Below are 57,671 nucleotides of genomic sequence, written 5' to 3' on the forward strand. Positions count from 1 at the left end.
CCCACCGTCACTCAGACCGGTTAACAGCCCTTCCGCTCCGAAGAGGCACGCCACGTGCCGTACTTCGGCATGGGCCGCATGCTGCCTCCCGTGCTGACCCAAGGTCTTATATGCCCATCCCAGCTCACGTTGACTTTCGGCGGCCAACAACGGCATTCCGAGTTCGTTCTGTATCCGGACGGCACGCTCGAAATGCTGAACGGCAGCTTCCGGCCTAGCCTGGAAAGCCGCCAAGACGCCGAGCCAATGGTGCCCGACTAGACCTGACACAGCATCGTGTCCGAATGTGTCCGCGAGCGGCAAAAGTCTCTGCTCAACCGCGGCGGCCACATCGGGGCGGTCTAGGTGCACGGCCAGGAAGGCCAAATAGTCCAAATTGATGCGCTCCATGCAGTCGCGCCGCAACTGCAATGTCCCGTCGACCATTCGCACATGATCTAGCCGGGCTGCGGCCTGCTCGAATAGACCCGCTTCATATTGATACCTGGCGATCCCAAACAGGCCATGTGGCTGTATCGGCATCCGCTCTAGCGGCCGTGTGATCTCGCCGAGCCGGCCTTGGAGCCGCCGTATCTCTGCGAACTGACCACCGGCGAATAACATGGCGTCCGCGGCGAAGCCGGCTGCCATCCCTTGCTCCAATGCCTCCTGAGAATATTCTTCAGCCAATGACAGTCGGCCCTGCCACAACGACAGCGAGGCCCGCGCGTAGGCCACAGTCCACTGCAAAACCGGCTGTCGCAACGCATTCGCGATCGCCTCGGCCCTGCTCAACATCTCGCCAACGAGTCCAATATTGCCGTCGTCGATGGCCGGTCCACATGCCTGAAGCATGGCCTGAAATTCCAACCCCGGGTCGCCCAACGACCGCGCGATGTCCAAGAGCTCGGTTGCCTCGGCGCGGCGAATATCCAGTGTGTCGGCCGCGGCGATGGCCATGTTTCGGCCCAGCAGTACGTGTGCGATCGTCGACGGATCCTCGGCTGCGCGCGCCAACGCCAGAGCTTCGTCCGCGATATCGAATCGATCGCCCCCTTCGTCGGCCCAGGTCAATTCGGCTGCGCGGGCGCCCAGTACCCGAGCTCGCAACGGCGCACTCACACGACTCTGCTGTGCCAGCACGCGCTCGGTATACGCCAAGTACTCAGCGTCGGTCTCCCATATCTGACTGAACGAGCCGCGGCTCCAGCCCACGCAGACGTTGGCCAACATCTCGGGGTCTTCAGCTTTGGTCGCCGCCTCGGCCGCCGACAGAAAAATCTCCCGGAAAGGGAAACCTGCACGCCGACAGGCGATTCCGTGCTCCAGCTTCACGTTGGACCGCAACAACAACGGTGCATCTGCCCGCTCGGCGAGCTCCACCGCCTGAGCGCACCACCGCATTGCCTCTGCATGCTCATGGAATTGAGCCGACCATCCCGCCGCCGCCCGACACTCGGCGATCGCCCGATCGACGTCTTCGGCAATACCTGATTTCGCAGAGGTAAGCGCCAACGCCGCAGTACTCGGTGGCGTGAAATGACCCCGTAACTCGTCGGCGGCGGCAAGCAATCGGCGCGCCCACATCAACTTCCGCGCATCCGTTATCCGCGCGACAAGAGAATCGCGGTAGAGGCCGTGCGCGAACTCGCACGTGGCATACAGATCATCGATTTGACGTACCAAGCCGACGGCGATGAGCTCCTCGAGCGCGCGATCGATGTCGGGCTCCGACATATTACTGGCATACCTCAGTGCCGTAACCGAACACGTGCCGCCCGCAGTTGCCAGTAGCTCCGCCACCCTGACGGCATCCTCGCTGGCACGCCCCAGCGGCAGCGCGAGCAGATCATCCCCGCCGTCCAGAACTGATATCGCGAGCAGCGGCACGCCACCTGTGCTCTCACGCAGCGCTGCAACACGTTCCTCGGTAAATCGGTGCCCCCTCGCCACAAGCAGCTCGGTAAACGACTCGATCCCCAGCCCATTCAGCCGAATCTCGCGAGCGTGTGTGCGCACTGCTAATTCACCGAGCGCACGTTCTGTGGATAACGGCATATCTGCGCCCGCCGACCGGATGGTGGCGATCACCATCAGGTCACGCCCACGACAGTTGGCGACCAAGTAATCGAGCACTCGAATCGCGGCAACGCCAGCCCACTGGATATCGTCCAGCACCACCAATACCGGGCCCGCTTCGAGAAGCGCTTCAAAATGCCGCATAACCGTGGTGAACATCTCGTAGGCGGCGAATTCCCATATATCGAGGCCCGATTCACCATCCGCGACATATGGCAGCGAGCCCGGGGCAACCAATTTGCCTTCCAGTAAATCGGTCCACGGTTGCATCGGCAGGCGAGGAGTGTCGAAACATCTGCCCGCCACCACAGCTACACCCGAGTTGCTGATCTTCTCGGCAAACTTGGCTGCCAACAACGACTTTCCCACGCCCGGCTCACCTTTGACCATCACCACACGCGGGTCAATACCGGAACTCGACTGCTCCCAATAGCCTGTCAACACATCCAATTGCTCGTCCCGCCCAATCATCTGAGCCGATGTCTGAGCCAGCCATCGCGGTATCGCCAGCTGCGCCCCGGTTGGGAGAAGTCGCGGATCTTGTTGCAAAATCATTCGTTCCAGCTCCGCGAGCCCGGGGCCTGTGTCCAGCCCCTTGGCGTCGGCGAGCATGCGTCGGGCGGTGGTCGCTGCCTCTAAAGCCTCGGTCTGCCGGCCGCTGCGATACAGGGCCAACATCAAAAGCAGCCAACCCCTCTCATCCCACGGTTGCCGAATTATCAAATCCCGCAAGGGCGGCACAACCTCGGCAGGGTCGAATAACTCAAGCCGAGCACGCAATGCGGCAAGGTTATTCGAAGCGGCCAGATCCAAAAGCCGATCACGCTCTAGCGCAAGCTCCGGAACTGCATCAATACCTGAGAACGGGCTACCCCGCCAGAGTGCTGCGGCCATGTCTAGTCGATCCAACGCGGCAGCCCACCGACCGCTCGCAGCCAGCGCCCTGCCCTCAGTCGAATGCCGATCGTATTCGTGGGTATCGATCGTGGCGACGTCGTGAGCCAGTAGGTAGCCCCCAGCTCGACGTGGCAATATCGCCTCAGTAACCGGGGGATGCAGAGCTCGAACTCGCGAGATATAAGCCTGCAGGGAGACCCGCGCAGACTGCGGCGGGCTCGCACCCCAGAGCTGGTCTATCAGCCAGTCTGCGGTGACTAATTGGCCCGCCCGAACCGCCAATGTCCCGAGGACCGATTGCGCCTTCGGCCCACCGATCGAGATCTGTGTCCCCTCTATCCACAGTTCTGGTGTTCCGAGCATACGGATTTGCGCCGACCCCTGAACGAGACTCGACTTCGGCGGGGTGCCACTCCTGTGCACCGCCGTATCCACCCTGTGATCGTAAAACAAACGGCCAGCTACAGCCGCTACTAAGCACTCCCCGACACAACTAGCCACACCACGACGATCAACGCCAGTGCCTTGACGCACTCGACCGCGACGTACACCAGGTGAATACGGCTACGTCCCGCGTATTCGGCTCCATCGCGGATCGCATTGGTCCGCCTCGCCATGGCAGGTCGCACCGCCAGCAACTGAATCGCGAGACCGGCGGACGCCGCGACACCCGCGGCGATCTCGCCCGCAGACGGACTACCGACCGACATCAGCAGCATCATGGACACCGCAAGGACACACTCCACCGCGTTCAGCGCGCCGAACACCAGACGACCTATCGCGAGCCCCACCTGGACCGTCACGCCCGGAGCCCGGAATTTCAGGGGCGCCTCGATGAACGAAATCGCCACCACCAGCCCCAGCCAGAACGCGGCCAGCGCCGCCGTCAGGACCTCGACGCGTGTCATGCCACAGCCGACGCCAAGGGCCCGAACAGCTCGTGGTTGATCTGGTGCTGCGGAATACCCAGCGACACCAGGTCCTCGTTGATGGCCGACATGAACGGCCGGGGACCGCAGACGAACACCGTGGACGAGAGGTTGAGCGGAAGACGCGTCAGGCTCATGCGCCCGATTCCATCAGCCGGATGCTCCACATGTGCCCGTTCGTACCACGTGTGCAGACGGCCGGCGGGCAGCCTGCCTACGAGATCTGCCAACTCATGGCGATAGGCATGCGCGGCCGCCGATTGATCCGCGTGCAGGACTACGACCTCACGCGGGGACTGCGTCGCCACAAGTTCTTGCAGCATCCCCATGATCGGAGTGCAGCCGATACCCGCCGATACCAGAACCAGCGGGTCCTGCGAGTCATCGAGTGTGAACTCACCCGTGGGCAATGACACCCTCAGCTGCTGCCCCTCGAAGACGTTGTCGTAGATGAAGTTCGACACCTCTCCGGCCGGGGCGTCGCCGCCGTTCAGTCTCTTGACGGCGATGCGCCAGTCACCCTCACGGGATCCGCGCGACAGACTGTATTGCCGAATCTGCCTGGCCCCGTCCGGCAACGTGACCTGTACCGATATGTACTGTCCCGGAAGGAAACTCGGCAATTCACCGGATACTCCGCGCAGCTCGAATCCGGCCACATCCGCCGACTCCAGTTGACGGCGCACCACGACGACCTGCTGCCACACCTCACCCGGGGCCACCCCGGCGGCACCATAAAGCGCCTTCTCGCGGGTGATCAGTTCGTCGGCCATCAGCCAGTAGAACTCGGTCCAGGCCTTCGCAACCTCTTCGGTCACCGCCGCCCCCAACACCTCGGCGATCGCGGCAAACAGGTGCTCGTAGACGATCTGATATTGCTCCGCAACGATTCCCAACGAGACGTGTTTGTGGGCGATTCTGTCGAGCACCGAATCATACTGGGCACCTTCACCTTCCAGCACCATTCCGGCGAACGCTGCGATGGATGCCGCCAGCGCCTTCGGCTGCTCCCCCACCGCCTGATTGCCTCGGTTGAACAGATCGCGAAGCAGTTCCGGATGCGCCGCGAACATCTTGGAGTAGAACAACGGCGTGATCTCGTCGATCGCGCCCGCCACTGCGGGGAGCGTCTGACGGATGACTGCCAGCGACTCTGCTGATAGCACTTGACTACTTCCTTTCCATTGCTGGACGGGCTATTTCGGCCACAGTCCACTGATCGAGGTGGGCGAAGAAGGCCTCCTGGGCGGAATGAAGCGCGTCGCGAAGGCGGCAGCTCTGACGGAGCGGGCAGGGCGGATCGCCATCACAGTCGATGACCTCATCGCCGCGCTCCAATTTCCGTGCCAGCGATCCCACCCGACGATCGAGTCCGTCTCGGGTGATGCACACTCCCCCGTGTCGTCCACGCGCGGATTCGATCGCGCCGATTTCCGACAGCCGCGCAACGACTTTCGTAGCGTGCGTGTAGGACACGCACAGCTGGGCGGCAAGGTCACCGGTGTGCAGCTGAGCGTTCGGCCCCTCCACGGCCAGGCGCATGACGATGCGCAGACCCAGATCGGTGAATCGCGTTAGTTGCACATAACTTGTATATGGGATGCAAGTTATGTGCCGATAGGGACTTTGGTCAGTACCTGCCGCTACCCGGTGCTAGTTTTCGGGGTCTGCGTCACTTCTGATATCGATGCGCCATCCGGTGAGTCGTGCGGCAAGCCGGGCGTTCTGCCCTTCCTTGCCGATCGCCAGGGACAGTTGGAAATCCGGGACGATGACTCGGGCGGCCTTGCCTGCCTCGTCGATGACCGAAACCGAAACCACCTTGGCGGGCGAGAGCGCATTCGCGACGAATCGCGCCGGATCCGGGTCGTAATCGATGATGTCGATCTTCTCGCCGGACAGCTCGCTCATCACATTGCGCACACGCTGCCCCATCGGGCCAATGCAGGCACCCTTGGCGTTGAGGCCGGAAACCTTCGATGCCACCGCAATCTTGGACCGGTGCCCCGCCTCGCGAGCCACCGCGATGATCTCCACCGAGCCGTCGTTGATCTCCGGAACTTCCAGTGAGAACAGTCTGCGCACCAGGTTCGGATGGGTGCGCGACAAGGTGATCAACGGCTCGCGCGCACCGCGGGACACGCCAACGACATAGCAGCGCAACCGGTCTCCGTGGTGGTACTCCTCGCCCGGCACCTGCTCGGCCGACGGGATGACCCCTTCGGATCCCTTGGTCTCGCTGCCCATGCGAACCACGACCAGCCCACGCGCATTGGCCCGGGCGTCGCGCTGAATCACACCGCCGACGACCTCACCCTCACGGGTGGAGAACTCGCCGAACTTGTGTTCATTCTCCGCGTCGCGCACGCCCTGCTGGAACACCTGCCGCGCGGTGGTGGCCGCGATACGGCCGAATCCCTCAGGCGTGGCATCCCATTCGGTGATGAGGTTGCCGTCCTCGTCGGTCTCGCGGGCCATCACCCGAACCACACCCGTCTTGCGATCGATTTCGATACGCGCGTTGGGCTCATGTCCGTCGGTGTGCCGGTAAGCGGTCAACAATGCCGACTTGATGATGTCAATGGCCTCGTCGACCGTGATGCCTTTATCGGCAGCCATCAGGTTTACCGCTGCGGGATCGATATTCATGCGCCACCTCCAGTTTCGGCTGCCCCAGCCAGATTGAGTTCCTGCGGATTGGGCGTGGTGAACTCCACCTGCACGACCGCGCTCTCGATATCGGAGAACGCAAGATCGCGCACGGTCCAGCCGGTTCCCTTGATGGGTTTACGAAGCACCACCTGCACCCCGTCGTCGTTCGCGACGCCGATGCGGCCGAGCAGATCTTCGCCATCGGCCAGGCGAATCTGCGCCAGCCGCAGGTGTGCACGGCGGAAATGCGCCGGCGTGGTCAGCGGTCTGTCGACACCCGGTGTCGTCACCTCCAGCTCGTAAACCTCCGAGCCGGTGTCCATCTCGTCCAACAATGTCGATGCGGTGCGGCTCAGTGCGGCGACTGCGTCCAAATCCACCGGAGAATCCGAGTCGACCACCACCGTGATGCGGGCGGGAACGGTTTCTTCATTGACGGAGACACTTTCGATCTCGACGCCGGACCGGGTGAACTCGGCCGCAAGCAGGTCGATCACCTGGTCGTCTGATGGCAGCCCCATGGCGTTTTGTGGCTCCTCATCTTGAGTTGTCGGGCGGTTCAGCTTGCACACACTAGCCGGACTCTCGTCCTGACCAGCACTCCACCTTACGCCCGGCGAGGGCTGTCATGCGCCAACCGCGCGCACTGGCAGGATGGGCGAATGCCCAGAAGCCTGTCGCGCCGCGACCTGTTGATCGGCGGCGCCGTCCTCGGCGTCACCGTCGTGGCCGCCGCGTGCCAGCAGGTGCCGGACACCAAACCCGAGGTGGACGACCTGCAGGCGCAGATCGACTTGGCGGTCCGGGATGCTGCCTCCGCGACCGCGGCGGCCAGCGCCAACACTCAGCTGGCACCCACGTTGAACGCGATCGCCGGTATTCGCAGCGCTCATGTCGCGGCACTGACCAAGGAGCTGAAACGCATCCCCGGCGCCGATGCGACTGTCCGTTCCACTACCAGCACCACAACCACCGCGCCCGCGGCACCTCCACCGGTCGACCAAGTCAAAAACCAGCTCAAAGACTCCGCACACGCGGCGATGGACCTGGCAACCAAACAGAGCGGATATCGTGCCGGCTTGCTGGCCTCAATCAGCGCCGCATGCGCCTCAGCTGCAGAGGTGGACCTGCCGTGACAACGACCGAGCCGACCCCAGAACAGACCTCCTCGCCCGACGACACCGCCTTGGCGAGCGCCCTGGCGAACGAGCACGCGGCCATCTACGCGTACGGCCTGGTGTCGGCGCACTCGGTGCCCGATAACAACTGGCTGGTGACCGAATGCCTCATCGAACACCGGCAGTGCCGTGAAGAGAGCATTGCCAAGCTGCGTGGCCGGTCGGTCACGGCACCGGTGGCCGCCGCCGGCTACACAATCCCGTTCCCGGTGAGCACGCCTGCCGATGCCATCAAGCTCGCATTGCAGGTCGAGACGGATACCGCGGCATGCTGGCGTGCTGTCGCCGAACAGGCCGACAGCGGTGACGACCGTGGTTTCGCGGTGCGCATGCTGACCGAGAGCGCAATTCGCGCGGCACGATGGCGAGTAGTCGGAGACATCACGCCCGCGAGCGTCCCTTTTCCGGGCGGGCCCGAGAAGGCCTAGCCCTCTCGCCTCGACACGCCGCGTTCTGTGCGCGCTACTCGCGAAACGGAACAGAAAACGGCGTGTCGGCGTCGGGTACGCGCTAGGCGAAGTGCTTCTGGGTGTCGCTGATCAGACCGGACAATCCGCGACGGATCACCGGCTTGAGGTGGCGAGTAAATCCGAGCGAGGGCTCGATGAAAAAGCTCCAGGTGAACAACGAGCCCGTCGCGGTACCCACCACCTCGTAGAGCTCACCAAACCGCTTGGTACCCGGGAAGGTGGCCGTCTCGACGGTGAATGCGTTGCGGTATCGTTCCGGACTCTCCTCCCAGACGATGAACCGCTCGTTGACGGCGGCGCCGGGCAGAGCCAGCTTGGCGGTGCGGGTCGCACCGACACCACGCGGCTCGGGTGACGTCCAGCCGATCTTCTTGATGGCCTTGCACCAATGCAGCGGGCTTTCACCATTGAGTTCGGCCCATACGGTCGCTGCGTCCTTAGGCAGCGGCGTGGAGAACGTATAGACGAAATCGGTTGTGCTGAAATCGCTTTCAACCAGCGGTTCAAGCTTAAAAGACGCCATGGCTATACCTTATCGCCTGCCGAAATCGCCTGTGTGACGGACGCCACGGCGTCGGCCACCGCAATAGGCTGCGCCTCTCCGGTGAACCGGTTCCGCAGCTCAACGGTCCCGTCGGCCCAACCGCGGCCGACAACCACAATCCAGGGCACACCGAGCAGTTCAGCGTCCTTGAACTTCACCCCCGGCGAAGCGGTCCGATCGTCGAGCAGCACCTCGTGTCCCCGCCGATCCAGGTCGGCGGCAAGCTCCTCGGCACCCGCGCGTGCGGCATCGTCCTTGTTCGCGATGACCACGTGCACGTCGAACGGAGACACCGCTGACGGCCACCGCAGTCCCAGCTCGTCGTGCTGCTGTTCGGCGACAACGGCCACCAGCCGGGAGACGCCGACACCGTAGGAACCCTGGGTCAGCCGTACCGGCTTGCCGTTCTCGCCGAGCACGTCGACGGTGAACGCGTCGGTGTACTTGCGGCCCAACTGGAAGATGTGGCCAATCTCGATGCCGCGCGCCGACACCAACGGTCCCGCGCCATCGGGCGACGGGTCGCCATCGCGCACCTCGGCGGCTTCGATGGTTCCATCGGGGGTGAAGTCGCGACCGGCGACGAGGTTGACCACATGCTTACCGGGTTCATCGGCGCCGGTGATCCAGCTGGTGCCCTCCACGACCCGAGGATCGACCAGGTAGCGAACGCCGTTGGCGATCAATCCCTTCGGTCCGATGTACCCGCGCACCAGGAACGGATGCTTGGCGAAGTCCGCGTCACCGAGTAGCTCGTACTCGGCGGGTTCCAGCGCGGCACCGAGGCGCTTGTCGTCAACCTCGCGATCACCGGGGACGCCAACGGCGAGCAGTTCCCACTCACCACCGGGCTGGCGCACCTTCAACAGAATGTTCTTGAGGGTATCGGCCGCCGTCACGGACCTGCCGAGATCGGCGGAGTTCGCCCAGTCCACCAGCGTCGCGATGGTCGGAGTGTCACCCGTCTCATGCACCACGGCTTCAGGAAGTCCCTCGACGGACCGCGCCGGCGGTGCCGGTGTGACGACCGCCTCGACGTTGGCGGCATATCCAGATTCCACGCATCGCACGAAAGTGTCTTCCCCGGTAGGGCTTTCGGCGAGGAACTCCTCGGATGCGCTACCGCCCATGGCTCCCGAGGTGGCGGCCACAATCACATAGTCCAGGCCCAGTCGGCCGAAGATCCGTCGATATGCCTCGCGGTGCGCCTGATAGGCCGTCTTGAGTCCGTCATCGGAGGTGTCGAAGGAGTACGAGTCCTTCATGACGAATTCGCGCCCACGCAGAATGCCCGCACGCGGACGCGCCTCGTCCCGGTACTTGGTCTGAACCTGGTAGAGGATGACCGGGAAATCCTTGTAGGAGCTGTACTCCCCCTTCACGGTGAGCGCGAAGAGCTCCTCGTGGGTGGGGCCGAGCATCATGTCGTTATCGCGCCGATCCTTGAGCCGGAACAGCGAATCGCCGTACTCGGTCCATCGGTTCGTGGTCTCGTACGGCGCACGCGGAAGCAGCGCGGGCAGCAGGATCTCCTGGCCGCCAATGGCATTCATCTCTTCGCGGACGATGTTCTCGATCTTGCGAAGTACCCGAAGGCCGAGCGGCAGCCAGCTGTAGACACCGGGCGCGATGGGCCGCACGTACCCCGCGCGGATCAGCAGCTTGTGGCTGGGAACCTCGGCGTCGGCCGGGTCGTCGCGCAGTGTGCGTACGAAAAGCTCGGAGAGCCGGGTGATCATTTTCGTTGAGCCTCTCGGGCGAAGACCGTTAGTTACGGTTGCACAGCATATCGGCGTGCCGTCGGAGCCTCCGGCTAGCATCAACCGCATGCGTGCGTGGGCGGTCATTCCGGCGGTGGCGGTAGTTGGTCTGGGATTCGCGGTACCGGCCGACGCGGCCCCGACCACCGTCAAATACTCGCTGTCGGCCATCGGAATCGGTAATGCCGACTTCACCGTCCAGTATCAGGATGGCGGTCAGCTTCGCGAGGAATCCGGGCACACGTTCGCCGGGTATTACTGGGAGCGCACCGTGACGCTCGACGGCGCGCGGCCCGTCCTGCGAGTCACGCCGGTCGGTCCCCCCAGCGTCTTCCGGATGTCGTGCCACATCACCGTCAATGACGGCATTCCCATCACCAACGGGCTGCTGTTTCGCGCCGGGGACGACACCCCGCAGGACTGCTAGGCCGGCTGCTCTTCGTCCAGGCCCTGGTCGTGCGCGGCCTGCGCCTTCTGTGCGTGCGCCACATCGGCCGCGCTGTAGGTGATGAACAGCGCTGCCACGCCCACCAGCACGGCCGTTCCGGCAATCCAGAGCATGCCGTAGGTGTAGCCGTGATCGAGGGCGTGGAGCTGCGCCTGGTTCATGTTCTGCACGGGGCCCTTGGCCCCGCCCAAGTACAGCGTCCGCGAGGTGATGATCGCCTGGATGATCACCAGAACGATTGGCCCACCCAGGTTTTGCAACATGAGGGAGATGGCGGACAGCGGCCCGATGCGGTCGGCATCTACTCCGGTGATGGCCGACAAGATCACCGGCACCACGATGGTGCCGATACCCAGTCCGCCGACGAAGATGGCCGTCGAGAAATCCGGGAAGTACGCGATGGTGCGGTCGATCGTCGAGCCGTAGAGCATCGCCCCGAACACGACCACCCCACCGCAGAGGATCAGCACCCGCGGCGCCATGCGCGTGACAAGTTGGGAGGACAGCGCCAAGCCGATTCCCATGCCGACGACGAACGGAATGGCTGAGATTCCGGTCCGTAGCGGGCTGTATTTCATGAGGTCCTGCATGTACAGGCCGATGGTGATGGTGAGGGTGAACAGCACCCCGCCGGCCATGAAGATCGCCGCAAAGGTCGCGACCCGATTGCGGTCCGTGAACAGACTGAATGGCAGCACCGGGTTCTCCGCGGTGCGCTCCACGTAGAGGAACGCGATCAGCAGCACGGCGGCCGCGATCAGCGACACAATCGTGTACGGGGAGTCCCAACCGCGGTCAGGACCCTGCGTGAATCCGAACACCGCCGCCGTACAGCCCAGCGTGGCAAGCACGGAACCCGCCACATCCAGCTTCATGGGTTCACGTTCCGTCTCGGTCAGCGACCGCACAGCCAGGTAGATCATCAGCGCGCCCGCCGGCACGTTGATCAGGAAGGCCAGCCGCCACGACACCTCGGCCAGCGCGCCGCCGACGATGAGTCCGGCGATGGAGCCCACCCCCGTCATGGCGCCGAACACCCCGACAGCGGCGGTACGCAGTGGCCCCTTGGGGAAGGTGGTCGCGATCAGTGCCAGCGCGGTGGGCGACGCGACGGCCGCACCCACACCCTGGATGAGACGGAAAATGGCCAGTCCGATGTCTTCTTGCGCAAGGCCCACGCCGATGGACGCGAGGGTGAACAAGGCGATGCCGCCGATGAACACTCGCTTGCGGCCGAAGGTGTCACCGAGGCGTCCACCAAGCAGCATGAGCCCGCCGAAGGACAGCATGTAGGCGGTGATCACCCAGCTTCGGGTGGCATCGTTGAGGTGCAGCTCGGCTTGAATCTTGGGCAGCGTGACAACCGCGATGGTGCCGTCCATGGTGGCCAGGAACTGCATACCGGCGATCGCGATGACGGCGTACAGATAGTGCCGCGAAGGCAGGAATTCTCGCGCCTTTTGAGTGAGCTGCTCGACGCTGAGGGCAGGCATGGAGGACACCTTACCGTCCTCTTAACGTGCCCTTAGGTCACAAGCTCACGCCAGGGGGACTCCGTAGGCAGCAACGGGGCCAATGACGATGATCGCGGGCGGCCTGATGCCCTGCGAACGAATACGCTCTGGCGCGGTCGCGAGGTCCGCGCGCAGCACGCGTTGCTCATCGGTAGTGCCGTGTTGCACCACCAGTACCGGAGTATCCGCAGGTCGGCCACCATCGATGAGAACCTTCGCAAACTGCTCGATGCGCTCGACCGCCATCAACAGCACGAGGGTTCCCTGCAAGGCAGCAAGTGCATCCCAATTGACTAACGATTCCGGATGCCCAGGTGCGACGTGCCCGCTGACGACGACGAATTCATGGTTGACGGCGCGATGGGTGACGGGCACCCCGGCCGCCGCCGGAACAGAGATTGCGCTGGTCACGCCGGGTACGACGGTCACCTGAACGCCGGCCTCGGCACAGGCCAGTACTTCCTCGTAGCCACGGGCGAAGACAAACGGGTCCCCACCCTTCAGGCGCACGACGAACTTGCCCTCTTGTGCCCGTTCGACGAGCACTCGGTTGATCTCCTGCTGCGCCATCGCGCGCCCGTAGGGGATCTTCGCGGCGTCGATCACCTCGACATGAGGCCCCAGATCGGCGAGCAGCTCGGCGGGAGCGAGCCGGTCGGCGACGACCACATCCGCCTGCGCGAGAAGCCTGCGGCCGCGGACGGTAATGAGATCAGGATCACCCGGTCCCCCGCCGACGAGCGCGACACCGTGCGGCTTGACGCGATCCTCACCCCTGTCGTCAATGAGCCCGCGTTGCAGTGCCTCATGGATTGCCGACCGCAGCGCCGCCGATCGCTTGTGCTGACCACCGGTCAGAACACCGACCGCGATGCCGTCGTGATTGAAGGATGCCGGCGTGACGGCCGTACCTTCCCGCGCGGAATCGGCGCGCACGCAGAAGATGCGGCGCCGCTCGGCTTCGTCCACCACGGCGGCGTTGACGGCCGGATCATCGGTACAGGCGATGGCGTACCAGGCGTTTTCGAGGTCTCCGTCCTGGTACGGCCGCAGATTGAGAGTGATCGAGGCCATGCCTTCGACGGCCGGGGTCGCGTTGGGGGCGATCACGTGGACATCGGCTCCGCTGGCGATCAACAGTCCGAGGCGCCGCTGCGCGACGGATCCGGCGCCGACGACTACAACTTTGCGTCCGGCAAGGCGGAGGCCGACGAGGTAGGCGTCATGAGTCACCGCGCGAGTTTACGTGGACGCGAATCACGGGGCCGGATTAGCCATGCTCTAATCGGTCCCAGTGCAATCCCATCGCATGCAACCAGCGGAGTTGGCCCAGGCCGCGATGACGGCTGCCCTCATGGGCGCCATCGCCGTCGTCTCCATCGTGCTACCCGGCGCAGTGGTGTTCGCTTGGCTGGGGGCGGTGCCGATGGGAGTGCTGTGTTACCGCCACCGCATCCGGGTGGCGTTGGCCGCGTGTGTGGCCGCGGGCCTCATCAGCTTTCTGATCGCCGGATTCGGCGGCCTGGTGTCGGCGTTGACATGCGCGTACATGGGCGCGATTTCCGGTCAGGTGAGACGCCGGAATCGTGGTGCCGCAACAATGTTCGTGGTCGCAGCGCTATGGGGTGTGCTGGTCTCGGCCTTCTGCGTCGGGGTGTTCGCGGCCCTGCGGGGTCTTCGCGAGGTTGTTCTGGGCGCGGTGGCCGCGAATGTCGGCGGATTCGCCACGCTGTTGCACGGCGTGCCACTTCTCGGACAGGCCGCGGCAGGGCTGGACCACGCCGTTGCGGGCTGGCTTGCGCACTGGCCGTGGTTCTTTGGCGTATCGGTGTGGCTCATCGTCATCTTCGGAACATCATTCGGATGGCGGGTGATGACGCCGGTGCTGCGCCGGCTCGAGGAAGTGACCGACCTGGCCTCTGTAGGCATGTTGCCCCCGCCGCACGAAAGCGCACCGCCCGGGCCGCTGCCCACTGTGCTCACCGATGTCGGCTATCGATACGCCGGGGCAGATCGAGATGCGCTGGCACCGGTGACGATGCGGGTCGACATCGGTGAACACATCGCGGTAACCGGCGCCAACGGCACCGGCAAGTCCACCCTCATGCGCATCCTGGCGGGCGTCCCTCCCAGCACCGGAACCATCGAACGCCCCGCCGGGGTGGGACTGGGCCAGGTGGGCGGGACCGCGTTGGTCTTGCAGCACCCGGAGAGTCAGGTGCTCGGACTACGTGTGGGCGACGACATCGTGTGGGGACTGCCGCATGACCGCACCGTCGACATCGAGAGCCTGCTCGCCGAGGTGGGATTGAGCGGGATGGGGGATCGGGACACCGCCGGACTCTCCGGTGGTGAGCTGCAGCGGCTCGCCGTCGCCTCGGCACTGGCCCGCGAACCCGCTCTCTTGATCGCCGATGAGGTCACCACCATGGTCGACCACGGCGGGCGCCAAACGCTCATCAATGTGCTCGACGGACTCACGGCCCACCACCGCCTCGGACTGGTACATATCACCCACTACCCGCAGGAGGCAGACGCTGCCGACCGCGTGGTGGCGCTCGGCGGTATCGAGGTACGGGACGGAACGGAACGCCCCTCCCCCATCGAATCCGATTCCGGCGAGATGATTTTGGATGTGCGAGGAGTCTCGTTCGACTACGCGGCCGGGACGCCGTGGTCACAGCCGGTGCTGCGAAATGTCTCGTTCCAGGTTCGCGCCGGCGACGGGATACTGCTGTGCGGCGGCAACGGTTCTGGCAAGTCCACCCTGGCGTGGATCATGGCAGGCCTGCTGGAACCGTCAGTGGGTCAGTGTCTGCTCGATGGCCGCCCCGCCGCGGAACAGGTCGGCGCGGTCGCGCTGTGCTTCCAGGCCGCACGATTGCAACTGCTGCGCGGGCACGCCGGTGCGGCGGTGGCGGCGCTCGCCGGGTATTCGGCCTCCGATACCGACAGCATCGATCGCGCGTTGGCCTCGGTCAGCCTGGACCCGAAGATCGGTGGGGTGCTCATTGATCGGCTCAGCGGCGGGCAGTTGCGGCGCGTCGCATTGGCCGGCCTGCTGGCCCGCTCGCCGCGCCTGCTGATTCTCGACGAACCACTTGCGGGCTTGGATGTCGATGCCCAAGCAGACCTCATCGATCTGTTGGTACGCATCCGCAATAGCGGTCAGGCCGTCATCGTGATCTCCCACGACACCGACAGTCTGTCGCCATTGTGTCCCCGCACCATTCGGCTGGAGCAGGGCGAGTTGGTGAGTGCCCGATGAGCCAACGACGCCCGTTGATGTTGATGCGGCCGGTCCCCGGGCCCTCACCCATCCATGCGCTGTGGGCCGGCACCAAACTCATCGCCGCACTGGTGATATCGGTGCTGCTGACCGTCATGCCGTCGTGGATCGCGATCGGGCTTGTCGCGCTGCTCATCCTGTTTACCGCGGCACTCGCCGGGATTTCGCCCCGGTGCATCCCCTCCATTCCGCGCGGGGTCTGGCTTCTTGTGGTGGCCGGCAGCCTGTTCACCATCGTCAACGGAGGAGCCCCCGAGCTCAGGCTTGGCCCAGCCACCCTCGGCGTGGGTGGATTCCTGGACTTCCTGCGCGTCACATCGCTGGGACTCGTCTTGATCGGCCTCGGAGCCGTGATCTCATGGACCACACAGGTCGCGGAAATCGCTCCCGCGGTGGCCCTTTTGTGCCGACCGCTACGCATCCTGAGGGTGCCCATCGACGATTGGGCCGTCACCATTTCCCTGGCGTTCCGCATGTTCCCCATGCTGTCCGAAGAGTTCCGACTGTTGGCGGCTGCTCGCAGACTCCAGCCGCCGCAGCCGGAGAAGCCCTCGCGGCGTGCGGAAGTCGTCGATCTGTGTACCGCCGCCATGGTCGTCTCGTTGCGCCGCGCGACCGAGATGGGAGATGCCATCACGGCACGGGGAGGTGCGGGCCGCATCTCCCCGCACCCGATCTATCCGGGCTGGCGCGATGTCCTTGCCGCCGCGGCGCTCGCCGGTGTCGTGACACTCGCGTTCCTGCTGGGCTGAGGCCTCCCAGCCATTCATCAGAAACCGGGAAGCAATCCACAGCAATTCCGAAGAGATCCCGTGGGGAACTTTGATTTTCGCGTCTTAATCTCCTGTTGTCGAAACCCGACCAGTGACAGGAGACAGCGTGATGTCCCTTCGAACCTCGGTGCGTAGCGGTGTCCTCGTGGCCGCTATCGGCTCCTCATTGTTTGGTGCACTTGCGATCCCGGCCGTCGCGTCGGCTGCGCCCGCCACGGAGTACACGACCGACCATGTCGACTGGCGAGGCGGTCATCGCTACTGGGATCACCCGGAATGGGGCCGCGGCTGGAATCGCGGGTATCCCGCACCGGGCTGGGTTCCTCCCCGCGGCTGGTATCCGCCCGCCGATTGGGCCCCGCCCAGCGGTTGGTATCCGCCCGCCGGCTGGGCGCCTCCCGGTGATTGGGTAGGCCCTTGCAGCGGACCACTATTCGATCTGTTCCACCCCGTACGCTGCTTCCGGATATAACTCACCGGGTCAGGTCCGCAGCAGGCCGATCGTGCCCAGCGCCAGCATGAGCACGCCTAGCACCGCGACCATCACCGCGACATCGATCCTGCGGCGGGACTGCACCCAACCGTGTAATGCCGTCAGCACCGCATAGGTCTTGCCAGGCATCGCCGCATAGCTCAGTAGCGGCAGGCCCACCATCGAGAAGGCCACCACATTGAAGAAGAGCAACGCCATGGACTGAACGGGCTGTGTGGCTCCCGAGGCATGGATGAGTGCGATCACCGCGAGAAAGTCGGCGGATGGCAAGGCAATTCCCAATCCGCTCACGCCCGCTACCCACAGTGAGTTGTTCTGCAGGAACCCTCGCACCCGCGTCGCCAGCTTGCCCCCGGTACCTGTGCGCGGCGGTGCGGGAGACCGGCGGACCGACGCGGTAACGGCCAGCACCGCTGCCACGGACAAGGCGAGCACGCCGAGACCGACTTGGATATACGGCCCGGAGATGTCCGCCTTGCCCATCGGCGAAACCCGCAACACGAACAGCAGTGTCAGGCCCAGGCTGAGCCCCATGGCGAAGGCCCCGCACAGAAACACGAACAGCTGCAACAACGGTCGGGGCCGGTTCAGCATCAGGACCGTCAAGCCCAATCGAGTGGGTTCAACACTCACACCGAGGGCCATCAGTAGAACGATGGTCCACATGACTACCGCGCGGGCACAACGTCATTCTGCTCGCAGACCCGTGTGAACGTGGACTTCACGAGGTCTACGTAGCGGGTGATCGATTCCCGCGCAACGGGATTGTCGGGGTACGCGATCATCAGCGTCGTCTCGGTCGGGAACCGCGAGATGAAGATCGTCAGCTGGTACACCGACTTGCTCTCGGCATACAGACCGATGGGATTGCTCACCAAGAGCGGGTTGGTGAACAACTGCGAAAGCGGCGGAGCGCCACCATCGAAGAAGTTGATCATCGGGTGGTACGGCCGCGGCCAGCTCAGCTCCGGCACCAATTCCAGCACCCGGTAGAACGGGACATTCACCAACTGCCTGCCCCGGTCAAAGGATTCCTGCGCCGCGACCGCTGCCTCCCCAAAGGTCCCGTCGACGGGTGCGCTTATCGGCACAAGTCCCGTGAACCATCCCGTCGTGAACATGTCCGCTTCCTCGCGGGCGTCGCTCGGCGTGATCCCGTAATAGGTATCCGTGCCGGTCAATTCACGCTCGGCGAACCCAAGTGCGGCCATCACACCGCCGACGAACCGCGCGCCCGCATCCACGCATCGGGACTCGAACTTCAGCGCCTGCTGCTCATCCAACAGTTGCTCGGTGACGATTGCGGTTCCGCACTGCACCCCGTGATCGCCTAGTGGCAGCGGGAAATCCGGAAGACTGCCGCGATTACTCTCGGCGAACTGCGTCCATTCGCGCACCGGCGCAGAATCGGGAGTCAGCCCCGAAAGGAACTCGTGCTGGCGAATGCAGTAGTCGCCATAACTGCCCGCGGGAGGAAGCTCGATGGGGGCTCCGCCCTGAACCAGCGCCTTATACCCCATGAGGATTTCCATGATCAGCAGGCGCGCGAACGTCGCATCCAGGTGCAGGTGGTCAACGCTGAAGTAAAACGTGAAATGCCCTGAGCTCTGGACGATTCCGAAGCGGAAGCAGTCCCACCGGAACGGGTCCGGAGTCTCCGACACCACCAGCTCACGCACCTCGTCGGACGTCATCTCCCCCAGCTTGACCTGGACGAATTCCACGTCGGCCGGATCGGCGATCGTGCGACGGACAATGTTCTGCTCGTCGTCGAGCGAGAACCAGCTGCGGTAGGTGTCGTGCCGCCGCAAGTGGGCGTTGATCACGTGGCCCATGGCCCGCTTGTCGCACCGGCCCGGCATGTCCAAGGTGAAGACGAGTACCCGCGAGAAATCCAGGCCTTTGGCCGCCTGCCGCAGATAGGTTCGCAGATGCTGCACCTGCATGAAGCTCGGCGGGATCTCGCTGACCGGTGCTTCAAGGGCCTTCGCGTACGACGCCGGCGAAGGCTGCCAGGTAATCACCGACCCCGCAGACGGCTCCCACTTGTCGGTCAACGACACCGTTACTGGTCCACCACGCATTTCAGATCCCCTTAAGACGACGCGACTTCGGATTCCTGGTCGGCCAACTTGTCGTACAGGTGCGACGCCAATGAACGCACTGTCGACACGTCGGCCGGACCAATACGGACGCCGGTGTCCGCCTGGATACGGGTACGAATTTCGAGATTGCCCAACGAGTCCAGCCCGTAGTCCGGCAGGGACCGGTCAGGATCGATGGAGCGCCGCAGCACCAGACCGACCTGTTCGGCCACCAGTTTCCGGAGCCGGGTCGGCCACTCCTCACGTGGCAGCGCGTTGAGCTCATCGAGGAACTTGTTTGTCTCCGTTTGAGTTTGGCCCGCATCCCGGAATGCCTGCGCAAACGGACTGCGTTCGACGAAGTCGGACAACCACGAGATCCCCGCCATCGGCGCATAGGCGGTGTAGGCGCGGTTGTGCCGCAGTACCGTGTCGAAGGCGTAGGCACCCTCATCCGGGAGGATGGCCGCGTCCGCGTTCGCCGCCAGGTGCGTGCCCTGGCCGATCTCCGACCAGGCACCCCAGGCGATCACGGTGGCAGGCAAGCCCTGTGCCCGCCGCCAGTGTGTGAATCCGTCGAGCCAGCTGTTGGCCGCCGCGTACGCACCTTGCCCCGGCGAGCCCACCAGTGCCGCGATCGACGAGAACGAGCAGAACCAGTCCAGCGGCTGATCCGCGGTGGCCTCGTGCAGGTTCCAGGCACCGTGCACCTTGGGTCGCCAGTCACCGCGATCGATCAGCTCGTCGGTGATGTTGGCCAGCGTGGCATCGTGAACCAGCGCTGCCGCGTGCAGCACGCCGCGCACCGGTTTCCCGGTCGCCGTGGCCGTCGCGACCAGTCGCTGTGCCGTCTCCGGCTCGGCGATATCACCCAGCACCACGTCGATCTCGGTGCCCGCCTGCCGGATCTGCTCGATGACGGCCAGCGCCTCCGGCTTCGGAGCACTGCGGCCGTTGAGGATGATCCGCCCGACTCCGGCCGCTGCCAGCTTTCGTGCCAGGAACAATCCCAGCCCGCCGAGGCCGCCGGTGATGACGTACGCCCCTTCCCTGCGGAAGGCCGGTGCGTGCGACGGCGGGATCACCGCGTCAACCTCTCCGGCCTTGGGTAGGTCCAGGACCAGCTTGCCGGTATGTCCGGCGGCACCCATCACCCGGATCGACTCCGCGGCCTCCTGCAACGGCGACGGCGAGATCTCCGGCAACGGCAGCACGCCGTCTGCCATCTGCCGATAGAGCGCGGTCAGGGTCCGGTAGATCGCCTGCGGTCGTGTCTTCGACACCAGGACGAGGTCGACGGCGTGGAACGACAGGTTGCGACGGAACGGGAACAGGCCCAGCCGGGTGTCGCCGTAGATGTCACGCTTGCCGATCTCGATGAAGCGGCCACCGAAGCTCAGCAGTTCCACACCGGCCCGCTGCGCGGCACCGGTGAGCGAATTGAGCACGATATCAACACCGTAGCCGTCGGTATCGCGACGAATCAGATCAGCGAAGTCCGTGCTGCGAGAGTCATATACATGCTTGATTCCCCAGCTGCGCAGTAGATCTCGCCGCTCTTGGCTGCCCGCTGTGGCGAAGATCTCCGCACCGGCGGCACGCGCGATGGCAATGGCCGCCTGCCCCACTCCACCGGTGCCGGAGTGGATCAGCACCTTGTCGTCCGCGGAGATCCTGGCCAGTTCATGCAGCCCGTACCACGCCGTGACGTGGGCGCCCGGGACCGCCGCAGCCTCCCTATCGGGTACCTCTGCCGGGAGCGTCGCGGCAAGGTTGGCATCGACCACTACGAAGCTCCTCCAGGCACCGGTCGGTGTCATACCGCCTACCCGGTCGCCGACCTGATGCTGGGTCACTCCTTCGCCCACGGCCGTCACCACGCCCGCGAAATCCACACCGAGCTCTTGTCGGCCTTCGAAACTCGAGTATCGGCCGTACACGTTCAGCACGTCGGCGAAGTTGATGCTGGTGGCGGTGACCGAGACTTCGATCTGCCCCGGCCCCGGGGCCACTCGATCGAACGCGACGAATCCCAGCGACTGCAGGTCGCCAGGCGTCCGCACCTCGAACCGGACACCTTCGTTGTCGGGTGTCGCCACGGTACTGCGCCAATCGTCGGGACCGAGCGGACCCAGGTTCAGGCGCGCCCGGTACCAGTGGTCGTCACGCCATGCCGTCTCGTCCTCTTCGGAACCCGAGACCAGCTCTCCCGCCACATTCTGTGCGGCGGTGTGGCTGTCGACGTCAACATGCGTGACTCGCAGGTGCGGGTACTCGGCTCCGATGACGCGCACCAAACCCCGGAGCCCTGCCTGCTCCAGGTTGGTCACGTCGCCGTCCACGACCGTCTGTGCGTTGCGAGTCAGCACATACAGTCGCGGCGGCTCTCCGGGCAGATCCACCAATTCCCGGGTGATCCGCACCAGGTGCCGAACCTGGTCGGCACCTTGCAGGGCCACGCGATCGGCACCACCTTCGGCTCCCGGCGCCGTGACGACGAGGACGCCGTCGAAGGTGCCGCCCTCCAGCTGGTCATACAGAAGCTTCAGCGCCGCAACACGATCGGTATCCGGGCGCCACTGGATCAGTGCCACCTCGCTGTCGCGCAACTTGAGTGAATCGATCAGTTCCGTTGCCCACGGGTCCACGCTCTCGCCGGTGCTGACCAACAGCCACCGGCGCGGACCGCCCGATACCGCCTCCGGTAACCGCTGCTGCTGCCATTCGATGGCCAGCAGACGATTGTTGAGCAGCTGATCACGCTGCTCGTCGTCGGAGGCCCCGGTACCGAACCGGAAGCCCCGCACGGCAAGCACAATGCCGCCGTTCTCGTCCAGCAGGTCGATATCTGCTTCAACCTCGTTCCCGATCACCTTGGTCACCCTGGTGTAGCAGTACTGGGTGGAACGTGCGGATTGGTAAGCGTGCAGGCTGCGCACCCCCTTGGGAAGCGGTAGCGCATTCTTACTGGCCGCCTGAACATCCGGGAGCGCGATGACGGATTGGAAGCAGGCGTCCAGCAGCGCGGGGTGCACGATGTAGCTGCCCTGCTGCGCCCGAACCTCGCGGGGCAGCGACACCTCGGCCAGCACCGACCTGACGGTCTCGTCGCCGTGGTACGCCACGGCCAGCCCCTGGAAGGCCGGGCCGTATTGAACGCCCCTCTCGTCGAACGACTCTCGCAAGTCGTCGCCCTCTGCGCGGTGCGGGTGCTCCGCACGCAAGGCGGCCAGGTCGTATGCGACAGGAGTGTCGACCTCGACACCAAGACCCAGGACCGCCGCGGCGCGTTTGGCGGCGTCGCCGTCATCGTGGGTCTCCACCACGAACTCGAGCGCACCCGGTGACTTCACCGTCGCCGTAGCCGATATCGGTGTCGTCTCCCCCAAGGTCAGCAGCTGTTCGAACGAGATGTCCCGCACCACAGAACCTTCCCCGAACACTGCGGCCGATGCCGACAATGCCATCTCGCAATACGCGGCACCCGGGTACACGGCCACATGGCGAACCTGATGATCGGCGATCCAAGGCTGTGCCACCGTGCCGACATCCGCCTGCCAGATGTAGCGCTCCGGTTCCTCGGTCAACCGCACATGTGCGCCGAGCAGAGGGTGCACCGCGACCGTGTGACCAGCCTGGCCCTGTTGCGTCTGCGCGGAGAGATCCAACAGATACGACTGACGCGTCCAGGTGGGCAGCGGTACATCCACCAGTTCTCCCGACGGGTAGAGCACCGAGAAGTCCACCGCACCGCCGGCCTTGTACAGATCTCCGATGAAGTCGCGCAGGCCGTGCGGCAGCTCCTGCTCGCGACGCATACCGGCCAGGGCCACCATCGGAATGTCCAGGCTCCGTGCGGTCTGTTCTGCCGGATACACCAACAGCGGGTGCGGTGCCAGCTCACCGAATACGCGATACCCATCGTCCAGCGCGGCTTGCACCGCCGCCGCGAAGCGCACCGTGTGCCGCAGGTTGTCCACCCAGTAGTCGGCGTCCATGACGGGCTTTTCGCGCGGGTCAAACGACACCGAAGAGTACAGCGGGACAACGGGTGTCCGTGGCGTCAGATCTTCGAGAGCGTCGGCGAGGTCGTCGAGGATCGGGTCGACCTGTGGCGAATGCGACGCGACGTCGACCGCCACCTCGCGGGCCATCAGCCCGCGATCCGACCATTCGGCGATCAGCTGACGCACGGTCTCCGTCGCGCCGCCGACGACGGTGGACTGCGGTGAGGCGACCACCGCCAGGACCACATCGTGAATCTCGCGGTCGGCAAGCTCGGACACCACCTGCTGAGCCGGCAGGTCGACGGAAGCCATCGCGCCGGCACCCGAGATACGCAACATCAATTGGGAGCGACGGCAGATCACCTTGACACCGTCTTCCAAGGACAACGCCTCGGAGACAACGGCGGCCGCGACCTCGCCCATCGAGTGTCCGATGACCGCACCGGGCTTCACCCCGTACGAGGCCGCGGTAGCCGCCAACGAGACCTGCATCGCGAACAGCGTGGGCTGGACCCGATCGATACCCGTGACCGTCTCCGGCGCCGAGATCGCCTCGGTGACCGAGAACCCGGACTCCGCCTCGATCAGTGGCTCAAGGCGCGCGATGGTCGCGGCGAATACCGGTTCCTTGCTGAGTAGTTCGGCGCCCATACCCGCCCATTGCGAACCCTGACCGGAGAAGAGCCAGACCGGGCCGCGGTCATCCTCCGCAACGGCCGCCTGGTAGGGAGCCTCATCGTCGGCCACCTCGCGCAGCCCGGCAACCAGTTCGTCGGCGTTGGTGGCCACCACGGTGGTGCGCACCGGTCGGTGCGCCCGTCGACGCGCCAGGGTGTACCCCACGTCACCGATCGACACGCCGTCGCGCTCGGACAGCCAGTCGGCCAATCTGCCCGCAGTTCGGCGCAACTCGTCGGCAGACGTCGACGACACCGGGAAGACGAGCTGCGACCCCAGGGGCGATTCCACGAGAGTTCCCGAAGATACGGCCGGCGGAGCTTGTTCCACCACCGCGTGAACATTGGAACCCGACATTCCGTAGGCCGATACCCCGGCCCGCCGCGGCCCCTCGATCTTCCCGGGCCATGGGATAACCGATTGCGGCACAAAAAGGTTCGTTGCGACACCGGCGAGCTTGTCGGGGATCCCGGTGAAATGCAGATTCGGCGGAACGACCCCATGCTCCACCGCGAGAATGATCTTCATCAGCCCCAGCGCACCGGCCGCCGACATGGTGTGTCCAAAATTGGTCTTCACCGACCCCACCGCACAGGGCCCGTCGACTCCGTAAACCTGCGCCAGGCCGGTGTACTCAATGGGATCACCCACGGGCGTGCCGGTGCCGTGCGCCTCGATAAGCCCGACGGTGTTGGCATCCACACCCGCGGCCGCCAGCGCAGTGCGGCACGCCGCCGCCTGCGCGTCCGAGGACGGAGTCGACTGGTTCACCGTGCGCCCATCCTGATTCGAAGCCGTGCCCCGCACGACCGCCAAAATCCGGTCCCCGTCTCGCACCGCATCGTCCAACCGCTTCAGCAGAATCATGACGCAGCCCTCAGACATCACGAAACCGTCGGCCTCGCCGGTGAATGTGTGGCAGCGTCCGGTCGGAGAGAGCATGCGCTGCTGCGAGGCACCGACATACCTGCGCGGTTCCAACACCAGGTTGACGCCGCCGGCCAGCACGAGATCACTTTCGCCCGCCGCCAGACTCTGACACCCCATATGCACAGTCGCCAACCCCGCGGCGCACCCGGCATCGACCGTCAGCGATGGTCCATGCACACCCAGGGCGTACGAGATACGCCCCGATGCCATGCAGAAGTTCGTGCCCGCGAATCCGTAGGGACCGCCGAGATCCGCCGCGTCCGCGGCCACCAACTGGTAGTCGTTGTGCGTCACCCCGACAAACACCCCGGTCTGGGAACCCGCAAGGGCCCGCGGGTTGATACCCGCGTGTTCGACTGCCTGCCAGGATGTTTCGAGTAGCACGCGGTGTTGGGGGTCGATCGAGACGGCCTCGCGCTCATTGATGCTGAAGAAATCCGCGTCAAATCCACCGACGTCATCCAGGAAGGCACCCCACTTGGAGGGAGACTTGCCCGGCACACCCGACTCCGGGTCGTAGTACTCCCCCAGATCCCAGCGCGCGGGAGGCACCTCGGTGATGAAGTCCTCACCCTGCAGCAAAGCCTGCCAGAACTGCTCGGGTGACTCGATCCCACCCGGCAGCCGGCACCCCAGTCCGATAACTGCAACAGGGGTTACAGACGCGTTTTTCATCTTGCTACGTCCTCCTCGCACACCAAATACGCCTGGTAGTAGAACTGAAGGTAACTAGCAGTAGAGCCCGACAGACCTAAACATAGGGTGCGCGAAAGGAATTCGCGACTCGGGAGATCAGGATCACAGTGCCTCACCGTCGACCGTCTTGCGACATCGCGAAATGGCCGTTTCCATACGGCTAAACCGCCCCGCATTAACAGTCCATTGATAACCAGGAAACACGGAATTCATAAATTATCCAGAGCAACTATACGTTAGCCATCATGCGATTTACCGCGCTCAATGTCTCACATTAACCCATTCCAACACCCCTATTCAGTCCCTATCTACAAGCACATTTCGTCGACTCGAAGAAAATCTCACAGTTCACTCACAGCTATTCATATGGTTTGCGGTATGCGCATACGTCCAAAACATCGAACCCGTAATTGCCTATGAAATATTTATGCGATTTACTCACCGTGAGTGGAAACTCGCGAGGCCACAGATGTGGGCCTAGATCCGGCATGACTTGAGATTTCCTTTTCGGCAAGATCCACCATTGAGACCGTGTCGACAGCCCGCTGCGACGCCGCCGCGGTGCGGCCCCCGCCTGCCTGCGGCCTGCCCTGGCGCCTGACCGCGGCACTCCGCCCGCTGATGATGCTCTTAGACATCCAATAGTTAGCTCGCCCGTGTCGCGTGCGGAACGGAAATCAAGTACCGTCCCCAGCATCAGACGGAACTCAAGTTCCGTTGGGCAACGGCGCCACACTCGACCAGCCGTGACAGTTCCCGCGCGTGACCCGCGCGCATATGCCAACACCATTGAACACAAAGGGGTTTGGGATGTTTCGTACTATCCGAAGGATCTGGATGCCGCTCCTGATCGCAGCGGTGGTGGCGATCGGCGGATTCGCGGTCTTCCGGGTTCGTGGGATTTTCGGATCGGAGTCCTTCGGCTCCTCGGCAGATAACAACGCCAAGGACGCTGTCCCCTACAACCCAAAGACTCTCGTATACGAGATATTTGGCCAGCCCGGCGCAATGGCGGATGTGAACTACTTCAACGAGGATGCGCAGCCGACCCGCGTGGACAGCGTGCAACTGCCCTGGGCGTTCAAGATAGTCTCCACGCTGCCGTCATTGAGCGGAAACATTGTCGCGCAGGGCAATGGCGACCAGATCGGATGCCGGATCACCGTCAACGGTGAGGTCAAGATGGAACGAGTTTCCAACGAACACAACGCGTACATCTACTGCCTGGTGAAGTCCGCATGAGGCACGGCAACGGGGACCACGCCGCGCGCCCCCCACGGCTCGCACGGATGATCCGGACCTTGTCGATTCCGATCATCCTCTTCTGGCTGGGCATCGCAATCGTCCTGAACATCGTCACTCCCTCTCTGGACGAGGTAGGCAAGGCGCATTCAGTGTCGATGTCTCCCAAGGACGCCCCGTCGATGATCGCAATGATGCACGCGGGGAAGGTATTCGGAGAGTTCGACTCGGACAGTTCGGTCATGATCGTACTGGAGGGGCAGCAGGAACTGGCCGACGAAGCGCACCGCTTCTACGACGAGATCATCAAGAAGCTTAAGGCCGATCCAACCCACATTCAGCACATCTCCGACTACTGGGGCGACCCGCTGACCGCCTCCGGCGCGCAGAGCGCGGATGGGAAATCCGCCTACGTACAGGTGAATCTCGCCGGCGACCAGGGCACCACCTTGGCGAATGAGTCCGTCGATGCCGTCCGCAAGATCATTGCCGAAACCCCCGGCCCCGCAGGCGTACAGGCCTATGTGACCGGCGGGACCGCCGCAAGCGCCGATACCGGCACGGCGGGCAACAAGAGCATGCAGAAGACGACACTGATCGCGGTCGGTGTTGTCCTGCTCATGCTGCTGCTCGTCTATCGATCGGTGATCACCACCGTCGTGGCGCTGGTGATCGTGGGGCTGGAGCTCACGGCGGGTCAGGGGGTGGTCGCGACACTGGGCAATCTCAATGTGATCGGGTTGTCCACCTACGCCGTCAGCATGGTCACCATGCTCGGCATCGCCGCCGGCACCGACTACGTGATCTTCCTCCTTGGGCGCTATCACGAGGCACGGCATCGAGGGGAAGACCGCGAAAAGGCTTTCTACACGGCATATTCGGGTGTTTCACACGTCATCCTGGGATCCGGGCTCACGATCGTCGGCGCGACGCTATGCCTCAGCTTGACCCGACTGCCGCTTTTCCGGTCGATGGGCGTGCCCTGCGCTCTGGTCATTTTGGTAATTGTCGCGGCCGCCCTGACACTGGCCCCCGCGGTGCTGGCATTGGGCAGCCGTTTCGGTCTGTTCGAACCCAAACGTAAATACGACGAAGGAGGCTGGCGACGCATTGGTGCGGCCGTGGTGCGCTGGCCCGGGCCAATTCTCGTCGTCACCTGCGGAATCGCCTTGGTGGGTCTACTCACCTTGCCGGGGTACACGCCGGGCTACGACGATCGGCAGTACATGCCCGACGACGTCCCCTCGAAGGTCGGGTATGCCGCGGCGGAACGGCATTTCTCGCCGGCCCGGATGAATCCCGAGATGCTCATGATCGAAGCCGATCATGATCTGCGTAATCCGTCAGACATGCTGGTCATCGACAGGATCGCCAAGACCGCATTCCATGCCCGCGGGGTGGGCCGGGTACAGGCGATCACCCGTCCGCTGGGAACACCCATCGAGCACAGCTCAATACCGTTCCAGATAGGTCTGCAGGGGGCCGGTCAGATTCAGAACATGAAGTACATGAAGGACCGCATGGCCGACATGCTGACCATGGCGGACCAAATGGGAACCTTGATCGGCACCATGGAGCGCGTGTACGGCATGATGCGCGAACTCACCGACATCATGCACGACATGACCGGCCAGATGAAGGTGATGCAAGGCAAGATGCACGACATGCGTGACCTGATGGCCACTTTCGACGACTTCTTCAGGCCGATTCGCAACTACTTCTACTGGGAGAAGCACTGCGCCGACATCCCGATCTGCTGGGCGTCCCGAACGGTCTTCGATGCCCTCGACGGTGTCGACGCGATGGTCGAGGACATGGACGGCATGCTGGTGAACATGGACAAAGTCGATGTCCTGATGCCACGCATGCTCGCCGAATTTCCACCCATGATCGCGATCATGAAGTCCATGCACGGCACGCTGCTGACCATGCACAGCACCATGTCCGGGATCATGAACCAGATGGATGAGAGCACCAAGAACTCCACCCTGATAGGCAAGTACTTCGACCAGGCCAAGAACGACGACTCGTTCTATCTGCCACCAGAGGTGTTCGACAACCCCGACTTCAAGCGTGGTCTGAAGATGTTCCTCTCCCCGGACGGGAAGGCCGTCCGGATGACCGTCTCGCATCAGGGCAACCCCGCCTCGGTAGAGGGAATCGCGACCGTCGGCAATATCAAAGAGGCAGTGGCGGATTCGATCAAAGGCACACCGCTGGAGAACGCCAAGATCTTTCTGGGCGGCACCGCCGCGACAAACAGAGATCTACAGGAAGGGGCAAAGTACGACCTCATCCTCGCGGGCATCGCGTCCCTCTGCCTGATCTTCATCATCATGCTGCTGGTCACCGGCAGTGTCGTCGCGGCACTTGTCATCGTCGGTACCGTCGCGGTGTCGCTCGGCGCGTCCGTCGGTGTCTCGGTATTGATTTGGCAGGACCTATTGGGCATGGACCTGCATTGGTTCGTGGTCCCGCTATCGGTGATCATCCTGCTGGCCGTGGGCTCGGACTACAACCTGCTGCTCATCGCCCGCTTCAAAGAAGAACTCCACGGTGGACTCAAGACCGGCTTCATCCGGGCCATGGGCGGCAGCGGCAAGGTGGTCACCAACGCCGGCCTGGTGTTCGCATTCACCATGTGCGCCATGGTCGTCAGCGATCTGCGCATCGTCGGGCAGCTCGGCACCACGATCGGGCTGGGTCTGCTCTTCGACACCCTGATCGTGCGGTCGTTCATGATGCCGTCCATCGCCGCCCTACTGGGCCGTTGGTTCTGGTGGCCGCTGCAAATCCGCACGCACGGAACGGCGCGGGTTCGATGACGAAAAACTCGGCGATTCAACGACAACGGACATCCGGGCGTCTCAACAGATCACTGGACGTCGCAATCCTGGAGGCCGCGTTTGTCACGCTCGCCGAGCAGGGCTATGACGCGATGAGCATGGATGAAATCGCCACGCGCGCCGGCGTGGGTAAGGCCGCGATCTATCGCCGCTGGTCCTCCAAGGCGGCGCTCACCGCAGACGCTATCTTGCATGGGCGACCCTCCCTGGGGAAGCTCGATGAGGTACCGGACACCGGGAGCCTGCGCAGTGACTTGCATTCTCTGTACGAGGCAAGGGATTTCAACGACGACCACATCCTCACGGGCAACCTGCTTGCCGGGATCATCGCCGAAGCCGTCAACGAACCGACCCTGGCCGCCGCCCTCGACGATCTGTTGGTTTCCCAATCCCAGAAACGGATGGAGCTCGTGTTCGCGCGTGCGGTCGAACGCGGCGAGATAGCGCAGGGTCGCGACTTGTCGCTCGTCTACGACATTCCGTTGGGCCTGAGCCTGACCGCGGCCCTCAAAAGGACCGTCATCGACGAGAGATACATGCGCCGTATGGTCGACGAGGTGATCCTCCCCCTGGTGCAGGCTCCCATCCCCCCTACGTGATACTCCCCCGCCGTGTCACGGGACCGCGGCGGGGTCCGCCGGCTTACTAGTCGCCAAATCCACCGCTTGCCTTGACACCACCGGAAGCACCGGCGCCCCCCATTCCGCCGGACATCCGCGGTCCACGCGCACCGGACATCGACGGCGGCAGCCGGTTCCCGCGCGACACATTCAATGCGGGCAACTGCCCCGGTGCGACCACCGGACCGTAGGGAGCCGGACCGGGCGGTGGCAACTCTGCCGACGCCGGTGCGGCGAGCCCGGCGGTGAGCCCCGTCAAAACCACCGCCACAGACAGCACCCGAATCATCGAGCGACTCCCTCGCCCGTTCCATGCGGGTCCTCCAACTGCCCGCCGGTCATTCCACCGCTGATGCGATGGGTGTATCCCGCCTCGAGCCCGGCCGTAACCTGCGCGCCCCGGCCCGGGCGAGGCAACAGTCCAAAGGCCGGCTGCGACGGCGTGGCCGCATGGTTGTTCGGCGCCCCGCCCGGGACCGCTACCGGCACCGCGGGCATCGGGTTTATCGGTACCGGTTCAGCCGCTGCGACCGCCGCAGGTGCCTGCCATGTCCCGAGGACCAAAAGAATTGCTACACAGTATGTTCGCATTGTCAGATCCTGATCGGATCGCCATAGATCGCGAACTCGGTGTGACCGGTCTCGGTAGATACACGCAAGGAGGCAAAGGACCGGACGGTGACATCGCCTCCGCACGCGTCGGCTTTCAGATGGACGTTGTCCAGATCCAAGGCTCCGGTGTTGCCCCGCGACAACACCATATTGCCCAGCGGCAAGTTGACGATGACGCCCGGTTGCAACACGGTTTGTACAAAGCCGCTGACTCCGGCGCTACCCCCGACGCCCACCGTTTGCAGGGGAAGCACACCAAGGTTCACCGACGGCGCGACGCCGGCGGATCCGCCGATCTGCAACCCTGAGGACACATCGGACTGACAGCCAAGTTGGTAGCCGATGAGAAAGAGGCTATCGGTGATGGGGTTGGTGCCACCGGTCGCGGTTGCGGTACCCGAGAGCGTGACGAAGGCCTCCCTGGAGTTGGTGGCCGCCGCCAGATTGGGCACCGAATTCACACGTTCGTTGTCCAACCGGATCTCCAGACGCCATCCGTCCCGCGTGGTCCTCGAATACAACTGCGACGCCATGTCGACGGGCTCCGCGATGGCGTTGACCGCTTCCGTCAAGCCAAATACGGCCACCAGAAGACCTGTGGCGATGAGGCGGGCAATCATGAGATCCACCACTGCGCCCGCGAGCCGGGTGCCGCTAGGGATGGGAGAGACAGCGCATCGCGGCGCACGTTCATCAACAACAAAAATTTATAGATACAGGCAGAGATCACCACAAGAAACGGTCCAATCAACGGATATGGAGCCGGCCAGGCGCACGGAAAAGACGCCCTGCACGGCTAGTGAGGGTTTGCAGATGCACACGACGGCAGCGATGACCGTCCGGCAACCCTCAGCGCCGATTGATTCGTAAGTGCAGAAGCCTTTGTCGCCCAAAATTTTCCGGGCCTCGTGAAATCACCGCGCCACGTCGCGACATCAACACAATCAGCAGCGCAGCGCCGCCAAGAGAAATGATCGATACGGCATGAGGCAGCCAGACCGGCTCACCAACCAGCCCGAGGCGAAGACGAGTGGCTGCCACGCCGTGCTGCACCAGTTCCCAGTGATGGGCCTCAACGGTGTCATATAAGGACACCGGGGCGGTAGCGTCCGCCAAATGCGAACTCTCGCCCGGCAATAGGCACGCGCCCCCGACCAACAAACACAAAATCGCCAGCACGGCTGCGGAATACAGCTGGTACTTAGGTACCCCGCGACCAGACATACCGACGATGGTACCAGGAAGATTTTCGGAACTACGGGGCTAGATACATTTCGTTCTCGAAATACCTTCTGTCACAGCGGTTTCTAGCGTAACAATGTCAGCGGTTTTGTCGGTGACTGTCCTTACGATGCACGTATGAGTTCGATCGAGGTGTTGGAGGCGGCGGTTGATGTCTTCTGCGCTGACACTTTGGATGGACTCTCGAACGCTGAGCTGCTGGCGGTGTTGGCGCGGGTGGAGGTGGCCCAACGGCGGCTCACCTCTGCCTCACACGCCGGGATTGCGCAGTTGGTGCGGCAGGCGTCCCCAGTGGAGTTGGGTGGGACGTCGCATGCGGATGTGTTGTCCCGGCGCCTACATATCAGTAAGGGTGCGGCGCGGCGCCGGATCGCCGATGCGCAGCAGTTGGCGCCGCGGCGGGCGTTGACCGGTGAGGTGTTGGCGCCGCAGCTGCCGAATGTGGCTGCGGCCCTTGAGCGCGGCGATATTGGTGAGGAGCATGTGCGGATCGTTCGGCAGTTCTTTGACCGGTTGCCGGTGGTGGTGGATGCCCCGACCCGGGAGGCGGCCGAACAACAACTTGCCGCGATGGCGTGCCAGTTTCGGCCCGAACAGCTGCGTACCGGTGCCGAACGGATGATGGCGTTGTTGAATCCGGACGGGGAATTCTGCGAGGCGGATCGGGCGCGGCGCCGCGGGGTCAGCATCGGACACCAAGGCTTCGACGGCATGTCCCCGATTTCGGGTTTGTTGGATCCGGAGACGCGGGCCTATCTGGATGCGGTGTTTACGAAACTGGCCGCCCCCGGCATGTGCAACCCGACTGACCAATCCCCACAAGTGGATGGGGAGCCGTCACCGGAAGCTGCCGATCACGACACCCGCACCCCGGCGCAACGCAACCACGACGCACTGCGCGCGTGCCTGCGATCCACCTTGGCGTCCGGGGAATTGGGTTCGCATCATGGCCTACCGGTCACCGTCATCGTCACCACCACCTTGCGAGAGTTGGAATCAGCAGCCCGGATCGCCACTGCCGGCGCCGACACCCGCCTGCCTATGCCGGACCTGATCCGCATGGCATCGCACGCTCACCACTACTTGAGCATCTTCGATGACGACGGGCGCCCCCTGTATTTGGGACGTGCCAAGCGGATCGCCTCACCGAATCAGCGGATCGTGTTACACGCCCACGACCGTGGCTGCACCCACCCCGGCTGCAGCGTGCCCGGATATCTCTGCGAGGTCCACCACCTCACCGAATGGGCCGAGGACGGACCCACCGACATCGACAACCTCACCTTCGCCTGCGCACCACACCACCGCCTGCTCAACCACGGCTGGAACACCCGAAAACGCACCGACGGCACCACCGAATGGATACCCCCACCACAACGCGATATTGACGACCTACGCACCATGAATCTGGAACTCCCCACACCTCAACCGGATTGAGGCGTTGCGTCAGCTCAGAGCCGCGCTCTATTCCCTACCTAGCCGCCTGAGCCACGAAACGTGCCACCGCACCGGGGTGCGCCGCGGGATGGGTATGCAGGTAGGACGCGTGTATCCGCCCGTTCCGCGCCACAATGCCCTCGCGACGGATGCCGTCGACAGCGCTCCAGGCCCAGGCGGGCTGCCGCACTCCGCCACGGTAGTCGACCGTGGTGCGGTGAAATTCGTGACCGCTCAGTCGCTCCCCCTCCGTGAACAGCACTGAGCCGGTCACCGCCACCGCATCGCGGTAGCCGAGCGTGAGCGAGTCCGTGAAGCGCGCCTGCGCGTCCAATACCCCGCACATCGGTGCACCATCGAGGTCTGCGCACAGGTAGGTGAGCCCGGCACACTCCGCATGTATCGGTCCCAACATGTCACGAACCTGTTGACGCAGTGGCTCATTGGATGACAAGTCAGCGGCGAATTGTTCTGGGAATCCGCCGGGTAGCACCAGGGCCGCCGTATCGGCCGGCAGCGAATCCGAACGTGGATCGAATTCGGCAACCACCGCTCCCGCGGCGGCCAAGAGTTCGCGATGCTCGGCGTATCCGAAGGTGAACGCCTGACCCGCGGCCAATGCCACCACCGGCTCCCCCGCCACCGCAGTGCCCATCACATCCGCCGGGTTCCATACGGCTGCCGTCACATCACTGCGGGCAGCGGCGACAATCGCGGATACATCCACGTGTGCGGCGACAAGCTCTGTCATGGCGGCTATCGCATCGAGTGCGGCCTGGCCGTGCTCGACTGCCGTCACCAGTCCCAGATGCCTTGAAGGAACAGATAATTCTTCGGTACGAGGCAGCGCTCCGAACACGCAGAGCCCAGCACGATCCGCCGCCGCGGTGAGAATCTCGCGGTGTCGTTCCGACCCGACCCGATTCAGGATCACACCGGCGATCCTGATCCCAGCCTCGGCGGCGTGCACCACAAAGCCGTGTAACAGCGCGGACAGGCTCTGGCTGTACCCCTTCGCGTCCACCACCAACACGACCGGTGCCCCGAGCAGGGCCGCAACCTCGGCGGTGGACCCCTTTGCGTCGCTGACCCGCCCGTCGAAAAGCCCCATAACCCCTTCGATGACAGCGATATCGGTGCCGCGGCTACCGTGGCCGAATAGCGGCCCGATCAGGTCGCTGTGCACCAGCACGCTGTCGAGATTGCGACCAGGTCTGCCAGTCGCCAGGGTGTGGTATCCGGGATCGATATAGTCCGGGCCCACCTTGAACGGCGCCACCCGATGGCCGGCACGCCGCAGTGCGCCCATCAAACCCGTTGCCACCGTGGTCTTTCCGCTCCCGGATGCGGGTGCGGCAATGACCACAGCGGGAACGCTAGCGGACACCACGCTCAACGGACTACCACGCCATCACCATTCGATACCGCGCTGGCCCTTGCGGCCCTGGTCCATCGGATGTTTGACCTTCGTCATCTCGGTCGCCAGATCGGCGGCATCCAGAAGCTGCTGCGGTGCGTCACGCCCGGTGATGACCACATGTTGCATGCCTGGCCGGGAGCGCAGCACCTCGACCACTTCGTCCACGTCCACCCATCCCCACTTGAGCGGATAGGTGAACTCATCCAGCACGTAGAAGCCGTGTTCTTGCGCCGCCAGTCGCCGCGCGATTTCAGCCCATCCGGCTGCCGCGTCCGCGGCATGGTCCGTCTCGGTTCCCGCCTTGCGCGACCAGGACCACCCCGATCCCATCTTGTGCCACTGCACCGAGCCGCCGATCCCGTGCTCGTCGTGCAACTTGGCGAGCTCACCGAAGACCGACTCCTCGCCCACTCGCCACTTGGCGCTCTTCACGAACTGGAACACCGCGACATCGGCACCGTGATGCCAGGCCCGCAGTGCCATGCCAAAAGCGGCGGTGGACTTGCCCTTTCCCGCCCCGGTGTGCACTGCGAGAACCGGCGCGTTGCGTCGCGCCTTCGTGGTGAGTCCGTCCTCCGGTACCACCGATGGTTGCCCCTGTGGCATGCGAACCTCCTCCGCTATCTCATGCGGCGGTCGCGCCGCGCACCACGCCGGCGAGCCGGTCGGCGTTCAGATGGTCCAGCTGCATCACCGGCGCATCGAGCTGCTGGGCCAGCGTGACCGCCAGATCCATCCTCACGAACGATGTCTCACAGTCGATCACCACACAGGCAACCTGTTCTGCACGCAGCATTCCCGCGGCACGACGAGTGCGCCCCAAGGGATCCGGCCCTCCGGTAGCGCGGCCATCGGTGAGTACCACGACCAGCGCGCGACGGTGCGGGTCACGACCACGCTCGCGTGCCACCAAGTCACGCGCGGCCAGAAGTCCTTGCGCCAGCGGCGTCTTGCCGCCGGTATCGAACTGCTGCAGCTTGCGCCCGGCGATATGCGTCGAACTCGTCGGCGCCAACAGCATCGCGGCTTCTTGACCCCGGAAGGTGATGACTGCGACCTTGTCACGGCGCTGATAGGCATCGCGCAGGAGAGACAACGTCGCTCCGCTGACGGCGGACATCTTCTGGCGTGCCGCCATCGAGCCCGACGCGTCAACCACGAAAATCACCAGGTTGCCTTCGCGCCCTTCACGGATCGCCCACTGCACATCGGAGAACACCGGCCTGGGCAGCTTCCCGGGCGCGGTCACCCGGCTCGCCGCCGACATCAGCGTGCCGATCACGTGTACTCCGAAACCTTCATCCGAGCTCGGGGCGATGACCTTGCCCGTGCGGTTACGTGCCGCCGAGCGCCGCCCTGGTGCCCCCATGCCAACGCCGGGCACGCGGAAAGTCTTGGCACGAAAAGTCGCCGAAGGCGCGGGGCTGGGTCGGGAAGGTGGCGCCGCAGAGGGCGAGTCCTGCTGCGGGCCATCCGCTTGAGCCGGATTCGGAGCAGACTCAGGCGCACCGCCACCGGGGCCATCCGGACCTGGGTCCGGGTCGTCTGGGCCGTCCGTATCGGGACCCTGATCCTGCGGCGGCGCGCTATCGCGCATCGCCTGGTCAAGCTGATCCGGATCCAAACCCGGCTCATCGAACGGGTCCCGTCGGCGCCGGTGCGGTAACGCCAGTTCCGCGGCCACCCGGATATCGGGCTCGCCGACCACCTCGGCGCCACGCCACGCGGCATGTGCGACGGCGGCACGTGCCACCACCAGATCGGCGCGCATCCCGTCAACATCGAAGGCCGCACACAAGGCGGCGATACGCTGCAATTCGTTGTCGGGCAATACAACCCGAGGAAGCAGTTGCCGGGCATCGGCAATCCGCGCTGCCAGGTCGGCCTCCTCGGATGCGTACCGTGAGACGAACCCGGCCGGGTCTGCCTCATAGGCAAGCCGCCGTCGGATCACCTCGGCCCGCACCGGGACATCGCGAGAGGCGTGTACGTCCACCGCGAATCCGAAGCGGTCCAGCAGCTGCGGACGTAGCTCCCCCTCTTCGGGATTCATGGTGCCGATCAGGACGAATCGCGCGTCGTACGAATGAGATACGCCGTCACGTTCCACATGTACCCGGCCCATCGCCGCCGCATCGAGGATCACGTCGACCAGGTGATCGTGCAGCAGGTTGACCTCGTCCACGTACAGGACGCCGCCGTCGGCGCGCGCCAGAAGCCCTGGAGAAAAGGCGTGTTCGCCGTCGCGCAACACCTTCTGCAGGTCAAGCGATCCCACGACCCGGTCTTCGGTGGCGCCGATTGGGAGCTCCACCAGGCGTGCGCCATCAACCGAGCTCAGCACGGACGTCAAGGCGCGCACTGCGGTCGACTTGGCCGTGCCCTTCTCGCCTCGGATCAGCACACCGCCGATGTCGGGTCGTACCGCGGAGAGCACGAGGGCCAACCGCAACTGATCGTGCCCGACGATCGCGCTCAGCGGATATCCGGGAATGACTGTGGCGCTAGCCATTTCCGGCCGCCCACGTCATCGGCACGTGCGGTATCTCGTCCTCGAGGAATGCATCACCGGAAACCACGAATCCCAGCTTGCCATACATGTCCTTCAGGTGGGCCTGCGCATTCAGTCGGCAGCGTGAGCCGCCGATCTCGGCGAGTACGGCGCGGACCAGGCGCGCGGCATGCCCCTGGCCTCGTTCGGCCGGGGCGGTGCAAACCCGTCCGATCCAGAAACCCTCGCCGGCTGGATCTTCCAGCAGTCGCAACCCGCTGACCACGTTGCCGTCTGCATCCGCTATCCAAAAATGCCGAGTCCCGGGCTCCAGATCGCGTCCGTCAAGATCCTGGTAGGCGCAGTTCTGTCCGACGATGAACGCTTCTGCCCGTAATCTCAACAGACCGTACAGCGTTTTGGCATCCAGATCCGCGGACCAGGACGCGGCCACCGGAGCCTGCGGCGTCACTGCTCCAGGCCGAGAACCTGTGTCCCCCAGTCCCATACCTCACCGAACAACGACGGCTCATCCGAAAGGCTAATGCCCAACGACGGAATCATTTCCTTGAGCTTGGGCATCCAGTTCGAGTACCGGTCGGGGAAGCAACGTTGCATGACATCGAGCATCGCGGGCACCGCGGTCGAAGCCCCCGGTGATGCACCAAGCAGGCCGGCGATACTGCCGTCGGCCGAATTGAGCACCATGGTGCCGAATTCGAGCGCGCCGCCCTTGCCCTTGGCCGGGCGGATGACCTGCACACGCTGGCCGGCGGTGATCAGCTCCCAATCGGAACGCTGCGCCTTGGGCGCAAATTCACGCAACATGTCGATCCGGTCATCGGGGGTCAGACGCAGCTGGCTCAGCAGGAAGGTCGCGAGTTTGAATTCGGTGAGGCCAACCCCGACCATCGAGGCCAGGTTGTTGGGCTTCACCGACGCGGGCAGGTCGGTGACCTTGCCCATCTTGAGGAACTTGGGCGACCACCCGGCAAATGGGCCGAACAACAGCCATTCCTTGCCGTTGATCACGCGGGTGTCCAAGTGCGGTGCGGACATCGGAGGCGCGCCAAGGGGCGGGAAGCCGTACACCTTGGCCTTGTGGCCGTCGGTCAGATCGGCACTGTTGGTACGCAGGAACGCACCACTCACCGGGAATCCGCCGAAGCCCTTGGCTTCCGGAATTCCGGCCTTCTGCAACAGCCCCAGAGCACCACCGCCGGCACCGACGAACACGAACTTGGCCTTGAGCTTGCGCTTCTCGCCGGTGCGCCCGTTGACCAGTTTGAGAATCCATCCGCCGTCGCTCTCGCGACTGATGTTGCGAACCTCGGTGCCGAAGATCGCGTTGGTTCCGCTGCGAACTCCGAAGCCCACCAACTGCTTTGACAGCTCACCGAAATCGACGTCGGTGCCGTCCTGGCTCCAGTTCAAACCCACCGGATCAGAGAAATCGCGTCCGGCGGCCATCAGCGGCAGTCGGCGTGCGAACTCGTCGTCGTCGTTGATGAACTCCATCTTCGCGAAGAGCGGGTTGCTCACCAGGGCGTCGTGGCGCTTACGCAGGAACTCGACCTTGTCGGCGCCGTGCACGTAGCTCACGTGCGGGATGGGGTTGAGGAAGCCACGAACATCCGGCAGCACACCGTTCTCCACGGCGTACGCCCAGAACTGGCGGGAGACCTGGAATTGCTCGTTCACCGTGATGGCCTTGGTGATATCGATCGAGCCATCGGCCTTCTGCGGGGTGTAGTTCAGCTCGCACAGTGCCGAGTGACCGGTACCGGCGTTGTTCCACGGGTCACTGCTCTCACTGGCCGCCGCGTCGAGACGCTCGATCAAGGTGATCGACAGATCCGGTTCGACCAACCGCAGCAGAGCGCTGAGCGTCGCGCTCATGATCCCTGACCCAATCAGGGCAACGTCTGTCTGCTCCACCTGCGCTTTTGACACCGGTTCACTGTCCTTTTCGAATCTGATGGAGTGGCGACCCTTCGCCACTACCCGCGAGTACACACAGGTTATCGCGCGCGTATATCCGCGATTCCTTCAACTAGGCTATGGCAGTGACATGGGAATCCGATGTCCTTGATGGCTACCTCCGACGGACCATTGACCTGGGCGTTGATCCTGACGGCGAAGGTGTAATTACCGCCACACTGGTGCGGCCTGAAATTCAGCCGGATACCGGACGCGCGGTGCTCATGGTCCACGGATATACCGACTACTTCTTCCACACCGAACTTGCCGAGCATTTCCTGGCTCGCGGCTATCGATTCTTCGCACTGGACTTGCGCAAATGCGGTCGGTCTCGTCGCGAACACCAAACCCCGCACTACATCAGCGATCTGTCGCTGTACGACGCCGAGCTCGATGCGGCGGTCAACATCATCAACGGGGAGACCGTCGGGACGCCCCTTCTCGTGTACGGGCACTCGGCCGGCGGTCTCATCGTCTCGCTGTGGCTCAACCGCCTACGGGTGACAAACAGCCAGGGGCATATCGCGGGCCTTGTCCTCAATAGCCCGTGGCTGGATCTGCAAGGTCGGCCCCTTCTCCGTAGTGGCGGCACCACCGCCGCGGTCAAGGCGATTTCGAGATTCCGTGCCAAACAAGCGATCCCGTTACCTCACGAAGGTGCGTACGGCGCGAGCCTGCACAAGGACTTTCACGGCGAATTCGATTACAACCTGGAGTGGAAGCCTGTCGGCGGGTTCCCGGTGCGATTCGGGTGGATCAGCGCGATCCGCCGTGGACATGCCGAGCTGCACCGCGGCCTGGACGTCGGTGTACCCAACCTGATCTTGCGTTCGGATCACAGTCTTCCCGGGGACGTCGACCCCGCCGCGGCGCTACGTGGCGATGCGGTCCTGGACGTGCAGCAGATCGCACGCTGGGCGGGATGCATCGGCAACGATCAGCGGGTGGTTCCGATCCCGGACGCCAAGCACGATGTCTTCCTGTCCGTCGCGGCGCCCCGCGCGCAGGCATACCAGGAGCTGAATTCCTGGCTGAAGTTCTACGAAGCCAGCAGCTAGCTCAGACGTTCACCATGAGCTGCTGCGCAGCACTACCTCGGCGGCAAGCTCCGGGGTGAGGTCGCGAGTGGCCGAACGGCGTCCCATCAGTTCGACGATCCGGTAGTCGCCGTAAACGAAGCGCTGGCTGGCGCGGGCGATCGCCCGCGTGGCGTCCGAGGTGACCAACACCGTGGTGTTGATCTCGACCGGCGGGCAGTGCTTGTCGCGGATCAGTCCGGCCCGGTCAGCAACGCGCGGGTGACCGCGGTCAATTGCCACCAATCCAATGAATCTGTCGAGCTTGCTGGCGGCCAGATCCCACGCCAGCTCCCCTCCCGCACGGTCTCCCACCAACAACGCCACCTTGACGCCGATATCGTCGAGCACTCCGGTGATCGCCTTGGCATGCAGATGTGGATCATGGCCGATTACCGCGGTGCGCAACCCGGCGGTGTGTAGCCGCTCGCATACCGCCCGATAACTGAGCGCGAAATGTCCGGCCGCGGCCAGCATCACGACGGTGGTTCCCTTATCCGGCCCCGACACATTGACCTGCACTGTTCGTCCGTCAATCGTGACGACCTGGTGCAACTCACCATCGCGGACGGGCGGAGCCCCCGGGCGCGGGTGACGAACCTCGGGCGCCGGGCTCATGGATGAGCCCCCTGCGCGAAGACCTTGGGCATGGGCGCACGGTACCTGAGTACGACCGATCCGGTTGGGCTTTTACCAGCCCTATCAGGAAACTTTCACCCTGCTCAGTCAGGTCCGTTCGATCTTGTCGACCTGTTTTGCCACGATGTCCAGGAAAGTCTGGGGCATGGTGGCGACAGCCTTGACCGATGGGTCACGCAGATCGAAGGACGTCGCCACCATCGCCACTCCGTGGACATTCGCAAACGCCATGTACCGAGAAGTGGTACCCCTGGGCATGATCATCGTCTGTTTATAAGTGAGAACGCCGACCGGTCCATCCTGCACCGGTTCGGTGGTCATCGGTGTTCCCGGCGAACTCTTGTCGAAGAACACCTCGTACTTGGCGCAACGGGTTGCCACGTCCTTGACGTTGGTCAGGTCGATGGTGTCGCGCAACAGGCTGACGATGATGTTCGCACCGTTGAACCGCGCGATGTACCGCGCGGTGTTCTCGGGGCCGGCTTTACCGGCATTCGCCAATCGAGGCGACAAGCCGTCCGCGCACCCCTGCGGGTTCGACGGCATCCCGCCCACGACGACCTGCTGGTTGTTGACCGTCACCGGCCCCAGATCAGCGACCACCCTGTCGTACTTGGTGCCCGGGGGCAGTTCGTCGGCGGTGAGCAGCGATTGCGCGATGCGCGCCCCCGGCCACGTGGCGGTACCCGTCACCGTCTGGGTGCAGCCCACAAGCGCCAATGCTGATACTCCGACAGCTACGAGTCCCCGATGCACCCGCACAGGCTATTCGACCCGTGCCGCAATTACCGGATATGACGGGGCCGCCGACCCCGGCGATCCAGATTTCTCCCAGACGGCCGCGATGGCGTCGACGCCGACGTGGATGTCCATGAGATCGGCCAATCTGTCCAACTGAGCAGCGCGACAATCGCCGACGTTGGTGTCGGCAGCGACGACGAATCCGGAACGTCCGGCGGCCGCCGCAGCCTGCGTGAGCCACTGGCGGCGGAAATCGTCGTTGTCGAGCACCCCGTGCCAATGGGTTCCCCAGATCGCGCCGTCGACAGCACCCTCGTCATGGTCGATCAGCCACGGCGCAACCGCCGACCGCGTGACGGTGCCGTGGTGGATCTCGTAGCCAGCCAAACCCGGGGGTTGCCAGCGACGCAGCGTCTTGTCGGATTCGAAGACGATGTCGATATCGAGCAAGCCCAGCCCTGCCACGGTTCCCGCACCGGACTCGACGCGGTCGTCGATCGTGGTCGCAAGCATCTGGAATCCGCCGCAGATACCCAGCAACGGACCGCCCGAACGGGCATGAGCAACAACGGCATCGGCGATTCCGGAGCCACGCATCCAGGCAAGATCGGCGATGGTGGCCTTGGTACCCGGGATGACCACTACGTCGGCGTCCGCGATATCGGCCGGATGTGCCGCCCACCGGACGATCACTCCCGGCTCGCAGGCGATGGCCTCGATATCGGTGGAATTGGAGATTCGCGGCAACCGCACCGCGGCCACCCTCAGCCATTCCCGTCCGATCGGGGCGGCGGGCCGCCCTACCTGAGCCGACGCCACCACGGACACCGAATCCTCTGCGTCGAGCCATAACTGGTCGTCATACGGCAGCACACCGAATGTCGTTCGGCCGGTCAGGGCGGCGAGCTGCTCCAGTCCGGGTTCCAGCAGCGTCGGATCACCGCGGAACTTGTTGACGATGAAGCCGGCGACGAGTCGTTGGTCAGCAGGTTCCAGCACCGCCACCGTGCCGAACAGGTGTGCCAGCACACCGCCACGGTCTATGTCGCCGACCAGCACCACGGGCAGTCCCGCCGCCTGTGCCAGCCCCATGTTGGCGATATCGGTTGACCGCAGATTGATCTCGGCGACAGAACCGGCGCCCTCACAGATCACCACGTCGTATTCCGCACGCAGCGAGTGCAATTCCTCGGCGACCACCTGCCGTAGCTCCTCGCGGTGTTCCACATAGGAACGGGCGCTGACATTGCCCGTCGCCTGCCCGCGCACCACCAGTTGCGAGGTGCGATCGCTGCCCGGCTTGAGGAGCACGGGATTGAACCGCACCGAAGGTTCCAGACCACAGGCTCGCGCCTGCAGGGCCTGTGCCCGGCCGATCTCTCCCCCGTCGACGGTCACCACGGAGTTGTTCGACATGTTCTGAGCCTTGAACGGCGCGACGCGAATCCCCTTGCGCGCCAATAACCGGCACAGACCTGTCACGACCAGACTCTTACCGGCATCGGAGCTGACACCCCCGACCAGCAGCGCGCCCGTCATGGCAGGGTCAGGATCTCTACCCCGTCCTCGGTGACCACCATGGTGTGCTCGAACTGCGCGGTCCACAGCTTGTCGGTGGTCGCCACGGTCCAGGTGTCATCCCAGATCTCGTAGTCCAGTGATCCCAGGTTGATCATCGGCTCGATGGTGAACGTCATTCCCGGCTCGATGACGATGTCCAGATTAGGGTCGTCGTAGTGCGGCACAATGAGCCCGTTGTGGAATGTCGGGCCCACGCCGTGCCCGGTGAAGGCACGAACCACGTTGTACCCGAACCGCTTTGCATAGGCCTCGATCACCCGGCCGACGACGCTCAGCGCCCGTCCCGGCTTGACGGCGTTGATGGCCCGCATGGTCGCCTCCCGCGTGCGCTCCACCAGCAGGCGGTGCTCCTCGGAGACATTTCCGGCCAGGAAGGTGGCATTGGTGTCGCCGTGCACACCGTCGATGTAGGCGGTGACATCGATGTTGACGATGTCACCGTCCTCGATCACGGTCGAGTCCGGTATCCCGTGGCAGATGATCTCGTTGAGCGATGTGCAGCACGACTTCGGAAATCCCTTGTATCCCAGCGTCGACGGGTACGCGCCCTGGGAAACCATGTAGTCGTGCGCGATTCGGTCCAGTTCGTCGGTAGTGACCCCGGGGGCCACCGCCTCACCCGCCAGCTCCAGCGCTTGCGCCGCGATCCTGCCGGCGACTCGCATCTTCTCGATGACCTCGGGCGTCTGAACGTACGGCTCCCCGATCGCCTCGGCGACCTTGGATTTGCCCACATACTCGGGACGATCGATCGACACGGGAACCTGGCGCTCGGAGGACAACTCCCCCGGGCGCAGTGCGGCACGTGGCGATGAGCCGCTCGCGCGAAGAGAATCCGACACAGTCATGAAGGCAGCGTAGCCGGGTCCATTGAGACCGCTACCGGCTCGCTACGCGTTGATGACGATGGGGTCGCCGACGCTGACGGTGTTGTAGTACCAGGAGGCGTTGTCGGGGCTCAGGTTGATGCAGCCGTGACTGACGTTGGAATTGCCCTGTGCGCCCGTCGACCAAGGGGCACTGTGCACGTAGACGCCACCCCAGGTGACACGAACCGCGTAGTAGACGGTCAGCTTGTACCCCTCGGGGTCATTCAGCGGAATGCCGATGGTCCGAGAGTCCATGACCACAGGACTCTGCTTCTCCAGGGCGGTGAAGGAACCGACCGGTGTGGGGTGCTTGGGCTTTCCCATCGATGCGGGCATGGTTCGCATCACCGTGCCGTCGATCTTCACCGTGAAGGTGTGACCGCTGATGCTGCCAATGCCCAGTACCTCCGAGCCGGTCTGGAACTTGTACTTCATTCCGCTCACACCATTGACCGACACGGTGATCGGCGAATGCGCGGGCCAGTATTCACTCGGGGTGAATCGAACCGTCGCGTCATCGACCCAGCTGAACTTTCCAGCCGGGACCCTCGACGCCGAGAATCCGATGGACCGCTCGGCGGCCGGTCTATCAGCGACCGGGGCCGCGAAATGAATCGTGACGGGCATGGCCACCCCGACCGTTTGGCCCGGTGTGGGTGACACGGAGGCCACTCCACTGGGACTCGCGGCCAATGCGTGGCCAAGGGTTGCGGGTGCGGTGATCGCCACATTCATCAGGAGGCTGACGAGCCCGGTCACCACAAGCACACTCCGAAATGCTCTGCGCAAGCTCTCGATCCTCCCTGGATGCTGTTTTCTACATGGTAGTTCGTAATTGCTTGGCGGAACGTTAGCGACAGCGCGCACAATCGAATTCATGGGCCTGCCCGTCGGACTCACACTCGAGGCGATTGTGATCGACTGCCAGGATGCGTCCACACTCGGTCGCTGGTGGTCTGAGGTGCTGAAATGGCCCTACGAGATCGGTGACGACGGGTTCGTCAGCGTCTACCAGCCGGACCGGCATCCGCCCTTGCTGTTCTTCATGAACGGACCCGATCCCAAGACCATGAAGAATCGTCTGCACCTCGACTTCCGCGACGACGACCAGAGCGCCCTGGTGGACAGATTCCTGGCACACGGCGCCACCCGAATGGACATCGGCCAGGGCGATTCGCCATGGGTGGTGCTGGCCGACCCCGAAGGCAACGAGTTCTGCGTCCTGACCTCGCGCGCGGACTAGGCCAGGTAGTCCGGCGGCAGCGACTGGAACATGACCTTGGTGGCGCGCACCGCGGCCTCCGAACCGCCACCCCCGACGATCAGGGTGGCGAATGCCATGTCACCGCGATACCCGGCAAACCAGGCATGCGATCCGCCCGGGAACTCAGCCTCACCGGTCTTCCCGTAGACCGCCCCCTCACCCTTGAGGTCCATCGCGGTACCACTGAGCACCGTCTCGCGCATCATCCCGCGCAGACCGTCGACCATCGTCGGGGTCACCGGCGTCCGCTCACCCGTGATTCCGGTGATCTGACCCGAAATCAGCTGCGGTACCGGCGTCTTTCCATTCGCGACGGTAGCCGCGGCCAGCGCCATACCGAACGGCGTGACCAGCACCTTGCCCTGGCCGAATCCGTCCTCGGTGCGTTCGGTCACGTTGACGGTGGGCGGCACGTTCCCCGAGATGGTGGTGATACCCGCGACGTCGTAGTCGGGTCCGATACCGAACTGCGAAGCGGCGACAGTCAAACTGTCCAAAGGCATCTCACTGGCCAGCTTCGCGAAGGTGGTGTTGCACGAATTCGCGAAGGCACGCCACATGGGCACCGTGCCGAGATCGAACTCGTTGTAGTTGGGGACACTGCGGTCGCCGATGGTCACCCGCTTCGGGCATCCCAGCATCGTGTCGGGGGTGGCCATACCGCGCTCGAGCGCGGCGCCCGCGGTGATGATCTTGAACGTCGACCCGGGCGGAAACAGCCCTGTGGTGGCCAGTGGTCCGTCCGCATTGGCCGCGGCGTTCTGCGCGATCGCCAGAATCTCCCCCGTCGACGGCTTGATGACCACCATCATGGCCTTCTGGCCCCGGGTGTTGACGGCGTTCTGCGCGGCGTTCTGCACGGCGCGGTCCAGGCTGATCGTCTTCGACGGCGCCGGAGTGGGTTTCACCTCATTGAGGACGGCGGTGTCGACACCGTTCTGGTTGACGCTCACGACGCGCCAGCCCGCCTCGCCATCCAGCTCGTCGAGCACGGCCTTCTTGACCTGCGCGACGATATCGGGCGCGAAGGCGTCATCGGTGGGCAGCAGGTCCGCGATCGGCGTCATCACCACGCCCGGCCGCAGCGCTCCCGGCCGCGTCTCCAGCGCGATGGATACCTTGTCCCAGTCGTCCTTGCGCAGCGTGATGAGGTTCATCGGCGAGGTTTGCGCGCTTGCCTGCTCGGCGAGAGATGCGGCGTTCATCTGGTCGTCATAGGGCCGTATGGCGTCGGCCAGCGCGGTGGCGGTGCTCATCAGCGCATTGCCTGCCTTCGACGCATCGAAGGCGATTCTGTACAGATTGGCGGGTGCCAGTACCGTCGTACCACCGGCCTCGTTGACCGTCGCGCGCTTGGCGGGATCGGTACGCAGCGAGAGCATTTGGCGTTCACCGAGTTTGGGGTGCAGATCACTCGGCGCCCAGCGCACCTGCCAGCTGCCGGCCGTGCGCAGCATCTCCAGGCGCCCGTTGTAGGTCCAGGCGCGCTTCCTCGGCAGCTGCCAGGTGTAGGTGGCATCGGCGCTGCCGGTGTCCTGCGTGTATTGCGACCCGTTCACGGCGGCCTTGAAGGACGTCGCCTGCAGCCCCGAGAATGCTTGGTCCAGGCCCACTTTCGCACCATCGGGGTCATCGGTCAGCTTCGAGGCGGTGGCGGTGTCACCCTTGGCCAGTGCCTCGAAGAACTTTTCTGCCACCGGGCCGGGCCCATCGGGGCGCGGCGTGCACGCGACAGCACTTGACACCAGCAGTGCCGTGCCGAGCAACGGCAGGACCCACACACCTCTGTTCATCGGGGTCGATGCTAAGACCGCGAGACCCTGAAACCTCGCAGGCGCACGGGACTAACGGGCACTAGCTGACGAGAATTAGCTAACGAGAACCGTCGCGAACGTGCCGATCCGCGTGAAACCTGCCTTGGCGTAGGACGCGCGCGCCACTTCGTTGAAGCTGTTGACGTAGAGGCTGGGAATCCGACCGCTGCGGTGCACCGCTGCCGCGACCGCGGCCACGCCGGCAGTGCCGAGCCCACGCCCACGAAATTCAGGATCTACCCACACACCCTGAATCTGGCTGACGCTCAGCGATTGTGATCCGATCTCAGCCTTGAAGATGACCCGGCCGTCCTCGAAACGTGCCCATGCCCTGCCCGCGTCGATGAGACCCGCCACCCGTCGCCGGTAGCCGCGTCCCCCGTCGCCGTTGCGCGGGTCGACGCCCATCTCTCCGATGAACATCTGAACCGAGGCATTCAAGTACTCGTCCAACTCCTCGGCACGGACCTGCCGTACCGCGGGATCGACGACACAAACCGGCGCATCGAGCATCGCCAACAGGGGCTGGCAAGCACGAACCTCACGCGCCGGACCCCAGACCGGATCGAGGTGGCACCACATGTCGAGCACCACATCCGCCGGACCAACGAGCGACGGGCAGATCCGGTGCTGCTCGATGGCACGTTCGGCGAATAACCGGGTTGCCTCGGGCCCACCCGCCAGCGGAATGATCGTCGTCCCGACGAAGCACAGTGCGTCGGCCAACACGCCCGTCGACCAGATCTCGCCGCCGATGGCTGTGGGATCGGCACCGCGAGCCTCCACCCGGGCAGAAAGCATGCAGGAGGCCACCGGGTCGAGGTCCAGAACGGCGCGCACCGCGTCGGTATCCGATGACCCGAGCACGCGAACGGCGTCGGACGACGACGCTCCGGGCGCTCCAGGCGCCGGCAGTGTTGTCGTCATCGGCAATCGCTCCCGTGTGTCCCGTTACGCCGAGCTATGTTCAGCTTACGGTGACGACCGGCTGGCCTGTAGGAGTTCCGTCGGTTCCGATCTCGACGCCCATCTCTTCGGCCAGACGCATGGCCTCGTCGATGAGGGTTTCGACAATCAGCGCCTCCGGCACGGTCTTGATGACCTCGCCCTTCACGAAGATCTGCCCCTTGCCATTGCCGGATGCCACGCCCAGGTCCGCCTCGCGAGCCTCACCCGGTCCGTTGACGACGCAGCCCATGACCGCGACGCGCAGTGGCACATCCAGCCCCTCCAATCCGGCGCTCACCGCGTTGGCCAGGGTGTAGACGTCTACCTGCGCGCGTCCGCAGGACGGGCAGGACACGATTTCCAGCCCCCGCGGCCGCAGGTTGAGGGACTCCAGAATCTGGTTGCCGACCTTGACCTCCTCGGCGGGGGGTGCAGAAAGGGATACCCGGATGGTGTCGCCGATGCCCTTGGACAGCAGCGCACCGAACGCCACGGCCGACTTGATGGTGCCCTGGAATGCCGGGCCGGCCTCGGTAACACCCAGGTGCAGCGGGTAATCGCACTGCGAGGCCAGTAGTTCGTATGCGGCGACCATGATCACCGGGTCGTTGTGCTTGACGCTGATCTTGATATCGCCGAAGCCATGCTCCTCGAACAGGCCGGCCTCCCACAGCGCCGACTCGACGAGCGCCTCCGGCGTGGCCTTGCCGTACTTGCCGAGGATGCGTGGATCCAGCGAGCCCGCGTTCACCCCGATGCGGATGGGGATCCCGGCCTCACCGGCGGCCTTGGCGACTTCCTTGACGCGGCCGTCGAACTCCTTGATGTTCCCCGGATTGACGCGCACGGCGGCGCAGCCGGCGTCGATCGCCGCAAAGATGTACTTGGGCTGAAAGTGGATATCGGCGATCACCGGGATCTGGCTCTTGCGCGCGATCTCGGCGAGGGCGTCGGCATCCTCCTGCCGCGGGCAGGCGACACGCACGATGTCACAGCCGGAGGCGGTCAGCTCGGCGATCTGCTGCAGGGTCGAGTTCACGTCGTGGGTCTTGGTGGTGCACATCGACTGCACCGAGACCAGCGAGTCGCTGCCCACCCCGACGTTTCCGACCATGAGCTGACGCGTCTTACGCCGCGGCGACAGTGTCGGCGGCGGTGCACTCGGAATGCCCAGGCTGGTCATGTGATCCTCCAATTGGATCGCTATTGAAAAAGTCTAATCGGGTTGACGATGTCGGCGGTGATCGTCAGCAGCATGTAACCGACAACCACCACCAGGACGAGATAGGTCGCGGGCATCAACTTCATGTAGTTGACGGGCGCGCCTGCCGTGAGGCCGCGCGCCGACCGAATCATGTTGCGGATCTTCTCGTACGTGGCCACCGCGATGTGTCCACCATCAAACGGCAACAACGGCAACAAATTGATGGCACCGAGTGCAAAGTTGAGCTGCGCCAACAGGATCCAGAACATGATCCACATGTCGTGCTCTACCGTCTCGCCACCCATGCGGCTCGCGCCGACAATGCTCATCGGAGTGTCCATTGCCCGCTCGCTGCCCGTGATCGAGTCCCAAAGGGCGCCGACCTTCGTCGGGATCTTCCCGATGGCCTTCACGGTTTCGACGGCAACGGTGCCGATGAGGTTCCCGGTGGCGGGCACCGCGGTCAACGGGTTGTAGTGCTTCTGTGGCACATAGGTACTCAGTGAGGCACCGACGGCACCCACCGAGATGAGCTTGCCCGCCTTCTCGTCCCAGCGCTGCGTCTCGGCGACGGTCACCAGGAGAGATTGCTGCTTGCCGTCGCGGGTGATCTCGAACACCTGCGGACCGCGCAGCTCTCGAATGGCGGTCACCATGTCGCTGGATGTGCTGACCGGCTTGCCTGCGATGGCGAGCACTTGATCACCCTCACGCAGACCCCCGAGCGCCGCCGGCCCGTCCCCGGTGCAGGTCGCCATGTCCTTGGGGTCGGCACTCTTTTGCGGCGCCACACAGCTGGTTTGCTTGACCTCGGGATGTGTAGGCGCGTTGTTGTCGGGCAGGCCCCAGAACAGGACGACGCCGTAGAAGACCACGATGCCGATGAGGAAGTTCATGGCCGGTCCGGCGAACAGCACCGCGACCCGCTTCCAGACCTTCTGTTTGTACATCGCGCGGTCGGATTCCTCGGGAGTGAGTTCCTCCACCGAGGTCATGCCGGCGATATCGCAGAAGCCGCCCAGCGGGACGGCCTTGAGGCCGTATTCGATGATGTCGTTGGCGCCGTGGTTGCTCTTGCGCTTGGTCGACCACAGCGTCGGACCGAATCCCACGAAGTAGCGGCGCACCTTCATGCCGGTGGCCTGCGCCACCCACATGTGCCCGCACTCATGCAGCGCCACCGACACCAAGATCGCCAGCGCGAAGAGTGCGATTCCGATCACGTACGCAGCCATCAGGTTCGATTTTCCTCCGTGGAGATGAGATGCGCAGCCTGCCGGTCAGCCCAGTTCTGCGCATCGAGTACATCGTCAACGGTAGCGGGTTCCGCAGAGGTTCCTTCCCATTGCCTGGCCGCATCGAGCACATCGGCAATTGTTCGCACGATGGACCTGAATCCGATGCGTCCGTCCAGGAAGGCGGCGGCCGCGGTTTCGTTGGCGGCGTTGTAGACGGCGGTCATACATCCTCCGGCTTCACCGGCGCTCCGGGCCAGGTCAACGGCGGGAAACACCTGGGCGTCCAGCGGCTCGAACTCCCACGTGGAGGCGGTGCTGAAGTCGCAGGCCAGGGCCGCTCCCGGTACTCGATCCGGCCATCCCAGCGCCAAGGCAATCGGTAATTTCATATCGGGCGGGCTGGCCTGGGCCAGCGTCGACCCGTCGGTGAACGTCACCATCGAGTGCACGATCGACTGTGGGTGCACAACAACACCGATCTGCCGATACGGGACGCCGAACAGCAGATGTGTCTCGATGAGCTCGAGCCCCTTATTGACCAGTGAGGCCGAGTTGAGCGTGTTCATCGGTCCCATCGACCAGGTGGGGTGTGCGCCCGCCTGTTCCGGGGTGACGTCCTGGAGCTGCTCGGCGGTCCATCCCCGAAACGGACCGCCCGAAGCGGTCAGGATCAGCTGTGCGATCTCGCCGCGGGTGCCACCACGCAGACATTGCGCCAGCGCGGAATGTTCGGAGTCGACGGGCACGATCTGTCCGGGCGCGGCAGCCTTGGTCACCAGCGGCCCCCCGGCCACCAGGGACTCCTTGTTGGCCAACGCCAGACGGGCCCCGGTCTTCAGTGCAGCCAGGGTGGGGCGCAGCCCGAGAGCCCCGACAAGCGCGTTGAGCACCACATCGGCCTCGGTGTTCTCCACCAACTCGGTGACGGCACCGGATCCACTCAGCACCGGAATGTCCAGGCGGGCGGCGGCGCTCTCGTCCGCCACCGCGACGTTGGTGACCCCGGTCTCCGCGATCTGCCGGCGCAGCAGATCCACGTTGCCGCCGCCGGCGGCCAGGCCGACCACTTCAAAGCGGTCAGGGTTGGCGGCGATGACCTCGAGCGCCTGGGTACCAATGGACCCGGTGCTACCGAGGAGAAGGACGCGGCAGACCTCTGAACTCACTGTCACCCGCTCATTCTGCCCCGGCAGCGCGGCCGCCCCTACCCCGCAAGGGCCACCGGGCGATGCAGGTCGACGTCCCCCTTGGCCGAGCGGATATTCACATCGAAAATCTCGTCCGACGCCTCGGGCCCGTCTGCCAGTTCCAGCGAGTTGGAGAACGCACCCGAATGCGTGTCGATTGCCAGCCTCGCTGCTGTGCCCCGGGCGATCCCGATCGAGGTGTTGCCGCTTGCCGTCTCGAAGAGCAGACCACCCGCGACGGCCATTCCGATGTCCACCGATCCCGATGCCGATGCGACTCTGGCGTGACCGCGCAACACCTTGACGGCAGAGTCGCCGCTGGCGGTGTTCCGCTTGATATCACCGGTCAACTCGCGGATCGACACGCCTCCCGAGGCGGTATCGACCTTCGCGACACCGCTGATCGCGTCGATGATCAGATCTCCGCTGGCGGATTGGAAACGGACATCGCCATAGTCGCCGTCGGCGCGCACTTCCGCCGAGGCCACCGAAATGTCCAGGAGGGACTGGCTCGGAAGTTCGACCACAATGTCGATGGTCCCGGTGCGAAATGTCAGACCCTGCGAAGACAACACCGACAGCACGCCCTGGGAGTACGAGACCCGGGTGCGTTCGGCGGTCCTGAGATCGACAGTCTTCGCCTCATCGCGCGGACGTACCACCACCACGGTGTCCGCACGGTCACTCGCGATGATCTGAAGGGTGCCCCGGGCCAATTCCACCTTGGCCGTGATGGGGTTTGGGGTATCGAATGTAGCTGGCATAGATGACACAGTCATTGTTTCCCTTTCTTCTAGCGAACCCAGCCGCTGATGGTGTTTCCATAGCGGGATGTTCTTGTGCCGGTGCGCTTTTCAACCGCGGCTACCGCGGCACGCACCAGCCATGCGTTGAGTGAGATCCCGTCGTCTCCGGCCGCGGCCTCCACGGTGGGCCGCAGGTTCTCCGGCAGCCGCAGGGTCACGCGCCAGGTGCCGCCGCTGCCGTCATCGGCGGGGACCGCGGTCTCCGGCGGTACGGGCGGGGTCGGCTGGGTCACCACGAACTCCGGTTCCCGGCCACGCAGGCGCACGTCGACCACGGTGGGCGCGAGTTCACGGGTCACTTCCTCGGCAGCCGCCGACAGGGCGTCGAGCAGTGCCAGTCGAATGGCCGACTCCAACGGCGCGGTCAGCCGCTCCGCCAGCTCCCCGGCCTCCGCACCACCAGCTTTTGCGGCGATGACGAGGTCCTCACGCACGGAGTCGACATACGGTTGCAAATTCATGGTGTCATGGTGACACCATTTTGGTGTCACCGCAAGCATCACTTGCGCACGACGGGGCCGGATTCGGGGTAACGCGGGGTGCCACCCTCACCCTGAAGCAGGCGGGCGTGGCACACTATGGGCTGTAGTAGACGTCTGAGATTTGGAGGGCTGGCGGTGGCCACGACCGAGGTTGTCAAGTACGACGGAGTCGATGTCGCGGACGTGCCGTCCGTAGCGTTCGGGCGCGGGCTGTCCGGCCAGAATCCGCGCGTCTTCCACATCCTCGGCGTCGTCATGGCGGCCGTCCTGCTGTGCATGCTCGTCGGCAATCACGTCGGCAAGGTCGAGGACGTCTTCCTGGTCGGTTTCGCCCTCATCGTGCTGGCGTTCACCGCCAACGACTACTTCGGCCGCCGGTCCGGCCGCATCCGCTAACTCAACGTTCGGAAGCGGCCAGCTGGCCGCACGCGGCGGCAATCTCGCGGCCACGGGTATCACGCACCGTGCAGGAGACTCCCTGCTCGCGTACACGTCGCACAAATTCGCGTTCAACGGGTTTGGGGCTGGCATCCCATTGGCTGCCAGGGGTTGGGTTCAGCGGAATCAGGTTCACATGAACGAACTGCCCCAAGGCTTTTCGCAACTTCTTGCCAAGCATGTCGGCACGCCACGGCTGATCGTTCACATCACGAATGAGGGCATACTCGATCGACACCCGCCGCCCCGTGGCATCGGCGTAGTAGCGCGCGGCGTCAAGCACCTCGCTGATCGCCCACCGGGTATTGACCGGCACCAGGGTGTTGCGCAGCTCATCGTCCGGGCAGTGCAGCGACACCGCGAGTGTGACACCGAGCCCCTCATCGGCCAGCTTGCGGATGGCCGGCGCCAGCCCCACCGTGGACACCGTGACACCACGCTGCGATATGCCGAAACCCTCCGGTGGCGGCGCGGTGATCTTGCGCAACACCGTGAGTACCCGGTTGTAGTTGGCCAGGGGTTCCCCCATGCCCATGAAGACGATGTTCGACAACCGGCCCGGCCCGCCCGGCAACTCGCCGTCCCGCAATGACGCCGCGGCGTCACGGACCTGCTCCAGGATCTCGGCGGCCGACAGGTTGCGGGTCAATCCGCCTTGGCCGGTGGCGCAGAATGGGCAGGCCATACCGCAGCCTGCCTGAGACGAGATGCACAACGTGTTGCGATCCGGATAGCGCATCAGCACCGATTCCACGGTGCTGCCGTCATGCAAGCGCCACAAGGTCTTTCGGGTATCCCCGGAATCACACGCCACCTGACGCAGCGGATCGAGCAGACGGGGAAACAGCGCTTCGCCCACGCCGTCACGCGCACCCGCAGGCAGGTCGGTCATCGCCGCGGGATCGCCCACCAGCCGTCCGTAATACTGGTTGGCGATCTGCTTGGCGCGAAATGCCGGAAGCCCCAATGCGGTCACCACATCGCGACTCTGCTCGAGGGTCATATCCGCCAGATGACGGGGCGGCATGGCCCGGCGCGGCGCGTCGAAGACCAGCGGCAACGGAGCAGCGGGACCCTCGGTGGCAGACATAGTGCTACCAGTATCTCAGCTGATCACTAGTCCCCGGAACCAGAACGTGCCCGCACATGCATTCGCTCCCCCTGCGGGCCGAAAATGTGCAACACCTCGACGGGTTTGTCCGTCGGATTGCCGAACCAATGCGGGATATGAGTATCGAACTCGGCGGCCTCGCCCGCGGGCAGGATGAGATCGAGTTCCCCGAGCAGCAGCCGCAACTTCCCCGACAGCACATACATCCACTCGTAGCCCTCGTGGACCTTCATATTCGGTTCCCCCTTCGGCGAATGGGGCGGGATGATCTGCTTGAAGCACTGCACGCCGCCCGGTCGGCGCGACAACGGCAGGTAGATCGATCCGTTCCGCTTGAACGGCTTGGGGTGGATGCGTGGATCTCCCGTGGCGGGCGCGTTCACCAGCTCGTCGAGCGGAACCTGGTGCGCCTCGGCCAGTAGCAGCAGGAGCTCCAGGGTGGGGCGGCGCTGGCCGGATTCCAGACGAGACAACGTGCTCTCGGAGATACCCGTCGTCTCCGACAACTGCGCCAGAGTGACCTGACGATGCAGGCGCAATGCCCGCAGCCTCGGCCCCAGGGCATCGAGCACCGCTTCCATGCGCTGATTTTGGTCGTCCATAGGGTCCATGGTGACCCCCGGGTTGCCACTTTGGCAAGAAAGCTTGCTTATCTTGCAAATCTGCGCCAATAGTGGTGCCATGAACAAACTCTGGGATGTCGCCATCATCGGTGGTGGGGCCGCAGGACTATCGGCCGCCATCACGCTCGCCCGGTCGCGGCGGTCGGTCGTCGTGATCGACGACCACCGCCCCCGCAACGCGCCGGCGGATCGAGTCCACAACTACCTGGGACGCGAATCGACACTCCCGGCCGAGCTATTTGGCATCGGTCGCGATGAGGCGGCGCAATACGGCGCGAGCTTCCTTGACGGGCGCGTCGCATCGATATCCCACGCGGACAACCATTTCGACGTATCGCTCGATGGTGAGCCCACCGTGCTCGCACGGCGGGTACTGGTGGCCACCGGAGCGGTGGATGAACTGCCCGATGTCGAGGGATTGGCGCAGCGCTGGGGCCGCGACGTTCTGCACTGCGCATACTGCCACGGGTGGGAAGTGCGAGATCGTGCGATCGCCGTGCTGGGCACCGGCCCCCTGGCAGTCCACCACGCACTGATCTTCCGTCAGCTCAGCGACGACGTGACCGTGGTGCGGCACAACGATTTCCCGTTATCGCGCGACGAGGCGGCCCAGTTGGCTCGCAGGGATATCGGCGTCGTCGACGGGCCGGTGGCGCGGCTGCGAATCACCGATGACGCACTCTCCGGGCTCGAACTGGAAACCGGCGACACGGTTCCGTGTCAAGCACTGGTCGTCGCAACCGTGGTCTCGGCGCGCATCGACATGCTGGCCCCCGTGCGCCTTACCGCGGAGGAGATGCGACTCGGCGACCATCTCCTAGGGACCTACCTGCCGGTCACCAGGGGCGCCACCGCGGTTCCCGGTATCTACGCCGCCGGAAACGTGACAGACATCAAGGCACAGGTCATCACATCGGCGGCGGCCGGAAATGAAGCCGCCGCCGCCATCAACGCCGACCTTGCGGTCGCCGACGCCGGGGAGCTACAACATGCATGATCACAACAACCCGCCGTCCGACGAGAAGTCGTGGGACGAGTTCTACCAATCGCACGATGCGCTGTGGAGCGGGAACGCCAATCCGCAACTAGTGACTGAGATCTCGTCGCTGCCTCCGCGGACCGCACTGGACGCCGGTTGCGGCGAAGGCGGCGATGCGATCTGGCTCGCACAGCGGGGCTGGCAGGTCACCGGCATGGATTTCGCAGAGACCGCGCTACGCCGTGCCGCCGATAACGCCGTGAAGACCGATCCCGAGCTGGCCAACCGGATCGCGTGGGCCCAGGCCGACCTGACCACATGGCAGCCCAGTCGACAATTCGATTTGGTGACATCGCATTTCATGCACCTGCCAACAAAACTTCGTGAGCCGGTGTTCGCGGCGCTGGCCGCCGCCGTGGCCCCCGGGGGCACGCTGTTGATCGTGGGGCACCATCCGTCGGACATGCAAGCAGCGATAGGACGACCGGACTTACCCGACTGGTACTTCACGGCGGAGGACATCGCCGACACCCTTGACCCGGACCAGTGGAACGTCATCGTCGCCGAATCACGGAACCGGACCTTCACACGAGACGACGAGGAGTTCGATATCGCCGACACGGTACTCCGAGCCGAACGCAAACCCTCAGCGGGAACGAGCTAGGCGATAGCCGCCGCTGCTCCCGAAAGAGCTTCGCGGGCAGCTTGTTCAACAGCGCTGAACACCACGGGGTCCAGCCCGCGGCGGCCGACGACCGATAGGGTCGCCAGGTTCGCCGCGGGCATGGAGTCCACGGGCGCAATGCCGTCGGGCAACCAACCGATGATGGGCAGCAGCGCCATGCCGAGGCCCGACCGCAGGCCCGCGTACAGCCCCGACAAATCCGGTGATTCACCGACGATCTGATACTGGCGGCCCAGCGTGTGCAACGCACTGAACATGGGAGCGCGCAGGGTGCACGGTTCGGTGAAGGTCATGACAGCCAGGGGCCCACCCGAACTCACCCGGTAACCGCGCGCCGCCACCCATTGCAGACGAACGGTGCCCACCGCGTTGGCGCGGTCCAGGCCCGAACCGTCGAGTATGACTGCCAGGTCCATGGTTCCCCGGTCCACCGATTCGGCGAGATACAGATTGCGGTCGAACCGCACGCGCACCGACCAGTCCGGAAGATGGCTCCGCAAGGCCGTGGTGATGCTCGGCAAGATCAAGTCCGCACCGTGTTCGGTGACACCCAAAACCAGGGGACGCTCCCGGCCCGTCACCAGATCATCGACCGCAATGTCATGTGCGGCCAAGATTCGGCGGCCATGTGCCAACAACTGCGCACCTTTGTCGGTGAACACCACGCCGCGCCCGGAACGCCGGACCACCGGCTCC

The 57,671-nt window shown here is 64.3% G+C and carries 52 protein-coding genes (2 of these 52 only partly in view); 15 read left to right on the top strand and 37 right to left on the bottom strand.

Annotated features, from left to right (window positions below; translation table 11 throughout):
- The 6 genes from BKG76_RS23665 to rimP all read right to left on the bottom strand — a co-directional run.
- A protein-coding gene (locus tag BKG76_RS23665; protein ID WP_131815841.1) for a BTAD domain-containing putative transcriptional regulator crosses the window boundary here: on the bottom strand, positions 1–3,318 show its 5' portion. 24 nt of this gene lie to the left of the window's left edge; only the first 3,318 of its 3,342 coding nucleotides appear in the window; it begins with the start codon at positions 3,316–3,318; the stop codon falls past the left edge of the window.
- A 110-nt stretch (positions 3,319–3,428) separates the two neighbouring features.
- Complete coding sequence (locus tag BKG76_RS23670; RefSeq protein ID WP_070940186.1) at positions 3,429–3,863, bottom strand: hypothetical protein; 435 nt, start codon at positions 3,861–3,863, stop codon at positions 3,429–3,431.
- A complete protein-coding gene (locus BKG76_RS23675) occupies positions 3,860–5,050 on the bottom strand; it encodes a globin domain-containing protein (protein ID WP_070940187.1) in 1,191 nt (396 codons plus the stop codon). Before BKG76_RS23675 ends, BKG76_RS23670 begins: the two co-directional genes overlap by 4 nt.
- Before the next feature lie 4 nt (positions 5,051–5,054).
- Positions 5,055–5,468, bottom strand: coding sequence for an RrF2 family transcriptional regulator (locus BKG76_RS24690; protein ID WP_083338218.1), 414 nt, complete (start codon positions 5,466–5,468; stop codon positions 5,055–5,057).
- A gap of 69 nt (positions 5,469–5,537) precedes the next feature.
- Positions 5,538–6,533: a transcription termination factor NusA gene (gene nusA / locus BKG76_RS23685; RefSeq protein WP_070940189.1), complete on the bottom strand. Its 996-nt coding sequence runs from the start codon at positions 6,531–6,533 to the stop codon at positions 5,538–5,540.
- A complete protein-coding gene (rimP, locus tag BKG76_RS23690; RefSeq protein ID WP_070940190.1) occupies positions 6,530–7,057 on the bottom strand; it encodes a ribosome maturation factor RimP in 528 nt (175 codons plus the stop codon). The genes nusA and rimP overlap by 4 nt, the downstream gene beginning before the upstream one ends.
- A 141-nt stretch (positions 7,058–7,198) precedes the next feature.
- Between rimP and BKG76_RS23695 the strand changes: the two genes are divergently transcribed.
- Both BKG76_RS23695 and BKG76_RS23700 read left to right on the top strand, forming a co-directional pair.
- Positions 7,199–7,672: a hypothetical protein gene (locus BKG76_RS23695; protein WP_070940191.1), complete on the top strand. Its 474-nt coding sequence runs from the start codon at positions 7,199–7,201 to the stop codon at positions 7,670–7,672.
- A complete protein-coding gene (locus tag BKG76_RS23700) occupies positions 7,669–8,142 on the top strand; it encodes a ferritin-like domain-containing protein (RefSeq protein ID WP_070940192.1) in 474 nt (157 codons plus the stop codon). The genes BKG76_RS23695 and BKG76_RS23700 overlap by 4 nt, the downstream gene beginning before the upstream one ends.
- Positions 8,143–8,224: 82 nt before the next feature.
- Here the strand turns inward: BKG76_RS23700 and BKG76_RS23705 are convergent, their stop codons facing one another.
- Together BKG76_RS23705 and BKG76_RS23710 are read right to left on the bottom strand one after the other, a co-directional pair.
- The gene (locus BKG76_RS23705; protein WP_070940193.1) at positions 8,225–8,713 is read right to left on the bottom strand and encodes an SRPBCC family protein; all 489 of its coding nucleotides are present in this window, start codon (positions 8,711–8,713) and stop codon (positions 8,225–8,227) included.
- Complete coding sequence (locus BKG76_RS23710; protein ID WP_070940194.1) at positions 8,710–10,467, bottom strand: proline--tRNA ligase; 1,758 nt, start codon at positions 10,465–10,467, stop codon at positions 8,710–8,712. The genes BKG76_RS23705 and BKG76_RS23710 overlap by 4 nt, the downstream gene beginning before the upstream one ends.
- Positions 10,468–10,555: 88 nt before the next feature.
- Here BKG76_RS23710 and BKG76_RS23715 point away from each other — a divergent pair, with 88 nt between their 5' ends.
- A complete protein-coding gene (locus tag BKG76_RS23715; RefSeq protein WP_070940195.1) occupies positions 10,556–10,915 on the top strand; it encodes a hypothetical protein in 360 nt (119 codons plus the stop codon).
- Here the strand turns inward: BKG76_RS23715 and BKG76_RS23720 are convergent.
- The gene (locus BKG76_RS23720; protein ID WP_070940196.1) at positions 10,912–12,429 is read right to left on the bottom strand and encodes an MFS transporter; all 1,518 of its coding nucleotides are present in this window, start codon (positions 12,427–12,429) and stop codon (positions 10,912–10,914) included. The genes BKG76_RS23715 and BKG76_RS23720 overlap by 4 nt on opposite strands.
- Before the next feature lie 45 nt (positions 12,430–12,474).
- Positions 12,475–13,683: a uroporphyrinogen-III C-methyltransferase gene (gene cobA / locus BKG76_RS23725; protein WP_070940197.1), complete on the bottom strand. Its 1,209-nt coding sequence runs from the start codon at positions 13,681–13,683 to the stop codon at positions 12,475–12,477.
- A gap of 76 nt (positions 13,684–13,759) precedes the next feature.
- Here cobA and BKG76_RS23730 point away from each other — a divergent pair, with 76 nt between their 5' ends.
- From BKG76_RS23730 to BKG76_RS25050, 3 genes are all read left to right on the top strand, one after another.
- Positions 13,760–15,718 (top strand): ABC transporter ATP-binding protein, encoded by a 1,959-nt coding sequence (locus BKG76_RS23730; protein ID WP_070940198.1) that lies wholly within the window; start codon positions 13,760–13,762, stop codon positions 15,716–15,718.
- Positions 15,715–16,491, top strand: a complete 777-nt coding sequence (locus tag BKG76_RS23735; RefSeq protein WP_070940199.1) for an energy-coupling factor transporter transmembrane component T family protein — start codon at positions 15,715–15,717, stop codon at positions 16,489–16,491. The genes BKG76_RS23730 and BKG76_RS23735 overlap by 4 nt, the downstream gene beginning before the upstream one ends.
- 130 nt (positions 16,492–16,621) lie before the next feature.
- Positions 16,622–16,984, top strand: coding sequence for a hypothetical protein (locus BKG76_RS25050; protein WP_131815842.1), 363 nt, complete (start codon positions 16,622–16,624; stop codon positions 16,982–16,984).
- A gap of 9 nt (positions 16,985–16,993) precedes the next feature.
- On the opposite strand, the gene BKG76_RS23740 is transcribed toward BKG76_RS25050, so the two are convergent.
- The 3 genes from BKG76_RS23740 to pks2 are packed head-to-tail and all read right to left on the bottom strand — an operon-like array spanning position 16,994 to position 25,379.
- Positions 16,994–17,671, bottom strand: coding sequence for a GAP family protein (locus BKG76_RS23740; RefSeq protein ID WP_070940200.1), 678 nt, complete (start codon positions 17,669–17,671; stop codon positions 16,994–16,996).
- Positions 17,672–17,673: 2 nt separating this feature from the next.
- Positions 17,674–19,089 (bottom strand): condensation domain-containing protein, encoded by a 1,416-nt coding sequence (locus BKG76_RS23745; protein WP_070940201.1) that lies wholly within the window; start codon positions 19,087–19,089, stop codon positions 17,674–17,676.
- Positions 19,090–19,100: 11 nt separating this feature from the next.
- Complete coding sequence (pks2, locus tag BKG76_RS23750; RefSeq protein ID WP_070940202.1) at positions 19,101–25,379, bottom strand: sulfolipid-1 biosynthesis phthioceranic/hydroxyphthioceranic acid synthase; 6,279 nt, start codon at positions 25,377–25,379, stop codon at positions 19,101–19,103.
- Positions 25,380–26,210: 831 nt separating this feature from the next.
- On the opposite strand from pks2, the gene BKG76_RS23755 reads away from it, so the two are divergent.
- From BKG76_RS23755 to BKG76_RS23765, 3 genes are read left to right on the top strand one after another with little or no spacing between them, the layout of a single operon-like run.
- Complete coding sequence (locus BKG76_RS23755) at positions 26,211–26,642, top strand: MmpS family protein (protein ID WP_070940203.1); 432 nt, start codon at positions 26,211–26,213, stop codon at positions 26,640–26,642.
- Positions 26,639–29,467 carry an MMPL/RND family transporter gene (locus tag BKG76_RS23760; protein WP_109420996.1) on the top strand — a complete coding sequence of 943 codons (2,829 nt, stop codon included), beginning with the start codon at positions 26,639–26,641 and terminating at the stop codon, positions 29,465–29,467. Before BKG76_RS23755 ends, BKG76_RS23760 begins: the two co-directional genes overlap by 4 nt.
- Positions 29,464–30,087 carry a TetR/AcrR family transcriptional regulator gene (locus BKG76_RS23765; protein WP_070940269.1) on the top strand — a complete coding sequence of 208 codons (624 nt, stop codon included), beginning with the start codon at positions 29,464–29,466 and terminating at the stop codon, positions 30,085–30,087. The genes BKG76_RS23760 and BKG76_RS23765 overlap by 4 nt, the downstream gene beginning before the upstream one ends.
- A gap of 46 nt (positions 30,088–30,133) precedes the next feature.
- On the opposite strand, the gene BKG76_RS23770 is transcribed toward BKG76_RS23765, so the two are convergent.
- From BKG76_RS23770 to BKG76_RS24695, 4 genes are all read right to left on the bottom strand, one after another.
- A complete protein-coding gene (locus BKG76_RS23770) occupies positions 30,134–30,397 on the bottom strand; it encodes a hypothetical protein (protein WP_070940204.1) in 264 nt (87 codons plus the stop codon).
- On the bottom strand, positions 30,394–30,699 hold the full coding sequence (locus tag BKG76_RS23775; protein WP_070940205.1) for a hypothetical protein: 306 nt from the start codon (positions 30,697–30,699) through the stop codon (positions 30,394–30,396). Before BKG76_RS23775 ends, BKG76_RS23770 begins: the two co-directional genes overlap by 4 nt.
- A 2-nt stretch (positions 30,700–30,701) precedes the next feature.
- Positions 30,702–31,340: an MspA family porin gene (locus BKG76_RS23780; RefSeq protein WP_070940271.1), complete on the bottom strand. Its 639-nt coding sequence runs from the start codon at positions 31,338–31,340 to the stop codon at positions 30,702–30,704.
- 229 nt (positions 31,341–31,569) lie between these two features.
- A complete protein-coding gene (locus tag BKG76_RS24695) occupies positions 31,570–31,857 on the bottom strand; it encodes a hypothetical protein (protein WP_083338222.1) in 288 nt (95 codons plus the stop codon).
- Between the two features lie 222 nt (positions 31,858–32,079).
- Between BKG76_RS24695 and BKG76_RS23785 the strand changes: the two genes are divergently transcribed.
- The gene (locus BKG76_RS23785) at positions 32,080–33,399 is read left to right on the top strand and encodes an HNH endonuclease signature motif containing protein (RefSeq protein WP_070940206.1); all 1,320 of its coding nucleotides are present in this window, start codon (positions 32,080–32,082) and stop codon (positions 33,397–33,399) included.
- 34 nt (positions 33,400–33,433) lie between these two features.
- Here BKG76_RS23785 and BKG76_RS23790 read toward each other — a convergent pair whose 3' ends face one another.
- From BKG76_RS23790 to mqo, 5 genes are read right to left on the bottom strand one after another with little or no spacing between them, the layout of a single operon-like run.
- Positions 33,434–34,765: a cobyrinate a,c-diamide synthase gene (locus tag BKG76_RS23790; RefSeq protein WP_070940272.1), complete on the bottom strand. Its 1,332-nt coding sequence runs from the start codon at positions 34,763–34,765 to the stop codon at positions 33,434–33,436.
- A 45-nt stretch (positions 34,766–34,810) separates the two neighbouring features.
- The gene (gene cobO, locus BKG76_RS23795; RefSeq protein ID WP_070940207.1) at positions 34,811–35,425 is read right to left on the bottom strand and encodes a cob(I)yrinic acid a,c-diamide adenosyltransferase; all 615 of its coding nucleotides are present in this window, start codon (positions 35,423–35,425) and stop codon (positions 34,811–34,813) included.
- A 19-nt stretch (positions 35,426–35,444) separates the two neighbouring features.
- Positions 35,445–37,331, bottom strand: coding sequence for a VWA domain-containing protein (locus BKG76_RS23800; RefSeq protein WP_070940208.1), 1,887 nt, complete (start codon positions 37,329–37,331; stop codon positions 35,445–35,447).
- A complete protein-coding gene (locus BKG76_RS23805; RefSeq protein WP_070940274.1) occupies positions 37,324–37,764 on the bottom strand; it encodes a GNAT family N-acetyltransferase in 441 nt (146 codons plus the stop codon). Before BKG76_RS23805 ends, BKG76_RS23800 begins: the two co-directional genes overlap by 8 nt.
- 14 nt (positions 37,765–37,778) lie before the next feature.
- Complete coding sequence (gene mqo, locus BKG76_RS23810) at positions 37,779–39,263, bottom strand: malate dehydrogenase (quinone) (RefSeq protein WP_070940273.1); 1,485 nt, start codon at positions 39,261–39,263, stop codon at positions 37,779–37,781.
- A 107-nt stretch (positions 39,264–39,370) separates the two neighbouring features.
- On the opposite strand from mqo, the gene BKG76_RS23815 reads away from it, so the two are divergent.
- Entirely contained in the window at positions 39,371–40,348 is a 978-nt protein-coding gene (locus BKG76_RS23815; RefSeq protein WP_070940209.1) for an alpha/beta hydrolase, read from the top strand.
- A gap of 9 nt (positions 40,349–40,357) precedes the next feature.
- Here BKG76_RS23815 and BKG76_RS23820 read toward each other — a convergent pair whose 3' ends face one another.
- The 5 genes from BKG76_RS23820 to BKG76_RS23840 all read right to left on the bottom strand — a co-directional run bounded on the left by BKG76_RS23820 (position 40,358) and on the right by BKG76_RS23840 (position 44,958).
- The gene (locus BKG76_RS23820; protein ID WP_078278202.1) at positions 40,358–40,984 is read right to left on the bottom strand and encodes an alpha/beta fold hydrolase; all 627 of its coding nucleotides are present in this window, start codon (positions 40,982–40,984) and stop codon (positions 40,358–40,360) included.
- 108 nt (positions 40,985–41,092) lie between these two features.
- Positions 41,093–41,716: a hypothetical protein gene (locus BKG76_RS23825; RefSeq protein ID WP_070940210.1), complete on the bottom strand. Its 624-nt coding sequence runs from the start codon at positions 41,714–41,716 to the stop codon at positions 41,093–41,095.
- Positions 41,717–41,770: 54 nt separating this feature from the next.
- A complete protein-coding gene (locus BKG76_RS23830; RefSeq protein ID WP_070940211.1) occupies positions 41,771–43,285 on the bottom strand; it encodes a cobyric acid synthase in 1,515 nt (504 codons plus the stop codon).
- Positions 43,282–44,175 (bottom strand): type I methionyl aminopeptidase, encoded by an 894-nt coding sequence (gene map / locus BKG76_RS23835; RefSeq protein ID WP_070940212.1) that lies wholly within the window; start codon positions 44,173–44,175, stop codon positions 43,282–43,284. Before map ends, BKG76_RS23830 begins: the two co-directional genes overlap by 4 nt.
- Before the next feature lie 42 nt (positions 44,176–44,217).
- Complete coding sequence (locus BKG76_RS23840) at positions 44,218–44,958, bottom strand: L,D-transpeptidase (RefSeq protein WP_070940275.1); 741 nt, start codon at positions 44,956–44,958, stop codon at positions 44,218–44,220.
- Between the two features lie 115 nt (positions 44,959–45,073).
- On the opposite strand from BKG76_RS23840, the gene BKG76_RS23845 reads away from it, so the two are divergent.
- Positions 45,074–45,439 carry a VOC family protein gene (locus BKG76_RS23845; protein WP_070940213.1) on the top strand — a complete coding sequence of 122 codons (366 nt, stop codon included), beginning with the start codon at positions 45,074–45,076 and terminating at the stop codon, positions 45,437–45,439.
- Here the strand turns inward: BKG76_RS23845 and BKG76_RS23850 are convergent.
- The 7 genes from BKG76_RS23850 to BKG76_RS23880 all read right to left on the bottom strand — a co-directional run bounded on the left by BKG76_RS23850 (position 45,436) and on the right by BKG76_RS23880 (position 53,118).
- The gene (locus BKG76_RS23850; RefSeq protein WP_070940214.1) at positions 45,436–47,253 is read right to left on the bottom strand and encodes a penicillin-binding transpeptidase domain-containing protein; all 1,818 of its coding nucleotides are present in this window, start codon (positions 47,251–47,253) and stop codon (positions 45,436–45,438) included. The two genes, BKG76_RS23845 and BKG76_RS23850, sit on opposite strands and share 4 nt — an antisense overlap.
- Positions 47,254–47,328: 75 nt before the next feature.
- On the bottom strand, positions 47,329–48,141 hold the full coding sequence (locus tag BKG76_RS23855; RefSeq protein WP_070940276.1) for a GNAT family N-acetyltransferase: 813 nt from the start codon (positions 48,139–48,141) through the stop codon (positions 47,329–47,331).
- Between the two features lie 100 nt (positions 48,142–48,241).
- The gene (ispG, locus tag BKG76_RS23860) at positions 48,242–49,405 is read right to left on the bottom strand and encodes a flavodoxin-dependent (E)-4-hydroxy-3-methylbut-2-enyl-diphosphate synthase (protein ID WP_070940215.1); all 1,164 of its coding nucleotides are present in this window, start codon (positions 49,403–49,405) and stop codon (positions 48,242–48,244) included.
- A 20-nt stretch (positions 49,406–49,425) separates the two neighbouring features.
- A complete protein-coding gene (locus BKG76_RS23865; protein WP_070940216.1) occupies positions 49,426–50,661 on the bottom strand; it encodes a M50 family metallopeptidase in 1,236 nt (411 codons plus the stop codon).
- Entirely contained in the window at positions 50,661–51,830 is a 1,170-nt protein-coding gene (gene dxr, locus BKG76_RS23870; protein ID WP_070940217.1) for a 1-deoxy-D-xylulose-5-phosphate reductoisomerase, read from the bottom strand. The genes BKG76_RS23865 and dxr overlap by 1 nt, the downstream gene beginning before the upstream one ends.
- A gap of 38 nt (positions 51,831–51,868) precedes the next feature.
- Positions 51,869–52,615: a DUF4097 family beta strand repeat-containing protein gene (locus BKG76_RS23875; protein WP_109420998.1), complete on the bottom strand. Its 747-nt coding sequence runs from the start codon at positions 52,613–52,615 to the stop codon at positions 51,869–51,871.
- A 29-nt stretch (positions 52,616–52,644) separates the two neighbouring features.
- A complete protein-coding gene (locus tag BKG76_RS23880; RefSeq protein WP_070940219.1) occupies positions 52,645–53,118 on the bottom strand; it encodes a histidine kinase in 474 nt (157 codons plus the stop codon).
- Between the two features lie 156 nt (positions 53,119–53,274).
- On the opposite strand from BKG76_RS23880, the gene BKG76_RS23885 reads away from it, so the two are divergent.
- The gene (locus tag BKG76_RS23885) at positions 53,275–53,535 is read left to right on the top strand and encodes a DUF2631 domain-containing protein (RefSeq protein ID WP_070940220.1); all 261 of its coding nucleotides are present in this window, start codon (positions 53,275–53,277) and stop codon (positions 53,533–53,535) included.
- 1 nt (position 53,536) lies between these two features.
- On the opposite strand, the gene rlmN is transcribed toward BKG76_RS23885, so the two are convergent.
- Positions 53,537–54,667 carry a 23S rRNA (adenine(2503)-C(2))-methyltransferase RlmN gene (rlmN, locus tag BKG76_RS23890; RefSeq protein ID WP_070940221.1) on the bottom strand — a complete coding sequence of 377 codons (1,131 nt, stop codon included), beginning with the start codon at positions 54,665–54,667 and terminating at the stop codon, positions 53,537–53,539.
- 26 nt (positions 54,668–54,693) lie between these two features.
- Positions 54,694–55,269 carry a helix-turn-helix domain-containing protein gene (locus tag BKG76_RS23895; protein ID WP_083338223.1) on the bottom strand — a complete coding sequence of 192 codons (576 nt, stop codon included), beginning with the start codon at positions 55,267–55,269 and terminating at the stop codon, positions 54,694–54,696.
- A 100-nt stretch (positions 55,270–55,369) separates the two neighbouring features.
- Between BKG76_RS23895 and BKG76_RS23900 the strand changes: the two genes are divergently transcribed.
- Positions 55,370–56,308 carry an NAD(P)/FAD-dependent oxidoreductase gene (locus BKG76_RS23900; RefSeq protein ID WP_070940277.1) on the top strand — a complete coding sequence of 313 codons (939 nt, stop codon included), beginning with the start codon at positions 55,370–55,372 and terminating at the stop codon, positions 56,306–56,308.
- Positions 56,301–56,954 (top strand): class I SAM-dependent methyltransferase, encoded by a 654-nt coding sequence (locus tag BKG76_RS23905; protein ID WP_070940223.1) that lies wholly within the window; start codon positions 56,301–56,303, stop codon positions 56,952–56,954. Before BKG76_RS23900 ends, BKG76_RS23905 begins: the two co-directional genes overlap by 8 nt.
- On the opposite strand, the gene BKG76_RS23910 is transcribed toward BKG76_RS23905, so the two are convergent.
- On the bottom strand, positions 56,951–57,671 hold the 3' portion of the coding sequence (locus BKG76_RS23910) for a LysR family transcriptional regulator (protein WP_070940224.1). Its footprint extends 146 nt past the window's final position; only the last 721 of its 867 coding nucleotides appear in the window; the start codon falls outside the window, past its right edge; the stop codon is at positions 56,951–56,953. The genes BKG76_RS23905 and BKG76_RS23910 overlap by 4 nt on opposite strands.

It is taken from the genome of Mycobacteroides franklinii (genome assembly GCF_001853795.1).
Classification (GTDB): Bacteria; Actinomycetota; Actinomycetes; order Mycobacteriales; family Mycobacteriaceae; genus Mycobacterium; species Mycobacterium franklinii.

Excerpts from the sequence above, each read along its gene's own strand:
- BKG76_RS23895 (WP_083338223.1), bottom strand. The coding sequence starts at position 55,269 with ATGGAAGCGGTGCTCGATGCCCTGGGGCCGAGGCTGCGGGCATTGCGC.
- BKG76_RS23785 (WP_070940206.1), top strand. The coding sequence starts at position 32,080 with ATGAGTTCGATCGAGGTGTTGGAGGCGGCGGTTGATGTCTTCTGCGCT.
- BKG76_RS23755 (WP_070940203.1), top strand. The coding sequence starts at position 26,211 with ATGTTTCGTACTATCCGAAGGATCTGGATGCCGCTCCTGATCGCAGCG.
- BKG76_RS25050 (WP_131815842.1), top strand. The coding sequence starts at position 16,622 with ATGTCCCTTCGAACCTCGGTGCGTAGCGGTGTCCTCGTGGCCGCTATC.
- map (WP_070940212.1), bottom strand. The coding sequence starts at position 44,175 with ATGACTGTGTCGGATTCTCTTCGCGCGAGCGGCTCATCGCCACGTGCC.
- BKG76_RS23775 (WP_070940205.1), bottom strand. The coding sequence starts at position 30,699 with ATGCGAACATACTGTGTAGCAATTCTTTTGGTCCTCGGGACATGGCAG.
- BKG76_RS23765 (WP_070940269.1), top strand. The coding sequence starts at position 29,464 with ATGACGAAAAACTCGGCGATTCAACGACAACGGACATCCGGGCGTCTC.
- BKG76_RS23670 (WP_070940186.1), bottom strand. The coding sequence starts at position 3,863 with ATGACACGCGTCGAGGTCCTGACGGCGGCGCTGGCCGCGTTCTGGCTG.
- pks2 (WP_070940202.1), bottom strand. The coding sequence starts at position 25,379 with ATGAAAAACGCGTCTGTAACCCCTGTTGCAGTTATCGGACTGGGGTGC.
- BKG76_RS23820 (WP_078278202.1), bottom strand. The coding sequence starts at position 40,984 with ATGAGCCCGGCGCCCGAGGTTCGTCACCCGCGCCCGGGGGCTCCGCCC.
- BKG76_RS23875 (WP_109420998.1), bottom strand. The coding sequence starts at position 52,615 with ATGCCAGCTACATTCGATACCCCAAACCCCATCACGGCCAAGGTGGAA.
- BKG76_RS23830 (WP_070940211.1), bottom strand. The coding sequence starts at position 43,285 with ATGACGGGCGCGCTGCTGGTCGGGGGTGTCAGCTCCGATGCCGGTAAG.
- BKG76_RS23865 (WP_070940216.1), bottom strand. The coding sequence starts at position 50,661 with ATGGCTGCGTACGTGATCGGAATCGCACTCTTCGCGCTGGCGATCTTG.
- BKG76_RS23900 (WP_070940277.1), top strand. The coding sequence starts at position 55,370 with ATGAACAAACTCTGGGATGTCGCCATCATCGGTGGTGGGGCCGCAGGA.
- BKG76_RS23760 (WP_109420996.1), top strand. The coding sequence starts at position 26,639 with ATGAGGCACGGCAACGGGGACCACGCCGCGCGCCCCCCACGGCTCGCA.
- BKG76_RS23770 (WP_070940204.1), bottom strand. The coding sequence starts at position 30,397 with ATGATTCGGGTGCTGTCTGTGGCGGTGGTTTTGACGGGGCTCACCGCC.
- BKG76_RS23710 (WP_070940194.1), bottom strand. The coding sequence starts at position 10,467 with ATGATCACCCGGCTCTCCGAGCTTTTCGTACGCACACTGCGCGACGAC.
- BKG76_RS23815 (WP_070940209.1), top strand. The coding sequence starts at position 39,371 with ATGGCAGTGACATGGGAATCCGATGTCCTTGATGGCTACCTCCGACGG.
- BKG76_RS23800 (WP_070940208.1), bottom strand. The coding sequence starts at position 37,331 with ATGGCTAGCGCCACAGTCATTCCCGGATATCCGCTGAGCGCGATCGTC.
- BKG76_RS23880 (WP_070940219.1), bottom strand. The coding sequence starts at position 53,118 with ATGAATTTGCAACCGTATGTCGACTCCGTGCGTGAGGACCTCGTCATC.
- BKG76_RS23695 (WP_070940191.1), top strand. The coding sequence starts at position 7,199 with ATGCCCAGAAGCCTGTCGCGCCGCGACCTGTTGATCGGCGGCGCCGTC.
- BKG76_RS23845 (WP_070940213.1), top strand. The coding sequence starts at position 45,074 with ATGGGCCTGCCCGTCGGACTCACACTCGAGGCGATTGTGATCGACTGC.
- BKG76_RS23745 (WP_070940201.1), bottom strand. The coding sequence starts at position 19,089 with ATGCGTGGTGGACCAGTAACGGTGTCGTTGACCGACAAGTGGGAGCCG.
- BKG76_RS23740 (WP_070940200.1), bottom strand. The coding sequence starts at position 17,671 with ATGTGGACCATCGTTCTACTGATGGCCCTCGGTGTGAGTGTTGAACCC.
- BKG76_RS23730 (WP_070940198.1), top strand. The coding sequence starts at position 13,760 with ATGCAACCAGCGGAGTTGGCCCAGGCCGCGATGACGGCTGCCCTCATG.
- BKG76_RS23715 (WP_070940195.1), top strand. The coding sequence starts at position 10,556 with ATGCGTGCGTGGGCGGTCATTCCGGCGGTGGCGGTAGTTGGTCTGGGA.
- BKG76_RS23735 (WP_070940199.1), top strand. The coding sequence starts at position 15,715 with ATGAGCCAACGACGCCCGTTGATGTTGATGCGGCCGGTCCCCGGGCCC.
- BKG76_RS23720 (WP_070940196.1), bottom strand. The coding sequence starts at position 12,429 with ATGCCTGCCCTCAGCGTCGAGCAGCTCACTCAAAAGGCGCGAGAATTC.
- nusA (WP_070940189.1), bottom strand. The coding sequence starts at position 6,533 with ATGAATATCGATCCCGCAGCGGTAAACCTGATGGCTGCCGATAAAGGC.
- cobO (WP_070940207.1), bottom strand. The coding sequence starts at position 35,425 with ATGCCACAGGGGCAACCATCGGTGGTACCGGAGGACGGACTCACCACG.
- rimP (WP_070940190.1), bottom strand. The coding sequence starts at position 7,057 with ATGGGGCTGCCATCAGACGACCAGGTGATCGACCTGCTTGCGGCCGAG.
- BKG76_RS23905 (WP_070940223.1), top strand. The coding sequence starts at position 56,301 with ATGCATGATCACAACAACCCGCCGTCCGACGAGAAGTCGTGGGACGAG.
- ispG (WP_070940215.1), bottom strand. The coding sequence starts at position 49,405 with ATGACCAGCCTGGGCATTCCGAGTGCACCGCCGCCGACACTGTCGCCG.
- BKG76_RS23850 (WP_070940214.1), bottom strand. The coding sequence starts at position 47,253 with ATGAACAGAGGTGTGTGGGTCCTGCCGTTGCTCGGCACGGCACTGCTG.
- BKG76_RS23780 (WP_070940271.1), bottom strand. The coding sequence starts at position 31,340 with ATGATTGCCCGCCTCATCGCCACAGGTCTTCTGGTGGCCGTATTTGGC.
- rlmN (WP_070940221.1), bottom strand. The coding sequence starts at position 54,667 with ATGTCTGCCACCGAGGGTCCCGCTGCTCCGTTGCCGCTGGTCTTCGAC.